The 56,899-nt window shown below is 57.1% G+C and carries 51 protein-coding genes and 1 pseudogene (2 of these 52 only partly in view); 33 read left to right on the forward strand and 19 right to left on the reverse strand.

From position 1 onward, the window contains the following. Positions 1–94, forward strand: partial view of an Npun_R2821/Npun_R2822 family protein gene (locus H6F59_RS21930; RefSeq protein WP_190705663.1) — the final stretch only. The gene continues 836 nt to the left of window position 1, outside the view; the window shows 94 of its 930 coding nt (coding positions 837–930); the start codon falls outside the window, past its left edge; it ends in the stop codon at positions 92–94. 32 nt (positions 95–126) lie between these two features. On the opposite strand, the gene nfi is transcribed toward H6F59_RS21930, so the two are convergent. After that, positions 127–837, reverse strand: coding sequence for a deoxyribonuclease V (gene nfi / locus H6F59_RS21935; RefSeq protein ID WP_190705666.1), 711 nt, complete (start codon positions 835–837; stop codon positions 127–129). A gap of 133 nt (positions 838–970) precedes the next feature. Here nfi and H6F59_RS21940 point away from each other — a divergent pair, with 133 nt between their 5' ends. Both H6F59_RS21940 and H6F59_RS21945 read left to right on the forward strand, forming a co-directional pair. Continuing rightward, positions 971–3,025 (forward strand): thioredoxin domain-containing protein, encoded by a 2,055-nt coding sequence (locus tag H6F59_RS21940; RefSeq protein ID WP_190705669.1) that lies wholly within the window; start codon positions 971–973, stop codon positions 3,023–3,025. Positions 3,026–3,028: 3 nt separating this feature from the next. Next, entirely contained in the window at positions 3,029–4,213 is a 1,185-nt protein-coding gene (locus H6F59_RS21945; RefSeq protein WP_190705673.1) for a class I SAM-dependent methyltransferase, read from the forward strand. A 180-nt stretch (positions 4,214–4,393) separates the two neighbouring features. Here the strand turns inward: H6F59_RS21945 and H6F59_RS21950 are convergent, their stop codons facing one another. After that, the gene (locus H6F59_RS21950; RefSeq protein ID WP_190705676.1) at positions 4,394–6,148 is read right to left on the reverse strand and encodes an NFACT family protein; all 1,755 of its coding nucleotides are present in this window, start codon (positions 6,146–6,148) and stop codon (positions 4,394–4,396) included. A 318-nt stretch (positions 6,149–6,466) separates the two neighbouring features. On the opposite strand from H6F59_RS21950, the gene remA reads away from it, so the two are divergent. The 3 genes from remA (at position 6,467) to metK (ending at position 8,653) form a co-directional block, all read left to right on the forward strand. Next, the gene (gene remA / locus H6F59_RS21955; RefSeq protein ID WP_017298145.1) at positions 6,467–6,730 is read left to right on the forward strand and encodes an extracellular matrix/biofilm regulator RemA; all 264 of its coding nucleotides are present in this window, start codon (positions 6,467–6,469) and stop codon (positions 6,728–6,730) included. Positions 6,731–6,916: 186 nt separating this feature from the next. After that, the gene (locus H6F59_RS21960; RefSeq protein ID WP_073606828.1) at positions 6,917–7,363 is read left to right on the forward strand and encodes a SufE family protein; all 447 of its coding nucleotides are present in this window, start codon (positions 6,917–6,919) and stop codon (positions 7,361–7,363) included. A 135-nt stretch (positions 7,364–7,498) separates the two neighbouring features. Next, the gene (gene metK / locus H6F59_RS21965) at positions 7,499–8,653 is read left to right on the forward strand and encodes a methionine adenosyltransferase (RefSeq protein WP_190705678.1); all 1,155 of its coding nucleotides are present in this window, start codon (positions 7,499–7,501) and stop codon (positions 8,651–8,653) included. Positions 8,654–8,753: 100 nt separating this feature from the next. On the opposite strand, the gene H6F59_RS21970 is transcribed toward metK, so the two are convergent. Together H6F59_RS21970 and pgl are read right to left on the reverse strand one after the other, a co-directional pair. Then, positions 8,754–9,191: an FHA domain-containing protein gene (locus tag H6F59_RS21970; RefSeq protein ID WP_190705681.1), complete on the reverse strand. Its 438-nt coding sequence runs from the start codon at positions 9,189–9,191 to the stop codon at positions 8,754–8,756. Positions 9,192–9,385: 194 nt separating this feature from the next. Next, positions 9,386–10,141 (reverse strand): 6-phosphogluconolactonase, encoded by a 756-nt coding sequence (pgl, locus tag H6F59_RS21975; protein WP_190705684.1) that lies wholly within the window; start codon positions 10,139–10,141, stop codon positions 9,386–9,388. A gap of 226 nt (positions 10,142–10,367) precedes the next feature. Between pgl and H6F59_RS21980 the strand changes: the two genes are divergently transcribed. The 3 genes from H6F59_RS21980 to H6F59_RS21990 are packed head-to-tail and all read left to right on the forward strand — an operon-like array spanning position 10,368 to position 12,039. Then, the gene (locus H6F59_RS21980; RefSeq protein ID WP_190519478.1) at positions 10,368–10,670 is read left to right on the forward strand and encodes an urease subunit gamma; all 303 of its coding nucleotides are present in this window, start codon (positions 10,368–10,370) and stop codon (positions 10,668–10,670) included. Between the two features lie 8 nt (positions 10,671–10,678). Next, positions 10,679–11,737, forward strand: a complete 1,059-nt coding sequence (locus tag H6F59_RS21985; protein ID WP_190705688.1) for a S41 family peptidase — start codon at positions 10,679–10,681, stop codon at positions 11,735–11,737. After that, entirely contained in the window at positions 11,734–12,039 is a 306-nt protein-coding gene (locus H6F59_RS21990) for an urease subunit beta (protein ID WP_190519487.1), read from the forward strand. Before H6F59_RS21985 ends, H6F59_RS21990 begins: the two co-directional genes overlap by 4 nt. 286 nt (positions 12,040–12,325) lie before the next feature. Here the strand turns inward: H6F59_RS21990 and H6F59_RS21995 are convergent, their stop codons facing one another. The 3 genes from H6F59_RS21995 to H6F59_RS22005 all read right to left on the reverse strand — a co-directional run bounded on the left by H6F59_RS21995 (position 12,326) and on the right by H6F59_RS22005 (position 15,861). Beyond that, complete coding sequence (locus tag H6F59_RS21995) at positions 12,326–12,715, reverse strand: PIN domain-containing protein (RefSeq protein ID WP_190705692.1); 390 nt, start codon at positions 12,713–12,715, stop codon at positions 12,326–12,328. Further along, positions 12,702–12,947, reverse strand: coding sequence for an AbrB/MazE/SpoVT family DNA-binding domain-containing protein (locus H6F59_RS22000; RefSeq protein WP_190705695.1), 246 nt, complete (start codon positions 12,945–12,947; stop codon positions 12,702–12,704). The genes H6F59_RS21995 and H6F59_RS22000 overlap by 14 nt, the downstream gene beginning before the upstream one ends. A 112-nt stretch (positions 12,948–13,059) precedes the next feature. Beyond that, on the reverse strand, positions 13,060–15,861 hold the full coding sequence (locus H6F59_RS22005; protein WP_190705698.1) for a cation-translocating P-type ATPase: 2,802 nt from the start codon (positions 15,859–15,861) through the stop codon (positions 13,060–13,062). Positions 15,862–15,987: 126 nt separating this feature from the next. Between H6F59_RS22005 and H6F59_RS22010 the strand changes: the two genes are divergently transcribed. From H6F59_RS22010 to H6F59_RS22070, 13 genes are all read left to right on the forward strand, one after another. Beyond that, the gene (locus H6F59_RS22010) at positions 15,988–16,791 is read left to right on the forward strand and encodes a DUF3153 domain-containing protein (RefSeq protein ID WP_190705703.1); all 804 of its coding nucleotides are present in this window, start codon (positions 15,988–15,990) and stop codon (positions 16,789–16,791) included. 194 nt (positions 16,792–16,985) lie between these two features. Further along, positions 16,986–17,333: a lipopolysaccharide assembly protein LapA domain-containing protein gene (locus tag H6F59_RS22015; protein WP_190519497.1), complete on the forward strand. Its 348-nt coding sequence runs from the start codon at positions 16,986–16,988 to the stop codon at positions 17,331–17,333. An 88-nt stretch (positions 17,334–17,421) separates the two neighbouring features. Next, entirely contained in the window at positions 17,422–17,679 is a 258-nt protein-coding gene (locus H6F59_RS22020) for a hypothetical protein (RefSeq protein WP_190705706.1), read from the forward strand. 85 nt (positions 17,680–17,764) lie between these two features. Then, the gene (locus H6F59_RS22025; RefSeq protein WP_190705709.1) at positions 17,765–18,631 is read left to right on the forward strand and encodes a segregation/condensation protein A; all 867 of its coding nucleotides are present in this window, start codon (positions 17,765–17,767) and stop codon (positions 18,629–18,631) included. Positions 18,632–18,876: 245 nt separating this feature from the next. Beyond that, positions 18,877–20,043: a sugar phosphate nucleotidyltransferase gene (locus H6F59_RS22030; RefSeq protein ID WP_190519504.1), complete on the forward strand. Its 1,167-nt coding sequence runs from the start codon at positions 18,877–18,879 to the stop codon at positions 20,041–20,043. Between the two features lie 285 nt (positions 20,044–20,328). Then, positions 20,329–21,522, forward strand: a complete 1,194-nt coding sequence (locus H6F59_RS22035; protein WP_190705712.1) for a BMP family ABC transporter substrate-binding protein — start codon at positions 20,329–20,331, stop codon at positions 21,520–21,522. Positions 21,523–21,531: 9 nt separating this feature from the next. Continuing rightward, a complete protein-coding gene (locus H6F59_RS22040; RefSeq protein ID WP_190705715.1) occupies positions 21,532–22,617 on the forward strand; it encodes an ABC transporter permease in 1,086 nt (361 codons plus the stop codon). Between the two features lie 110 nt (positions 22,618–22,727). Next, positions 22,728–23,675 carry an ABC transporter permease gene (locus H6F59_RS22045; protein WP_190705718.1) on the forward strand — a complete coding sequence of 316 codons (948 nt, stop codon included), beginning with the start codon at positions 22,728–22,730 and terminating at the stop codon, positions 23,673–23,675. A 129-nt stretch (positions 23,676–23,804) separates the two neighbouring features. Continuing rightward, positions 23,805–24,221, forward strand: a complete 417-nt coding sequence (locus H6F59_RS22050; protein WP_190705721.1) for a hypothetical protein — start codon at positions 23,805–23,807, stop codon at positions 24,219–24,221. Between the two features lie 269 nt (positions 24,222–24,490). Continuing rightward, positions 24,491–25,270 (forward strand): SDR family oxidoreductase, encoded by a 780-nt coding sequence (locus tag H6F59_RS22055; protein ID WP_190705725.1) that lies wholly within the window; start codon positions 24,491–24,493, stop codon positions 25,268–25,270. A 104-nt stretch (positions 25,271–25,374) separates the two neighbouring features. Then, the gene (bcp, locus tag H6F59_RS22060) at positions 25,375–25,839 is read left to right on the forward strand and encodes a thioredoxin-dependent thiol peroxidase (RefSeq protein WP_190705728.1); all 465 of its coding nucleotides are present in this window, start codon (positions 25,375–25,377) and stop codon (positions 25,837–25,839) included. Positions 25,840–25,842: 3 nt separating this feature from the next. Continuing rightward, a complete protein-coding gene (locus H6F59_RS22065) occupies positions 25,843–26,298 on the forward strand; it encodes an NUDIX domain-containing protein (protein ID WP_190705731.1) in 456 nt (151 codons plus the stop codon). An 80-nt stretch (positions 26,299–26,378) separates the two neighbouring features. Then, positions 26,379–27,239, forward strand: a complete 861-nt coding sequence (locus H6F59_RS22070; RefSeq protein WP_190705736.1) for an alpha/beta fold hydrolase — start codon at positions 26,379–26,381, stop codon at positions 27,237–27,239. On the opposite strand, the gene H6F59_RS22075 is transcribed toward H6F59_RS22070, so the two are convergent. The 3 genes from H6F59_RS22075 to H6F59_RS22085 all read right to left on the reverse strand — a co-directional run bounded on the left by H6F59_RS22075 (position 27,236) and on the right by H6F59_RS22085 (position 28,882). Beyond that, entirely contained in the window at positions 27,236–27,979 is a 744-nt protein-coding gene (locus H6F59_RS22075; protein WP_190705739.1) for an alpha/beta fold hydrolase, read from the reverse strand. The two genes, H6F59_RS22070 and H6F59_RS22075, sit on opposite strands and share 4 nt — an antisense overlap. Before the next feature lie 7 nt (positions 27,980–27,986). Then, entirely contained in the window at positions 27,987–28,364 is a 378-nt protein-coding gene (locus tag H6F59_RS22080; protein WP_190705742.1) for a hypothetical protein, read from the reverse strand. 179 nt (positions 28,365–28,543) lie between these two features. Continuing rightward, a complete protein-coding gene (locus tag H6F59_RS22085) occupies positions 28,544–28,882 on the reverse strand; it encodes a hypothetical protein (RefSeq protein WP_190705745.1) in 339 nt (112 codons plus the stop codon). Between the two features lie 521 nt (positions 28,883–29,403). Between H6F59_RS22085 and H6F59_RS22090 the strand changes: the two genes are divergently transcribed. From H6F59_RS22090 to H6F59_RS22105, 4 genes are all read left to right on the forward strand, one after another. Next, positions 29,404–30,411 carry a heme A synthase gene (locus H6F59_RS22090; RefSeq protein WP_190705748.1) on the forward strand — a complete coding sequence of 336 codons (1,008 nt, stop codon included), beginning with the start codon at positions 29,404–29,406 and terminating at the stop codon, positions 30,409–30,411. Between the two features lie 78 nt (positions 30,412–30,489). Then, positions 30,490–31,470: a heme o synthase gene (locus H6F59_RS22095; protein WP_190705751.1), complete on the forward strand. Its 981-nt coding sequence runs from the start codon at positions 30,490–30,492 to the stop codon at positions 31,468–31,470. A gap of 244 nt (positions 31,471–31,714) precedes the next feature. Then, positions 31,715–32,494 (forward strand): hypothetical protein, encoded by a 780-nt coding sequence (locus H6F59_RS22100; protein WP_190705754.1) that lies wholly within the window; start codon positions 31,715–31,717, stop codon positions 32,492–32,494. An 11-nt stretch (positions 32,495–32,505) separates the two neighbouring features. After that, positions 32,506–33,822 (forward strand): DUF4231 domain-containing protein, encoded by a 1,317-nt coding sequence (locus tag H6F59_RS22105; RefSeq protein WP_190705757.1) that lies wholly within the window; start codon positions 32,506–32,508, stop codon positions 33,820–33,822. A 35-nt stretch (positions 33,823–33,857) separates the two neighbouring features. On the opposite strand, the gene H6F59_RS22110 is transcribed toward H6F59_RS22105, so the two are convergent. Together H6F59_RS22110 and H6F59_RS22115 are read right to left on the reverse strand one after the other, a co-directional pair. Beyond that, positions 33,858–36,053, reverse strand: a complete 2,196-nt coding sequence (locus H6F59_RS22110) for a WD40 repeat domain-containing protein (protein ID WP_313887289.1) — start codon at positions 36,051–36,053, stop codon at positions 33,858–33,860. Continuing rightward, positions 35,963–38,536 carry a toll/interleukin-1 receptor domain-containing protein gene (locus H6F59_RS22115; RefSeq protein WP_190705764.1) on the reverse strand — a complete coding sequence of 858 codons (2,574 nt, stop codon included), beginning with the start codon at positions 38,534–38,536 and terminating at the stop codon, positions 35,963–35,965. The genes H6F59_RS22110 and H6F59_RS22115 overlap by 91 nt, the downstream gene beginning before the upstream one ends. Before the next feature lie 286 nt (positions 38,537–38,822). On the opposite strand from H6F59_RS22115, the gene H6F59_RS22120 reads away from it, so the two are divergent. The 3 genes from H6F59_RS22120 to H6F59_RS22130 all read left to right on the forward strand — a co-directional run bounded on the left by H6F59_RS22120 (position 38,823) and on the right by H6F59_RS22130 (position 41,304). Beyond that, a complete protein-coding gene (locus tag H6F59_RS22120; protein ID WP_190705767.1) occupies positions 38,823–39,848 on the forward strand; it encodes an ABC transporter ATP-binding protein in 1,026 nt (341 codons plus the stop codon). A gap of 9 nt (positions 39,849–39,857) precedes the next feature. Further along, positions 39,858–40,775: an ABC transporter permease gene (locus H6F59_RS22125; protein ID WP_190705770.1), complete on the forward strand. Its 918-nt coding sequence runs from the start codon at positions 39,858–39,860 to the stop codon at positions 40,773–40,775. Between the two features lie 142 nt (positions 40,776–40,917). Further along, complete coding sequence (locus H6F59_RS22130) at positions 40,918–41,304, forward strand: hypothetical protein (RefSeq protein ID WP_190705773.1); 387 nt, start codon at positions 40,918–40,920, stop codon at positions 41,302–41,304. Between the two features lie 205 nt (positions 41,305–41,509). On the opposite strand, the gene H6F59_RS22135 is transcribed toward H6F59_RS22130, so the two are convergent. The 4 genes from H6F59_RS22135 to H6F59_RS22150 all read right to left on the reverse strand — a co-directional run bounded on the left by H6F59_RS22135 (position 41,510) and on the right by H6F59_RS22150 (position 47,637). Further along, positions 41,510–42,103, reverse strand: coding sequence for a GUN4 domain-containing protein (locus H6F59_RS22135; RefSeq protein WP_190519539.1), 594 nt, complete (start codon positions 42,101–42,103; stop codon positions 41,510–41,512). Positions 42,104–42,241: 138 nt separating this feature from the next. After that, complete coding sequence (locus H6F59_RS22140) at positions 42,242–45,514, reverse strand: efflux RND transporter permease subunit (protein ID WP_190705776.1); 3,273 nt, start codon at positions 45,512–45,514, stop codon at positions 42,242–42,244. Between the two features lie 112 nt (positions 45,515–45,626). Further along, the gene (locus H6F59_RS22145) at positions 45,627–46,895 is read right to left on the reverse strand and encodes an efflux RND transporter periplasmic adaptor subunit (protein ID WP_190705779.1); all 1,269 of its coding nucleotides are present in this window, start codon (positions 46,893–46,895) and stop codon (positions 45,627–45,629) included. A gap of 151 nt (positions 46,896–47,046) precedes the next feature. After that, positions 47,047–47,637, reverse strand: coding sequence for a TetR/AcrR family transcriptional regulator (locus H6F59_RS22150; RefSeq protein ID WP_190705782.1), 591 nt, complete (start codon positions 47,635–47,637; stop codon positions 47,047–47,049). An 836-nt stretch (positions 47,638–48,473) separates the two neighbouring features. On the opposite strand from H6F59_RS22150, the gene H6F59_RS22155 reads away from it, so the two are divergent. Both H6F59_RS22155 and H6F59_RS22160 read left to right on the forward strand, forming a co-directional pair. After that, positions 48,474–49,913 (forward strand): SulP family inorganic anion transporter, encoded by a 1,440-nt coding sequence (locus tag H6F59_RS22155; protein WP_190705786.1) that lies wholly within the window; start codon positions 48,474–48,476, stop codon positions 49,911–49,913. Continuing rightward, positions 49,910–50,773, forward strand: a complete 864-nt coding sequence (locus H6F59_RS22160; protein WP_190705789.1) for a universal stress protein — start codon at positions 49,910–49,912, stop codon at positions 50,771–50,773. The genes H6F59_RS22155 and H6F59_RS22160 overlap by 4 nt, the downstream gene beginning before the upstream one ends. A 398-nt stretch (positions 50,774–51,171) precedes the next feature. Here H6F59_RS22160 and H6F59_RS22165 read toward each other — a convergent pair. From H6F59_RS22165 to H6F59_RS22175, 3 genes and pseudogenes are all read right to left on the reverse strand, one after another. Next, a pseudogene (locus tag H6F59_RS22165) lies at positions 51,172–51,383 on the reverse strand (sugar phosphate nucleotidyltransferase); the annotation flags it as partial. Between the two features lie 56 nt (positions 51,384–51,439). After that, positions 51,440–52,516, reverse strand: coding sequence for a dTDP-glucose 4,6-dehydratase (gene rfbB / locus H6F59_RS22170; RefSeq protein ID WP_190705792.1), 1,077 nt, complete (start codon positions 52,514–52,516; stop codon positions 51,440–51,442). 270 nt (positions 52,517–52,786) lie between these two features. After that, positions 52,787–53,731 (reverse strand): histone deacetylase, encoded by a 945-nt coding sequence (locus H6F59_RS22175; protein WP_190705795.1) that lies wholly within the window; start codon positions 53,729–53,731, stop codon positions 52,787–52,789. A 247-nt stretch (positions 53,732–53,978) separates the two neighbouring features. Here H6F59_RS22175 and gyrA point away from each other — a divergent pair, with 247 nt between their 5' ends. Continuing rightward, the gene (gyrA, locus tag H6F59_RS22180; RefSeq protein WP_190705798.1) at positions 53,979–56,636 is read left to right on the forward strand and encodes a DNA gyrase subunit A; all 2,658 of its coding nucleotides are present in this window, start codon (positions 53,979–53,981) and stop codon (positions 56,634–56,636) included. A 32-nt stretch (positions 56,637–56,668) separates the two neighbouring features. Beyond that, positions 56,669–56,899: the 5' portion of a VOC family protein gene (locus H6F59_RS22185; protein ID WP_190705802.1), read on the forward strand. Its footprint extends 183 nt past the window's final position; 231 of the gene's 414 nt are visible here — the first part of the coding sequence; its start codon is at positions 56,669–56,671; its stop codon lies off the right edge, out of view.

Here is a 56,899-nt window from a genome sequence, read left to right on the forward strand (position 1 = left end):
CAGCCGTCCGGTGGAAGTTCCAGCAGCAGCCCCATCTCCTATGAAAACCCTAAGCCGCAAGGCAGGCAAACTGCTGAGCCGTTTGGGGAAATAGTCAGTACCATTCGGCCCTACATTCTATCCTCGCTAAAACAAGCGACCCTGCTGAACTTCCTCCAGGGCCGATCGCGCCGTGCCGGAAGACGCTAGGCGATCGGCGTAGCGAGTGGTTTCGGGCAGACGGTATTTCGTGCTGCACCGCAACACTAGGTCGATGGCAGTCTCCAGCGTTGTGTAGTGGCCTGGGGAAATGTACAGGGGTTTGGTGTTGGCGCGGTTGCGCAGCACGGCTCCGATGCGATCGCCCCGATCCGTCAGCGGTACCCAGGTGCCTTTATCGGGCGGCACCTCGATGTGGGTGCCCACCAAGCGCGACTTGGCCACGCCGACGGTGGGGCGATCGCACAGTAACCCTAAATGCGACGCAATCCCCAACCGCCGAGGATGCGCTATTCCCTGACCATCGCAGAGAATCACATCCGGCTCGGTTTTGAGCTGCGCCAGGGCCGCCAGCACCGCAGGCACCTCCCGAAACGACAGCAGCCCCGGCACGTAGGGAAAAACGGTAGGCTGCCGCACCAACACCTCATCTACCGGAGTCAGGTCGGGAAACGACAGCACCACCACTGCGGCGCGGGTGGTTTCGCCCTCATCCTCAAACCCCGCATCCACTCCGGCGACGTAACGAATGGGGTTAGGGATACGGTCTTCGAGGACAATCTGAGGAGCAAGGGTTTGCTGGAGTGCGATCGCCTCGGCGGGCGTGGTTGGCCAGCTCTCTGGAAACTGAATCTGCATTACTGTGCTTTGCCGATCCTAAATAAGTGCTTGTAAACGCTCTGTACCCTTACCCTCAATCTCAAACCCTAGACCGTGAACCCTCCAACTACTGCCATGCTAGGGTGATCATGCCCCTCACTGCCTCACCTTTATGACTAATCGTCTGGCAGATTCTTCCAGTCTGTATTTGCGCAAGCACGCCGAAAACCCGATCGACTGGTGGCCCTGGTGTGATGAGGCGCTGGAGCGGGCTAGGCAGGATGACAAGCCAATCTTTCTGTCAATCGGCTATTCGAGCTGCCACTGGTGCACGGTGATGGAGGGGGAAGCGTTCTCAGATGAGGCGATCGCAGCCTACATGAATGCCAACTTCATCCCCATTAAGGTCGATCGCGAAGAGCGGCCCGATGTCGACAGCATCTATATGCAGGCGCTGCAAATGCTCACTGGGCAAGGGGGCTGGCCACTGAACGTAATGCTGCATCCCGAAACGCGGGTGCCGTTTTATGGGGGCACTTATTTTCCGCTAGAGCAGAAGTATGGGCGGCCTGGATTTTTGCAGGTGCTCACGGCTCTGCGCCAGTTCTACGACACCGAAAAGACCCGTTTAGCCGAGATCACCGAGGCGGTGATGGGCAATTTGCACCAAGGGGCGCAGTTGCCAGAATCCCCCACAATTTCATCGGCGGACGTGCTCTATGCGGGGCTGACCAACAACGCCAAAATTCTTATCCCCTCGGGTCAGGGCACCTGCTTTCCGATGATTCCCTACGCGGCGGCGGTGCTGGGTGGGCTGCGGTTTGACCTAGAGCTAGACGCGGCTCACATCTGCGGCCAGCGAGGACAAGACATGGCCCTGGGCGGCATTTACGACCATGTGGGCGGCGGCTTTCACCGCTACACCGTAGACCCAAGCTGGACGGTGCCCCACTTTGAGAAGATGCTCTACGACAACGGCATGATCGTGGAGTACCTGGCTGATCTGTGGGCTAGCGGGCAGCAAGAACCGGCCTTTGAGCGGGCGATCGCCCTCACCCACACCTGGCTCTTGCGTGAAATGACCGCCCCAGAAGGCTATTTCTACGCCGCCCAGGATGCTGACAGCTTTGTTACCGCCAACGACGTTGAGCCAGAGGAAGGCGCGTTCTACGCCTGGCCCTACAAGACTTTGGAATTGGCGCTGACCGCCGACCAGCTACAGGCGTTAGCGAATGCCTTTGCTGTGACCCCAGAGGGCAACTTTGAGGGGCAAATTGTGCTGCAAAGATTCGAACTCGGCCCCCTCCCAGATGAGGTCGAGGTGGCCCTCGATCAGTTCTTTATCCTGCGCTACGGCACCCCGGCGGCAGAGCTGGAGACCTTTCCTCCAGCAACCGATAACCAGGCAGCTAAAACCCAGACTTGGCCAGGGCGCATTCCCCCGGTGACTGACACTAAACTAATTGTGGCGTGGAACAGCCTGATGATTTCTGGCTTGGCAAGGGCAGCGACAGTGTTGCAGAACCCCGACTATCTGGCCACCGCTGTAACTGCCGCTGAGCACATTCGCCAGCATCAGTGGATCGGCAGTCAGCTGCACCGTCTGGGCTACGACGGCATTCCCCAAGTGCAGGCCCAATCGGAAGACTATGCCCTGCTGATCAAAGCGTTCCTCGACCTGCATCAAGCTAGCTTGGCCACGCCAGGCTCTGCTACCGATACCGACTGGTTAACGCTGGCGATCTCTACCCAGCAGGAGTTCGACCATTTACTGTGGAGTGCTGACCAGGGGGGCTATTTCAGCACCGCCGCTGGCGAAGATTTGCTGGTGCAGGAACGCCCCTATCAAGACAGCGCGACACCAGCGGCGAATGGGGTTGCCGTTGCCAACCTTATGCGTCTATCTCTGCTCACCGACAATTTGGACTATTTAGACCGCGCCGATCGCACCCTGCAAGCCTTTGGCACTGTCATAGAGCAGATTCCTCGCGCCTGCCCCAGTTTGCTAGCAGGCCTCAACTGGTTTCGTAATGGCACTGTGGTCAAAGCTGTGGCAGAAATTATTCCTGAACTAGCGGCAAAATATTGGCCAACAACTGTTTTCACAGTTTCCCATGATCTGTCCGCTGACGCTGTGGGCATGGTGTGCCGAGGCACCACCTGTTTAGCGGTGGCAGATTCTGTGGATAAACTACGGCAGCAGTTACAAACCCTCCAGCCTCGCTAATCTATGCCCCACAACCCAGATTTGTACCAGGTGCTGTGCGATCGCATCCACCAATCGCCCCAGGGCCACATCCCCTTTGCCGAATTTATGGAGCTGGTCCTCTACCATCCCCAGGGCGGCTATTACAGCACTAAAGACGCCATTCTTGGGTTTGAGGGCGACTTCGTTACCTCTGCCCACTTAGGCCACGACTTTGGCGAACTGCTGGCCATCCAGTTTGCCGAAATGTGGGAGCATTTGGGCCGCCCCAATCCCTTCTCGCTGGTAGAAATGGGAGCAGGCCAGGGGCTGATCGCCGCCGATGCGCTGGGCGCTCTACAAAACCATTTTCCCGACTGCTTTGCCGCCCTGAGTTACCAGATCGTCGAGAAATCTGACCTGCTGCGGGCCGCTCAAGAGCGACGCTTATCTGGCTGGACTGGGCGAGTGAGCTGGCTAAGTTTGGAAGACATCCCTGACGACAGCATCACTGGCTGCCTGTTCTCGAACGAACTGGTAGATGCTTTGCCGGTACACCAAGTAGTGATGACAGAATCGGGCCTGCAAGAGATCTACGTCACCTTGGGCGACAGCCCAGCATGCCTTCTGCAAGAAGCAGTGGAGGCTCCTTCTACCCCGCGACTGGCCGACTACTTTGCCTTTGTCGGCGTTGACCTAGCGGATCCTCAGTACGCTCCCGGCTACCGCACCGAAGTTCACCTGGCCGCTCTGGACTGGATAAAAACGGTTGCAGCTAAGTTGCACCGGGGCTACGTGCTCACGGTTGACTACGGCTACCCCGCCAGCCGCTACTACGGCCGCGGCCGAGCCCAAGGAACGCTCCAGTGCTACTACCAGCACGCCCACCACAACGATCCTTACAGCCACCTGGGCCACCAAGACATTACCGCCCACGTCAACTTCACCGCGCTAGAGCGTCAGGGTGAGCAGTGCGGGCTAGAAACCGTGGGGGCGACGCAGCAGGGAATGTTTTTGATGGCGCTGGGTTTGGGCGATCGCCTCGCCGCCCTGGGCCAGATTCAGGCTAGCGACCCCACCACCGTCAACCTTGCCATTCAGCGCCGCGACAAGCTGCACCAGCTGATCAACCCCATGGGCCTGGGGAATTTTGTGGTGTTGGTGCAGGGCAAAGGGCTAACGTCTGCGGCCAAGACGCTGAAGGGGCTAACAGTGCCGCCGCTGATGTAGAGCGCGATCGCATCCACTCAACCTTTGAAACTGGGGTCTTTAAGGGACAGGCAAGAAAATAAGTACAAGCCAACTTTCTTGCTGGTGCATTCGCGAAGCAATGCACCCTACAGTGGCCTGATTTAGAGCGCGATCGCATCCCTCAACCTTCACAACTGGAATCTCTCAGCTCACGCTTCCCTAAGCCTCTACAGGTTCTAGCGGTTTAGCCTGCTGCTGCTCAACCCGGCGAGGTTGGCCCCAGATTACCGTTTCCTGCTTGTAAATCACCATACCGGGCCGCGCTCCCTTGGGCTTATAGACATGGCGGGGCTGAGTATAGATCACCGGCACCTGGTCGGCGTGCCGGGCGCGGCTGAAATATGCAGCTAAGTCGGCTACGTAGGCCAGGTCGCGATCGCTGGGCACCTGCCCAGCCCCCAGCCGCAGCAGCACGTGGCTACCAGGAATTTCCTGGGTGTGAAACCAGAGGTCGTAGTCGGTAGCCACCGTTGAGATCAGCAGATCGTTTTGGCGATTGTTGCGGCCCACTAGCACCGGCAGGCCATCGGGAGTCTGCAGGCGACGGAAGCCTTCATCATTGGCCTTGCGATCAGTGGGGCGATAGTCGGGCGAGGCCATATAGTCCTGCTGAATCAGTTCGTTGCGGATGTCGATCAACGCCTCCAGATCCGCCGGTTCGTCGTAGGTAGGAATCTGGGTCAGGGCCGCCTCTACCTGCTCTAGGTAGGCCAGTTCGGCTTGTACCTCGGCGAGCAGCGGGGCCACCGCATCCTTCGCTCGCTTCAGTTTTTGGTGCTGTTTGTAGAGGCGCTGGGCCTGCTGAATCGCTGTTTTGTCAGGGTCAATGGCGAGGGTGACGGGTTCTCCGGTGTCAAAATCCTCCACCGTGAGCTGGGTGAGACCGGGCTGCCACTGGTGGCTGTAGGTCATCAGCAGATCGGCCTGCTGGCGGTACTGGTCGGCCTGGGCCGACTGATCGAGGCGCTGCTCAAAGGTGTTGGCCTTAAGTCGCAGCTTATCGAGCACGCCCTTGAGCCGCTGCTGAATCTGGTTTTTGAGGCGATCGAACTGCTGTAGGGCAATCTCGCGGCCATAGTACTTATCCAGCAGCTGATGCACATCCGCCACCGGAGCCACCCCTTCCCAGTCGAGCACGGTGTAGCCGCCCTCGGCCCAGCCAGGATAAAACTCGCCCTTCTCAAGACAGACCAGCCAACGCTGCCAGGCCTCAAACAGGCGATCCCAGTCGCTTTGAGTCAGGCTTTCGGCGGCTTGGTCAGGGGCTAAGCGGGCGGCAGAGAGCAGCGATCGCACCAGCGACGAACTCAGCCCCCCGTAGCTCTGCATCAGCATTTTTTTGAGCGTAGTGGGCACCAACGTCACCTGCTCCTGCCAAGCATTCTGGGATTCTTGCCGGCTGGGCAGCGTATTCATGATGGCTGGGGGCAGCACGTAGGCGTCGCCAGTTTGAATAGGCCGAACCCGCGACTGCTGATCGCTCACCTGGTGGGCAGCCGTAACAATCTGGTTTTGGGCGTTGGCCAGAATGACATTGCTGTACTTGCCCATAATTTCAACGTACAGGTGCCACTGGGGCGGGTCGCCGGGGCGAGGGCCAAACTGCAAATCGATCGCCCGCTCCCAGGGGGCCACCGGGGCGATCGCCACCAGCGCCAGCTGGCTAATCTGGTGCTTCAACTGCTGGCTAAAGGTGAACGTATCCTGCCCCTTGGGTGGCGCGTCGCCCAGGTGCAGCCGCGCCGCCTGGGGGTGCCAGGAGATCGTCAGCCAACCGCGGCGATCGAGGGTTCTGAGCGCCAGCGCCAAGGTGGTCGTGTCAATCTGCACCACCGTCTCGCAGCGGGCAGGCACCCAGTCGGTCTCAAGGCTGTGGCACAGGGCCATCAGAGTAGTAAAGTCAACCGGCTGCACAATACAATCCTCCAGGCTGAGACAGGGTAAGCAGGGCACCCCAAGGCTAGGTTAGCCAGAGATACCCAAAAAAGGGCTAAGAAGACCCGATTGGGCTGCCTTTAGGTCGAGGGATGTAGCCCAAGGAACGAAAACGCCAAAAACCTAAAATTTCGCCGGATATTCACCCTCAGCACCAGACGGATTCGTTAGTATGGCAATAAGTCATCTGGGCTCAAATGTAGAGCATAGTGCCAAAAAGCCCCGGGTTTTCTGGCTAGTCGGGGGTTAACCCTGGCGTTAGCACCAGCACCTCCCGTTATCGCCCTTCTATATATTATGGACATTAAGCTCATCAATATTGGCTTTGGCAACATCGTATCGGCCAATCGGGTAATTGCCATTGTTAGCCCTGAGTCTGCCCCCATTAAGCGCATTATCTCTGATGCCCGCGAGCGGGGGCAGCTAGTCGACGCCACCTACGGTCGCCGCACCCGTGCCGTCATTATCACTGACTCAGGCCACACCATTCTTTCCGCCATTCAGCCCGAAACCGTTGCCCACCGCTTTGTCAGCGGCAAAGATAGCGACGGCAAAGCGTAGAGAGATTTGGGGAGTAAGGGAGTGATGGGGTAGGGAGTAGGGGGAGTGAGGCTAGCGTACATAACGGCTATATAGAATCCTCTTTTGGCCCACCCTATCACTCCCCTACCCCATCACTCCCCCGCCTCCACCCCATCACTCCCACTTGATAGACTACTCAAGAAACGTCTCCCCACCCGCTGCGCCATGCCCGCCGATCGCCCCGAGTCTATTGAGAAAATTGTGGCCCGCTTTCAGAAGGCCGCTGACCCTAAGCGTCGCTACGAGCAGCTGCTGTGGTTTGCCAAGAAACTCGACCCCCTGCCCGAGGAGTACAAAACGCCGGACAACAAGGTGCCAGGCTGTGTTTCTCAAGTATTCGTAGTAGCTGATTTAATTGACGGCAAAGTAGTTTATCAAGCCGACTCTGACGCTCAGATCACCAAAGGGCTGGTAGCTCTGCTGATCAAAGCTCTCAATGGTCTTACCCCCGACGAAATCGTCACCCTCACCCCCGACTTCATCAAAGACACTCAGCTCGATGTCAGCCTGACACCGTCGCGGGCCAATGGCTTCTACAACATCTTTAAGACCATGCAGCAAAAGGCTCGGGGACTGCACGATGGGGCGGCACCGGGGGCGCTGCTGAGCTAAACTCAGCCCCGCTCTAACCAGGGCAAACGATCCACAACTCTGGCACTTCGTCAAACTTTGGTAAACTTTGGAATGCGATTCAGCCTCGGTTGAATTCTGCCTGCATTCCTTCTGCCACTGGTTGGGCCTAATTCCATGAGCGAGTACAGTATTTTCACCTCTGAGTCGGTGTCTGAAGGCCATCCCGACAAAATGGCCGACCAGATTTCCGATGCCGTTTTGGATGCCATTCTCAAAGAAGACCTGCATGCCCGAGTAGCGGTCGAAACCTTAGTTAAGACCGGCATGGCCGTCATAGCTGGGGAAGTGCGCACCAACACCTATGTCGATCTAGAAGACATTGTCCGCAATGTAATTCTGGCCATTGGCTACGACAGCTCCGATGTAGGCTTTGACGGAGCCTCCTGCGCGGTGCTTAACGCCATTGGCAAACAGTCCTCTGACATCGCCATGGGCGTCGATGTGGCCACCGACAAAGATCTGGGCGCAGGCGACCAGGGGTTGATGTTTGGCTACGCCACCAACGAAACCGATACCCTTATGCCCGCCCCAATTTACTACGCCCACCGGCTGGTAGAGCGGCAGGCCTACCTGCGTAAACACGGCGTGTTGCCCTGGCTGCGCCCCGATGCCAAGAGCCAGATTACCCTGCGCTACGAGCATCTAAAACCGGTGGCGGTGGAAGCGGTGGTGCTCTCGACCCAGCACGACCCCGATATTTCTCAAGCTGACATCCGCGAAGCGGTGATGGAAGAAATCATTAAACCGGTGCTGCCCAACAGCTGGCTCCACGCCGATACCCAATATCACATCAACCCCACAGGGCAGTTCATCATTGGCGGCCCCGTCGGCGACTGCGGCCTCACCGGGCGCAAAATTATTGTTGATACCTACGGCGGCATGGCTCGCCATGGTGGCGGCGCATTCTCGGGCAAAGATCCCACCAAGGTCGATCGCTCGGCGGCCTATGCCGGGCGCTATGTTGCTAAAAATATTGTGGCGGCGGGCCTAGCCGAGCGCTGCGAAATTCAGGTCTCCTACGCTATCGGAGTGGCTCAGCCCACCTCGATCTCAATTAACACCTTTGGCACGGGCAAGATTTCTGACGGGGCGATCGCAGAGCTAGTGCGCAAACACTTTGACCTGCGCCCCCAGGGCTTAATCGACATGCTCGATCTGCGTCGCCCAATTTATCAGCAGACGGCTGCCTACGGCCACTTTGGTCGCGAGCTGCCCGACTTCACCTGGGAAAAAACCGACAGAGCTGACCTGCTCAAGACCGCTCTTTAGAGCCCGGCTCAAGCGGGTAGGACACAAAGGCGGGGGGCGGTCAGTTTGACCGCCCCCCGCCTTTGTAATTGCGTTCCTAAACTGAGAAAACCTTCACCTTCTACTGGTTGATGACGGTGGTTTGGTGGGGCAGAGCGCGTTCTTCGTCGTGGGGCTCGCTCTGGGTGCCGTGGTCGTGGTCTTTAAGGTCTTCGGTGCGGCGACGGCTGAGCAATTCCTTGAGGGGGTCGCGCTTTTCTTCAGACATGTGAATTTGAATGTTAGGCCCCGATCGCGCCAGGCGAATCACAATGCCATCTTCTACAGGGACTTCGGTAATGCGACGACCATCGAGATAGGTACCGTTGGTACCGATGCTTTTCACCGCCCAGCCATTGTCGGTGCGGTGAATTTCAACGTGGTGGCGAGAGACCACAGCGCTGTATAGAACCACGTTATTATCGGTCGATCGACCAATGCGAATCACCGATTCTTGATCAAAAGACCAGCTCTGCACTGGAGTTTTGTGGAGAGGATGGAGCAGCGAGAGGGTAATCACATTACTCAATCAAAAACGATCCCTGTAGTGTCTAATCATAGAAGAGTCTGACGAAGCCCAACCCCCATTTTAGGATTCTCAGCCGCTGACGGTCGGCAGACGCCATTTATCTCCAGGACTGTCGAGCAGCCTGCTTAGATAATAGTTCAGCACCGCAGCAATTCAGAGAGGAGTGAAACCCCTGGTTGAAAGCTTTAGTTAGGGACCATTGCTGCCAAGTCAAGGTCGCCCACCGCTGAGCGATCGAGCAGCCAGCGCAGTTCTCCCTGGGGGCGTACCATCCGGGAGGGATAGGCCTCGTCGTCGCCATCGGTCGCAAAGACTTGGCTTAGGGCAGCCTGCTTGTCGGACCCGGCCACCAAAAACATGACCCGGTGGCTGTGGTTAATCAGCGGGGCGGTAAAGGTGAGGCGAGGGTCGATGCCCTTTTGGCCCACGGTAATCAAGCGATCGTTGACCCCCAGCGCCTCGGTGTGGGGAAAGAGGGAGGCCGTGTGGCCGTCATCGCCCATACCCAACAAAATGAGGTCAAAGCGGGGCACCTGATCGGGGCCAAGGCCCTGAAGCCCGCCAAAAATCGACTTGACCATCGCCTCGTACTGGCGGGCCGAGGCCGCTGGATCCCCCTCTAGGGTAGGGGCATAGAGAATGTGATCGGGTGGAATGGGTACCCGGTCGAGCCAGGCAGCCTTGGCCATGCCCCCGTTGCTATCGGGGTGGTCGAGGGGCACATAGCGCTCGTCACCCCAAAAAATGTAGAGTTTTTCCCAGGGCAGATCTTGCTCGGCCAGGCCGCTGTAGAGGGGTTTGGGGGTGCTGCCACCAGCCAGGGCCAGGGTGCAGTAATCGTGGTCGGCTACGGCGCTGTGGATGGCCTCGACCACCAGGGCTAGGGCCCGCTGCACCAGGGCAGGCTTGTCGGACAAGATCTCAAGCTGCGGCGCGGTCATAGGCAGGGGTTACCAAATAGGGGTTCTAGCGGGTCTTGGGGGCTAGATGTTAGAACGTTTTGATTGTTTCTCACCAGCAGACTAACGTAGTTATTACCCTGGCGCCGATGGCTTAAGCTTTAATTTTGAAGCCAGAACTCAATCAGGTGAAGGCCTTGGTTGACAAGCCGCCCAAAACCTTGAAAGCTTACGGTTAGCTCTGTACCCTGCGATCGCATCTTGCCCCATGCAACTGACCCCCCAGGAAAAAGACAAGCTGCTAATTTTTACCGCTGCCCTGGTGGCCGAACGCCGTAAAGACCGCGGACTGAAGCTCAACCATCCCGAGGCCGTTGCCTACATTTCTGCGGCCATTTTGGAGGGGGCGCGCGATGGGCGCACTGTGGCCGACCTAATGAGCTACGGCACTACCTTGCTTAGCCGAGCCGAGGTCATGGATGGAGTGGCGGAGATGATTCACGACGTGCAGGTGGAGGCTACCTTCCCCGACGGCACCAAGCTAGTTACTGTTCACGAACCCATTCGGTAGGGCAATCCATGGCTGTTTCTGGCTCTAACCCAGGGGATATTGTGCTAGATGCTGAGGCGATCGAGGCCGTGCTGGGAGCCCTGGTCACCCAGCTCGATGCCTACGTGTTTCCAGAGGTGGCAGAAAAAATTCAGAACGACCTTGAGCAGCGCTTAGAGGCAGGAGGTTACGGCGACTTGACTGGCGGGCAGCAGCTGGCCGATACGCTAACGGCTCAGCTTCAGCAGATGAGCGGCGATCGCAACCTGCGCCTGCATTTCAGCCCTGCCCCTTTGCCCCACCTGGAGCCTGACACAGCGCCCGACGCCGCCGAGATCGAGCGCCAGTACCAGGCCAGTCGTCGCCGCAATTTTGACTTCAATAAAGTTGAGCGTCTGCCGGGCAACGTAGGCTACATTCAGCTTTTTAGCTTTGAGCCGCCAGAGTTTGCCGGCGCCACCCTGGCCGCTGCCATGACCCTGGTGGCCCATACCGACGCCCTCATCTTTGACCTGCGCCACAACCAGGGGGGCTCCCCAGCTACAGTGGCGCTGCTGTGCAGCTATCTACTTCCCGCCCATCCACCCGTTCACCTCAACGACTTGTACTGGAGCGAGACCGACGAAACCCACCAGTGGTGGACGGTGCCCTACGTGCCGGGGCAGCGCTACCTCGACAAGCCCGTCTTTGCCCTCACTAGCCCTGAGACCTTTTCGGCGGCGGAGGAATTTGCCTACAACCTGCAAGTGCTGAAGCGCGGAGCCGTGGTGGGCGAAACCACGCGCGGCGGGGCTAACCCAGGGCGGGGCTTTCGCCTGCACGACCACTTTTGGGTGTTTATGCCCACGGGCCAGGCGATCAACCCCACCACCGGCAGAAACTGGGACGGTACAGGGGTGGTTCCTACCGTCAAGGTGCCGGCAGAAACCGCCCTCGATACGGCCCATTTGATGGCCCTCAACCACCTGCTAGAGGCTGAGCCTGAGGGCGTGGCTCGCCGTGAGCTAGAGGAAACCCTGCCCAGAGTTGAGCGATCGCTTCAGCAAAAGCGCCAAGACTTAATTGCCAACCTAGGAGGCCCGTCATGATTCCCGGAGAACTATTGCCCGCCGAGGGCGAAATTGAGCTGAACGCGGGCAAAGAGACGGTAACGCTGGCGGTGGCCAATACGGGCGATCGCCCCATTCAGGTTGGCTCCCACTTTCACTTTTTTGAGGTGAATGCGGCGCTGAGCTTCGACCGCGACCAGGCCCGGGGTATGCGGCTCGATATTCCTGCCGGTACCGCCGTGCGCTTTGAGCCGGGCGATGAGCGCGACGTAACTTTGGTGCCGTTGGCTGGGGAGCGACGGGTCTACGGGTTTAATGCCCAGGTCGAAGGGGCACTGTAGTCCCTAATTGTAGGCATTTACCATGATGAAGATACTCGGGTTATCTCCCCTGCCTCCTTTAGAAAAATGGGGTAAACAATTGTGCTTGTGATGGCGGATATTGGGGAATTTTCTGCAAGATGACCTGATTGTTGACCTTCCCCATGCCTCACGGCTCTGTTGGAGCTTTAAAGGCATAGGGAAGGCGATTTGAGGAAGAATTAATGATCGAAATCAGCGGTGGTAGACAGCCTTGGGAACACATCAGCATTGTGTTCCCATCACCACGCAGCGTTAGCTAGAGACGCTAATCCAAGCACTGAAATCCCTTTTCTCCCTTCAACTTACCGTCGAAGCTTGCGGTTTCTGTACAACCCGCCTGCCGAGAGACGGCTCCAATCAGGTAATCAGAAAAATCTGCTTTGCCCTGTTTATATCGCTGAAGGGCTTGGTCAAGGGTTGAACGGTTTTCAAACTCAAAGGCAGCGCTGTGGAGCATTGCCTCTAGAATATCGACCACTTCAGTTTTCTGAAAGCGATATTTGGCGCCTCTAAGCACCCAAACGAGTTCGCACAAAACGATGTTGGCAATAAAGCAGGGTTGGTTTTGCTGAATGACCTCAGAGGCTTGCTGCCATTGCGGCTCGTGGTCACGGGTAAGGTAGCGAACCAGGATGTTGGTATCAAGCCCAATCATTAGCTCCCTCAGAAACGGCAGCATCCATGTCATCTTGGGTAGCGGGGGAGGTATTAGGCCGACGCAGGATGCCTGACAAGGTTTCTATGGCAACGGTGAGGGGAAAGATTTTGACCTGGCCGCTTTCGTCAATGACGAACTCGACCCGACTGCCGCTGACGAGTTTGAGATGCTGCCGAATTTCGTCAGGCAAAGTTATCTGCCCAGTGTCGGTGACAGTGGTGCTGAACATAGCGAAAAGAGGGAGGTTTACTACTATTTTAGTGGAGCTTTAGTGAAGCCAGCCGGAGAGGCAAGGGCCTTGGTCAGGCCCATGATGTAGAGGGGTGATTGAGTGAATAACGCTAGTCCCTCACGACTTTGCCTCGGATGCGGCGGTAGATTTTTTCGGCTTCGACCCAGACAAACAGCAGGGTGCTAAAGCCAAAGCAGATCAGCAGTTCGAAGGAACTAAGCAGGTGGGTGCCAAAGAAATTCCGCAGGGGCTCTACGTAGATCAGCATGAGCTGGAGCACGCAGGTGAGAAGCACAGCCCCCAGCACAAAGGGGTTTGACCAGGGCGACATCTCTATCGTGAGGCGACTGCCAGAGCGCACGGCGATCGCATGGCCCATCTGAGCCAGACAGAGGGTAGTAAACACCATCGTCTTCCAGCGATCGGGGTCGCCGCCCTGCTGGGCGTGCTGGTAGGCCCACACCATCATCGACACCGAGATAATGGCAAACACAATGCCTATGCGCAGCATATAGGCCCCTAGCCCACGGGCAAAAATGCCCTCCTGGGGGTCGTGGGGCGGCTGCTCCATCACGTCGGGTTCGGCGGGTTCTACCGCCAGGGCCAGGGCCGGGAAGCCGTCAGTGACCAGGTTCATCCACAAAATTTGCAGCGGGCTCAGGGGCACATCCAAAATCGGTAGCAGCAGCGGCGAGAGGGCAATGGTAAGCAGTTCGCCAATGTTAGAGCCGAGAATGTATTTCACAAACCGGCGAATGTTGGTGTAGACCACCCGACCCTCTTCGGTGGCGGCGACGATGGTGGCAAAGTTGTCGTCGAGCAACACCATGTCACTGGCCTCTTTGCTCACGTCGGTGCCGGTAATGCCCATAGCAATGCCAATTTCGGCCTGTTTGAGGGCTGGGGCATCGTTGACGCCATCGCCGGTCATGGCGACGATTTGGTGGTCTTTTTGCAGAGCTTTGACAATGCGGAGCTTGTGCTCAGGCGACACTCGGGCGTAGATATTGACCTCTTTGACCACGGCCTCTAGCTCGGCCTGGCTCATGGCTTCCAGCTCAGCGCCGCTGAGAGAGCGAGCATCGGCATCGGCAATGCCCAGGTCTTGGGCGATCGCCATAGCGGTCAGCTGGTGGTCGCCGGTAATCATCATGGGGCGAATGCCAGCGACCCGACAACGCTGCACCGCCACCCGCACCTCGGGCCGCAGGGCGTCGATCATGCCCACCAGGCCCAGCCACACTAGATCTCGCTCGGCCAGATCGGGGTCGCCCTCATTGGGCACGGTGGTGATGGAGCGATAGGCAAAGCCCAGTACCCGCAACCCCTGGGCAGCCATAGCAGCACTGTCGGCCAGAATGCGCGATCGCGTCTCCTGATCCAGCTCAAACTGCTCTGTCCCCTTCAGGCCGCTGGTGCAGCATTCAAGCAGCATTTCTGGCGATCCCTTGGCCAGCATGAGGTAGGGGGCGTTAGCCAGGGCTTTGGGCAGGGTCAGATCGGCGGCGAGGGCATGTACGCCGCTAAACACCACGCTCATGCGCTTGCGCTCTGACGAAAAGGGAAACTCTACGACCCGCTGCAATTCGTGGCCCAGGCGATGGCGATCGAGGCCGCTTTTAGCCGCCATCACTACCAGGGCTCCCTCGGTGGGGTCGCCCATGATTGCCCAATCGCCCCCCTCCTTTTGCAGCACAGAATCGTTGCACAGCAGACCGTCTACCAGCAGCAGACCAACGTCGGTTACCTGGCGAGGGTCTAACGGCTGCCCTTCACTGACAAACTCACCCTCAGGGGCGTAACCCTCCCCAGTAATTTGCAGCGATTGGGAGAGGGTGCGCACCCGCTGCACCACCATTTTGTTTTGGGTTAAGGTGCCGGTTTTGTCAGAGCAAATCGTGGTGACAGAGCCCAGGGTTTCCACCGCAGGCAGGCGACGAATGAGGGCCTGGCGGCGCACCATGCGCTGGGTGCCAATCGCTAGGGTGACGGTAATCACCGCCGGCAGGCCTTCGGGCACCACCGCCACGGCCATACTTAGGGCCACCTCTAGCAGACGTTCAAAGGCTCCCCAACCGCCAAAAAACACGCCAGCGCCTACGACGATCGCCACTAGGGTCAGCGACCCGCTAACCAGCACATTGCCCAACTGGGTCATACGCTGCTGTAGCGGAGTGGGCTCGGTTTCAACCCCTTGCAGCATGGCGGCAATGCGGCCCAGCTCGGTTTTCATGCCGGTGCCGGTTACCAGTACGCGACCTCGGCCCTGCGCTACCTCCGTGCCCTGAAACACCAGGTTCTTGCGATCGGCTAGGCTTGTATCAGCCGCCAGGGTGCGAGTAGCCTGTTTGTTGACCCCTTGGGCTTCGCCGGTCAGGGCAGACTCGCGCAGCTGAAGGTTGCTGGCCTCTAGCAGACGACCGTCGGCAGCCACCTGGTCACCGGCTTCGAGCAGCATAATGTCGCCGGGCACGAGATCTTGGGAGGGCACCTCTTGCAGGCGTCCGTCGCGCTGCACCCGCACGCTGGGCGACGCCATTTGCTTCAGGGCAGCTAGGGCTTTCTCAGCCCGGCTCTCTTGCAGATAGCCCAGCACGCCATTGAGAATGACGATCGCAAAAATCGCGATCGCATCCTTAGGAAATTCTTGATCTCTATAGGAGAGCACCCCCGACACTACCGCCACCGCCATCAACATCAGCAGCATGATGTTAGTGAACTGGTCGAGCAGAATGCGCCAGGCGGGGCGGCCGCCAATTTCTTCTAGCTCGTTGGGGCCGTACTTTTGGCGGCGATCGAGCACCGCTTGAGCCGTAAGGCCGGTATCGTCGTTGCTGTCTAACTGACGCAAAGCCTGGTCGATACCAACCGTATGCCAGGCGGTCGTAGAGGCTGGGGAAAGGTCATTCATACAACGCTACCGGCTACGTTGAATCTATGGCTCTAATGGTATAGCTTTGGCCAGAGCTATGAAACTGGGCACAAAGATTGATTTTGAGTGATTTTGGCACATAGCGCAGGGGCTTACCGAAGGCTAATGAAACCTATTCGAATTATTCTGAGGCAATTCGCGAAGCGACCTCTCCAGAAAACGCTGCTGCTGCTGCTGCCCCTGCTACTGAGCGGCTGCCTGCGCTACGACCTCACCCTGCGCTTTGACCACCAGAGCCACGGCCAACTATCGCAGACGATTGCTCTGAGCGATCGCGGTGCCGCCCTGGCCCAGCCCACCCTCGAACCTTGGCTGGAGGATCTGAAGGTGCGATCGCGCCCCCTCGGTGGCCAACTCAGCCAAAGCCCGCAGGCTATTACCCTCACTGTGCCCTTTGGTACCGCCGCCGACCTGGGCGATCGCTTTCAGCAGCTCTTTGCTAGTGCCACCGACTCAGATATTGAATCCGTCCCTGCCGAAGAACTGTCCCTCCCAGACCGTCCTACCTACCTACAACTGCCCGGCTGGGAGCCTGTCCCCTTTACCTTAGACATCGACCAAACCAACTGGCTGCTGGCCAGCCGCACCCACCTCACCTACACCCTCGACCTGAGCCAGCTACCCCCCAACCAGGATGATTCGGCTGATTTGGCCCCTTGGGCTGACCTGCACTTTCGGCTGCAAGTGCCCTGGGGCCTAGCCCAACTTGCTCCTACTGCCACCCCTCCTACCCAGCAAGACGCCACCGGAGCCACTTGGCAGCTTGAGCCAGGCCAGATCACCTCTATTGATGCCACCTTTTGGTTGCCCAACGCGATCGCCCTCGGCACCCTCGGCATAACAGCCCTAGTGCTCGCTGGCTATGGCCTCCGCTATCGCATCTTCAAACCCAAGATCCCCACCCCCTAAGCAAGCCCTCACCCTTTTTCCTTCGACTTCATAGAGCCGCTAGGCCAACAGAACCCAAACTCCCTCACCTTCCCCATCTTCCTCATCTCTTGACTTTATTCACCTCTCATTTCCTAAAAACCTTTACCCAAAAACAAAACTTGCCTGGTTAAATAGACCTAGCGATTTTGACTAGCGATGGGAGGCCCAGAGCCATGAGGCAGATAAATTTCGTCGTTATCTTTGTGATTGCCCTAGCCCTGGTGCTATTTGGCATTGAGAACACTGAGCGGGTACTAATTCACATTGCTCCTGGCCTGGATGTAGAAGCTCCGCTGTGCGTCGAGCTAATTATGGCTATGGGCATCGGCGCGGTGTTTGCCTGGGTGTTTAGCGTTTGGGCGCAGGTGCAAGGCTACATGTCCTTTGGCAAGCAGGTGCAGCAGCGCGAAATTCGCATTCAGGAACTGGAGCAGGACGTGCAGCGCTATCAGGTCAAGCTCGAAGAACAGAGCCTGCTGCTGCCCGCCGCTCAGGTCGAAGATGGGGAAGCAGTTGCTTAGGTAAGGCCAGCGGAGCCGGAGGGGTAGGCAAGATCGTCATTGACCTCAGTTGTTATGATTTAGCTGATGTTGTGCTAGAAAAAGCGTCATGATGTCTAGCGACGATGACCCTACTCAGATTGCTCAACGCTCACCCCTCAGGTGGGCCTCGCGGTTTGCCGGGGGTGCTGCCCTAGGCGCTTTGCTAGTTGCGCTGCCGCTCTCCTACGGCTCTCCATTCAGCCTTGAGCCAATACAAATCGCCAAGGCCGGTTTCGTGATCCTCGGGTGCGGGGCAACGGCGACAATCTGGGGCCAGGCGGTAATCAATGCGGTAATAGAGTCGTTAGGTAAAACGGGCCTTTGAGCTATCATGGGCCGATAGCCGCGTCATGGCGACTTAGACAGCGGGGGCTGTCTAGCGATCTCTAAGCTTTTGCACCGCCCGATCTATGTCATCGTCCCTGGCTCAAACTGCGATCGCATTTCTCATCGACCTGGCCGATCAGGGCGAAATCGACCCGTGGGATGTCAAGGTGATCGATGTGATCGATCGCTTCCTATCGCTGCTCAAGAGCCAGGCCGAAGCCTTGGCCAGCCAGGGCCGCACCCCCTACGAAGCTAATCTATCTGAGTCGGGTCAAGGATTTCTTTACGCCTCCATGCTGGTACTGCTCAAGGCCGACACCATGGTGCGGGCCGAAGCTGAAGCCGAGGCCGAAGCTAACCCCGAAGAGATCTGGGAAGAAGAATTGCCCGATTTGGTGCCCCTGCCCCGCAATCTAGAGCGGCACCTGCACCGTCGCGCCGTCGCCCCTATTCCCCAACGGCGGCAGGTCACGCTCCACGAGCTGATTCAGCAGCTCGAGACCATGGCCACAGTGATGGCCGACCACACCCCGCGCCTGCGGGCACGACGCGCTCGACCCCAGCCCCAGCGCCAGGCCGTGCGGGCGATCGCCCAGCTAGCCCACCAAGAAAACCTCTCTGAAATCGCTGCCGCCCTCGAAGCCTTCCTCGATCAGTACTGGGACGAGTTGGGCGAAGACACCCTGTGGATCGACTTTGAGCTGCTGCTAGAGCACTGGCCCCAGTTTAAGCCCGCCGATCTCGAAGATGCCCACGACTTTGATACCCCCCACGCCGCCGCCGTCCACGAAAAGGTGGGCGTGTTTTGGGGGCTGCTGTTTCTCTCGGCCCAGTCGAAGGTAGAGCTGGGTCAAGATCAGTTCTACGGCGATTTACGGGTCAGAAATCTTAATCGCGCCCCTCTCACCGCAGCAGAGGCCGAACTGCCGGCCTTTATTCTGCCTGACTAAGACGAAGAAGCAGTGACGAAGATCACCGTTTCTAAGAATGCCGGGCTATTTTAAAGGAAAGTGTAAGAACTCGTTGAAGGTTAATGGGTTACCAGTGCTCTGGTTTGGGGCGCTGTTAGCATGACCAAGTGCAATTGCCCTAGGTTGACGTTATTTCGAGCTTTTTCTAGTTAGTCGGTTATAACCCTCACTAGAAAAACCGCTCTACAGATCATACCCCCATAAATTTTAAGGATCCTATTCATATGAAAGCCATGATCTTGGCTGCCGGTAAAGGCACCCGTGTACGGCCCATCACCTACACCATTCCCAAGCCCATGATTCCGATCATGCAGAAACCGGTGATGGAGTTCTTGCTCGAACTGCTGCGCCAGCACGGGTTCGACCAGATTATGGTGAACGTTAGCCACTTAGCCAACGAAATTGAGGGCTACTTTCGCGATGGGCAGCGCTTTGGGGTTGAGCTGGCCTACTCCTTCGAGGGCCGCATTGAAGAAAATGGCGAACTGGTGGGCGACGCCATCGGCTCTGCCGGAGGGATGCGCAAGATTCAAGACTTTTCGCCCTTTTTTGACGACACCTTTGTGGTGCTCTGCGGCGATGCGCTGATCAACCTCGACCTCACCGAGGCCGTGCGTCGCCACCGCGAAAAGGGCTCCATCGCCACCATTATTACCAAGACCGTGCCCCTCAAGCAGGTGCCCAGCTATGGGGTCGTGGTCACCGATGCCGAAGGACGGGTCAAGTCTTTCCAGGAAAAGCCCTCCGTTGAAGAGGCGCTCAGCACCGAGATCAACACCGGCATCTATATCTTTGAGCCTGAGGTGTTTGACTACATTCCCTCGGGCGTATCGTTTGACATTGGCGGCGACCTGCTGCCTAAGCTGGTGGCCAACAACGCCCCCTTCTACGGCATTCCCATGGAGTTTGAGTGGGTCGACATCGGTAAGGTGCCCGACTACTGGCGCGCCATTCAAGACGTACTCACCGGCGTGGTCAATCTGGTGGATATCCCCGGTCAAGAGATTCGCCCCGGCGTCCATGTGGGTCTCAACGTGAAGGCCAATTGGGACAAGGTCAACATCGAAGGGCCGGTCTACATCGGCGGCATGACCCACATCGAAGACGGAGCCACCATCATCGGCCCCAGCGCCATTGGCAACAACTGCTCGATCTGCAGCGGGGCGATCGTCGACAAGAGCGTGATCTTTGAATATTCGCGCATTGGCCCTGGGGTGCGCCTGGTAGACAAGCTGGTGTTTGGCCGCTACTGCGTGGATAAGACCGGCGCTTCGATCGACATGAAGGCCGCTGCCCTCGACTGGCTGATTACCGATACCCGTCAGGAGTTTCCGCTGGTGCCGCCCGTGGAGCATCGGGCGATCGCCGAGTTGCTAGAGCAGCATATTTAGAGCGATCGACTCGACGTCTAAGCAAATATCCTTCGCCCCAGAGTTAAATTAACCTTGGGGCTTTGTTTTGGTTAATCTCTATCCTCAGATAGTGGCGGAGAGCCCGGCAAACTGTGGTTTTTGATACAACTACTTCAGAGGCTTTTACCAATTCTTAGAAGATGGTGTAAAAGCTAAGGGCAGCTGTTCACGAACCGAGATAATCTCACAGGCGATTCGGTTCGTAACCGGAGCTGTAAGTCCAACACTTTTATTGTTTGCCCCTGTACCGGAGAAAGTTCCCCAATGAGCGATCGCAACCGTTCTTTTCGCCTATCGCGACGGCAGGTAGTGCGGGGGCTGCTGGCCTCCTCCGCCTTTGGGCTGACGGCCAAGTTGAGCACCGGCTGCGCCCAGTCGCCTGGCACCGAGGGCAGCGCGGCCACCGATGGATCTGCCCCAGAAGAACTGGTCGTGGGCTTCATCTACGTCGGGCCTAAGGATGACTTTGGCTACAACCAGGCCCATGCCCAGGGGGCCGCAGCCATGGTCGCCAACGTGCCCGGCATTCGCCTAGTGGAAGAGGCCAGCGTGCCCGAAACCACAGCCGTGGCCGAAGCCATGCGCAGCATGATCGAAATCGACGGGGTCAAGGCACTGTTCCCCACCTCCTTTGGCTACTTTGACCCCCACATTCTCGCCATGGCAGAAGAGTTTCCCGACGTGCAGTTTTTCCACGCCGGGGGGCTCTACCAGGAGGGCGTGCATCCCAAAAATATCTGTAGCTACTTTGGCTACATTGACGAAGCCCAGTACGTGGCCGGGGTGGTGGCGGCCCAGATGAGCCCAGCGGGCAAGCTGGGGTTTGTGGCCGCTAAGCCCATTCCGCAGCTGCTGCGCAACGTCAACAGCTTTACTCTAGGGGCCAGGTCGGTCAACCCAGCCGCCACCACCCAGGTCATCTTTACCGGCGACTGGTCAGTGCCGGTGAAAGAGGCCGAGGCCACCAACAGCATGGCCGACCAGGGCATTGAAGTGATCACCTGCCACGTCGACAGCCCCAAGGTGGTAATGGAAACCGCCGAACGGCGCGGGGTAATGACCTCGGGCTACCACGCCGACCAGAGCTCCCTGGCCCCAAAGGGCTACCTCACCGGGGCCGAATGGGACTGGTCCAGCATTTACACCGCCCTGGGCAAAGACTTCGTGGCTGGCAAAACCCTCATGGCCGGCGACATTCCCCACGTTTTGCGGGGCGGGCTAGCCGATAGCTTCTGCAAGCTGTCGGCCTACGGTCCGGCCGTCAGTGACGAGGCCAAGGCCGCTGGCGATGCCGCTATCGCCGGCATCAAATCTGGCGAGATCGTGATCTACCAAGGGCCGCTCAAGACCAACACCGGGAGCGAGATTTTGCCCGCCGACCAGCAGCTCAAAACTGACAATGTCGAGCTTGAGAAAATGGATTACTTTGTCGAAGGTGTCATCGGGTCCATTAGCTAGGACATCACCATGACGTTGACAACAACCTGGCGGCGATCCCTTGAATCAGTGGCGCTGCCCATGGGGGCAGTGCTGTCTGCCCTGGTAATCTTCGGGGTATTTTGTGCCCTAGTTGGGGCCAACCCCCTAGCGGTGTATGCCTCCATCTATCGAGCCGCCTTTGGCAGCTGGAGCGCCTGGCAAAACACGCTGCTGCGCGCTTCACCGCTGATGCTGACGGCCCTGTGCACGGCTTTACCGGCCCGCCTGGGGCTGGTGATTATTGGCAACGAAGGGGCGCTGGTGATGGGGGGCCTAGCGGCGGTGCTGGTGGGTCTGGCCCTGGGGTCGAGTTTGCCTGGCGAACTGGTGCTGCTGGCTATGGCCCTGGGTAGCCTCGTGGCTGGGGGCCTATGGATAGTGGTGGCAGGAGCCCTGCGCCACTACCGGGGGGTGAACGAAACCATCAGCAGCCTGCTGCTGAACTACGTTGCGATCGCCCTCATGAACCACCTGGTGCAAGGCCCCCTGCGCGACCCCGCCTTTGTTAGCAAGCCCTCCAGCTTTGAAATTGCCCCAGCCGCCTGGCTGGGCAACTTGCCCGACACCCGGGTGCACTGGGGGTTGATATACGGTCTGGTGGCTTCGGCTCTGGCCTACATTTTGATGCAGCGCACCACCTTTGGCTTTGCCGCCCGCACCGCCGGGGGCAATGTGCGCGCTGCCCGCATTGCCGGGCTGCCGGTGGGCAAGCTTACCCTGGCGGTGTGTTTCTTGGCCGGCTCCTGCGCCGGGCTAGCGGGCATGGTAGAAGTCGCCGCCGTACAGAAGCGGTTGAACGAATCAATTGTGTCGAACTACGGCTACGCCGGGATTTTGGTAGCCTTTGTGGCCCGCCACAACCCCCTGGCCACGGTGCTGGTGTCGGTGCTGCTAGGAGGCATTTTGGCCAGCGGTGGCATTTTGCAGCGATCGCACAACCTGCCCGATGCCACCGTGATGGTTTTTCAGGGCATTGTCTTCCTCTGCGTGCTCTACAGCGAATCGCTCTACGGGCGCTTCGCGGTGTTTCAGGAGCGGGAGGTACAGGCTGAAGGTGCGGCTGTGGTTGGGTAGATGGGTGGTTAGGTAGATGGGTGGTTGGGTTAAGCATTCATCATTCGTAGGGTGAGCGGCGGGAAACTTGCCGACCATGGCCTGAATTATCAACGCGTGAGGGGGAAGCAATGGCGACGGAAGCACTGGGTTGGTGGGGCGTACCCTTGGGCATTTTGGCCGGTACCCTGCGGGGCAGCGTGCCCTTTTTGCTGGTCAGTTTGGGCGAATGCCTGACGGAGAAAAGCGGCAAAATTAACCTGGGCCTAGAGGGCACTCTGCTGATGGGAGCGATGAGCGCCTATGCCGTCTCCTACCTGAGTTCGGGCATTGTTGGCCCTACCCTGGCCCCTTGGTTGGGAGTGCTGACGGCGGGGGTAGCGGGCATGGGGTTAGGAGCGATCCACGGCTGGCTGGCGCAGCAGCCCCGGGTCAACGATGTGGCCGTAGGCATCGCCATGATTATCTTTGGCGGTGGATTGGCCAACTTCTTGGGCAAGCCTTTCATTCAGCCCCAGGCCCCACAGTTGCCTACGCTGGCGGCTGGTAGCTGGAGCAGCCTATCCCAGGTGCAGTCGGCGCTGCAAATCAGCCCGCTGTTTTTGCTGGGGGTGGCGATCGTACCGTTGATGAGCTGGTTCTTTAAGTCAACCCGATGGGGTCTCTACGTGCGGGCCGTAGGCGACAGCCCCGATGCCGCCTTGGCCATGGGCATTTCGATCTTCTGGGTGCGCATGGCCAGCATTGTGGCGGGTAGCTTCTTGGCGGGAATTGGCGGAGCCAGCCTGTCGCTGTTTTACCCTGGCGTGTGGACCGAGCGCATCTCCAGCGGCCAGGGGTTGATGGCGGTGGCCCTAGTTATTTTTGCCCGCTGGCAGCCATGGCAGTGTCTGTGGGCCTCATTGCTGTTTGGCGGAGCCCAGGCGTTAGGGCCTGCGTTCCAGTCAGTGGGCATTGACTCGTATTATTACCTGTTCAACGCCGCCCCATACATTCTGACCCTGCTGATCATGATTGTCACCTGCTCACCTAAGCGCACCCTGACGGGCGCTCCGGGGGCTTTGGGGCAGAGCGATTAGCGGCCTGCCTTATCATCTGAGGACCGAAGTATCCGCAGGATCATTGCAGTGGGATAATAAAAACCGGCGACCCTGAGGCGTTTGTCTTCCAATCCTGGCCGCCCTTGTACCTAGCCTGAGATATTTCCCATGACCCAAGCTGAGCAGCTCATTCGCATGGCAGAAGACGAGCTGACAGAGTACAGCACCGACGCCCGCAAGATTGAGAAACTGCGCCGCAAGTTTAGCTTTGCTGTGCCCTACCCCCAGCAGCAGGCCGTGCGGGAGGAAGTGGCGGCGAGCATTCCCAACAACTTTGTCGCCAAGCTAATTGAAGAAAACCGCCAGACGGTGGCTCTACCCTTTTGGGGCATTGGCGGGCTGGGGCTGCTGCTAGGTATTTCGGGCCAGCAACCCCTAGATTTCATTGCTACGGGCATTGGGTTTTACGTAGCCTTTCAGGTGCAGAAGCTGGGCTGGGACTTGCAAGCCAAGCGCCTGGTGCTGCAAACTCTCGATGAGATCGATGCCAGCGTGAAGAATCCAGAGCCGGAGACGGCCTCCTAAGAGTTTTTCTGATTAGAAGCTGCCATAAAAGAGGTGCGGGGCCTGCACTCTTGAGAAGAAGCAAACAGTGCAGATGTTTTCGCTCGCGGAATGGTCTTTGAGGCGATCGCACAAGGAAACTATTGCTCCAAGTCCTGAGCCGGATGCGTTACGCTGGCGCGATGGCGCATTCTGCACAACCTTGAAACCTACCTCGACAACAATCCCCCGCTTTACGACTGGGGCTGTTGCTAAGCGATATTGACAATCGGCATTTATTTTTCTCTGCTATGGCTGAACCGATCGCAAACCAAACCGTTCTGATTACTGGCGCTAGCAGCGGCATTGGGGCTGCCTGCGCTCGCCAGTTTGCCGTCGCTGGAGCACGGCTGATTTTGGCCGCCCGTCGCCAGGCACCCCTAGAGGCGCTGGCCGCAGAACTTCAGCAGCAGCACTCCACTGAGGTCTTGACGGTGGTGCTAGATGTGCGCCAGTCGGGGGCCGTCGGTGAAGCGATCGCAAACTTGCCTGACCCCTGGCAGGCGATCGACATTTTGATCAACAACGCTGGGCTCAGCCGGGGGCTCGACAAGCAGTACGAAGCGCCCCTAGACGACTGGGAGGCCATGATCGACACCAACGTCAAAGGATTGCTCTACGTGACGCGGGCCGTGGTGCCGGGCATGGTGGCGCGGGGGCGCGGCCACGTAGTGAATGTGGGCTCGATCGCCGGACGGCAGACCTACCCCGGCGGCAGCGTCTACTGCGCCACCAAGGCAGCCGTTAGATCCCTATCAGAGGGGCTGAAGCTCGACCTATTGGGCACTCCGGTGCGGGTTACCAACATCGACCCAGGCTTGGTCGAAACCGAGTTCAGCCTAGTGCGCTTTGACGGCGATCGCGATCGCGCCCAGGGCGTTTACCAGGGCATGACTCCCCTGACCGGCGACGATGTGGCCGACGTCATTGTGTTTGCCGTCACTCGCCCAGCCCACGTCAACATCAGCGACGTCATGCTGATGCCGACCGCCCAGGCATCCGTGTTTCACACCCATCGGCAAGCTGAGTAGTTCCCGTAGGTTGTTCTTTTGAGTTGGCCGCAAACACCTGAGCCGCCGACCACCGCTATACAATGGGCGATGGCACAATCATCCCTTCACTCGCAATACCGACTATGACCCTTTCCGTTGGCAACCCCGCTCCCGACTTTAGCCTGCCCGATGCTACCGGCAAGACCTATAGCCTGGCCGACCTCAAGGGTCAGCGAGTAGTGCTGTACTTTTACCCCCGCGACAACACCCCCGGCTGCACCAAAGAAGCCTGTGGGTTCCGCGATCGCTACGCTGACTACCAGGGCAAAGATGCGATCGTGCTGGGAGTGAGTACCGACGACGCCAAGTCCCACAGCAATTTTATCAACAAGTTCAGCCTGCCCTTTCCGCTGCTGGTGGATGAGGGCGGCGAAGTGGCCAGTCGCTACGGCGTTTATGGCCTGAAAAAGTTCATGGGTAAAGAATATATGGGTATTACCCGCAGCACCTTTATCATCGGCCCCGACGGCAACCTGGAGAAAGCCTACCTCAAGGTCAAGGCCGAAACCCACGCCGACGAGGTGCTCGCCGATCTGGACACCCTTTAGCCCATGGCCTACTTTGCCCATATTTTACGCACCCTGCTGGGGCTGCTGCTACGCCGCCCCATTCTCGGCACCTGCGTCATTCCGCTGCTAGCCAATGGCAATATTGTGCTGGTGCGCCGCCGTGACAACGGGCTGTGGAGCCTGCCCGGCGGCATTGTTGACTGGGGTGAAGACGTGATTACCTCCGCCGCCCGCGAGCTCAAAGAAGAGGCCGGGCTCCAGACCGTGGGGCTGGAGCGTCTGGTGGGGGTATACTCCCAGCCGGGACGCGACCCCCGGTTTCATTCAGTGTGTGTAACGGTGGCGGTGCAGGTAACAGGCAAGCCCTATCCGGCTGATCCCCGAGAAATCTTAGAAGCCTCCGCCTTTAGCCCCGACGACCTGCCGTGGGATCGCCTCTCCCACGACCACCGTCAGCATTTGCAAGATTTCTTTAAGGGAGAAACGGTTTTAGCCTAAGCTTTTGGGTAAGTTTGTTGGGTCTGACGGACTGGGCACTGCCCTCCGGTTACCCTAGTGCCATCTACCCACCGAGACCTATGCCGTTACCCGCCGAGATTCCCATTCGCACTGGCCGCATGAAGCTCCCCAGCGGCAACGTGTTTTGGCATGAGGGCGGTAAATCTCAGGCAGAAACGGTGATTTTCTTGCATGGGTCTTGGCAGGACAGCACCCAGTGGCTACCGGCCATGCAGTGCCTGGCTCCTCAATACCATTGCCTAGCCCCCGATCTGCTGGGTTTTGGCGAGTCGTGGCGAGAAGGAAAAGCTTACTCAGTAGCCTTTCAGGTGGAAGCATTGCACAGCTGGCTGAGCGCCCTGCGCATTCATCGGTTTCGGCTAGTGGGCCATTCTTTAGGAGCCTGGGTGGCAGGCCAGTATGCCCTCACCTACCCCGACCAAGTGCAGAGCCTAACGGTGCTGGCCCCCGAGGGCGTGAACGATCGCGCTTTACGAGGCCGCTGGCAGCGCGATCGCTGGCTAGTCGCCCCCTGGTCACCCCTGCCGCTGATGCTGCCTTGGCTGGGTAATGCCGCCTGGGTCAAAGCACTGCGCGCTCGCCACCGTTGTCTGCGCCAGTCTCCTGCCGCCTGCAAGACGCTGTTTCAGCGTCGCACCGCCGCCATCAACGGCGAACTGCTGCACCAGGGACTAGGACAACTTTGGCTGCCGACCCTGGTGCTAGAGGCTGCCACCGCTGACTCCGTGACCCACCAGCTCACCCATGCCTGGCTGCGCCTACTACCCGATCCGCAGTACCGCGAACTCACCGCCGCTGACACGCCCTTAGGAGTAGATGAGCAGGAGTTTGCGGCGGCGATCGATCAGCTCAAGCTCCCTGATTTACCCTTTCAGGTGCGTAAGGTACCCCCCGCCCCGCCCAGGTCGACAGTGCCCTAGCTCTCCACGGGGCTAGTGGCCAGCGTCGCCATTAGTAGTTGAGACAGTTCTTCGGCCCGGTTGAGCACCATGAGATGGCCGCCACCGGGCACGACGACATCGGCACTGCGGTAGCCAAAGGGAAAGATGCGATCGCTGCTGCCGTGAATGTGGACTAAATGCTCAGGCACTACCTGATTGCGCCAGCCCACCACCTGGTTGATAGCCCACTTGAGAAAACAGAGATCGGTATCGACCAACACCTGCTTAAACAGGGAGCAGTCATCGCGGTTGTTGAGGCCAAACAGCCAGTTTAAAAGCCCGTGTACCACCCACAGCAGTTGCTTAAAGGGCACCACCAGCTGCACCGGCAGCCAGCGAAACACTTTATAGTAAGCCGGAATCTGCGCCCCCGTAGTCGCGCTAGAAATCACAATCACCTGCTGTGGGCGGCAAAGCTTTGCCATTTCAATCGCCATTAGCCCGCCAAAGGAAAGCCCCACAAAAATAGGGTTTTCTACCGTGACCTGGGTCAGCAATCGCTGGGCATACTGCTCGATGGACTCGTGGCGATCGGGACGCTGCCATAGAATGTGAACCGGGCGATAGCCCTCTAGCTGTAAGCGTTGGAACACCCGCCAGTCGGCACCGAGACCGCTGATGAAGTAGATCTCGCGCTCGGCGATCGCCACGTTGCCCTCAGTTGCGATCGCCGGAGCTTCAGCTTTGCCCTCTGGGGATGATGTGACGGTGCCAACCATGCTTGCCCTAGCCCTTGAGCGCTTCAATTTCGCGGCGAATTGCCGCTAGCTCTAGGGTCAGTGCCTCTAGATCGCTCTGCACAGCGGTATCAACTACGGGGCTGGCCATGGTGGTAATCGTGGTCTCACCGGCTGCCGGGCCAGAGCCACCAAAGGGGTTAGGCACTTGGCTGAGCAACCCATCCACAAACTGCCGGGCCTCGCGCTCGGTGATCTCGCCTTTAACCTCTAGCTCTTCGGTAAGGCGGTTGACATCGCCGCCCAGGGCAGAAAATTTTTGGTTCGAGGTTTCAGGATCTTGTATGGCTTCAATCAACGATGCGGTGGCCCCGAGAGTAACGCGAATTCCCTTCTGCAAGGTTTGAGACAGGTCATCAGGGTTCATAGCTTGCTGCCTTAAAAACTTCAAATCAAGCGCTTGGAGGTCAAAGCGGACCACGCCAAACGCAACCAGTACCGCTTTGGTGGCCTTTGGCGCTCATATTCTATCGCGCCCCTCCCATCAGATGTAGCATCTCAGGCTACTATCCCACCTGGGGTAGAGGGAAGCGATACGTGGCCCCCTTAGCCCAGGTAAGTGATGACGTCGTCGTAAATCTGCGACAGCTCGGCCTCGGTAGTGACGCGAATGCGATCGTCCCGCAGGGTCAATAGCACCTTGGCCGCAAAGGGGCTGGGCCAAATATTGGGATTGCAAAACACCTCCAGAAATACCTCACCGCTGTGGCGATATTCCATCGGTGACTGGGGAGTCCGGCGACCGGTCTCTCCACCTTGGGCAGCGGCGCTTTTCAGCATGGTCATCAGCTCGTCTAAGGAGGCCTTGAGAGACTGGGCGGCTTCGACCGAAAAGGTAAAGCGAACAGATCCCTGGGGCAGGTTGAGAGTAAGGGGGGCGCTCATGGGTGCAGTATTCGTTGCGATCGGTAAATAGAGCCGTCGATTTGGCTGGGCCACCTAGGTCGAAAACGTTTCACTCACTAGGGCTAATTCAGCCAAACGGCAAGGCCACCCCATTGTGTCACCTGGGCGTCACTTGGCGGCTAGAGTTGGGCATCCAGAGCAGCGATCGCCCCCACTCCATCACCCCTTTCGCCCAGCATCGCCCTAGGGCTCCATCGTCAAACGTAACGATAAGTTACGTTATGTGTCCTGCTATGGCACACCACCGGTTTGTATATAGCCACCTATAGCGATAGTTAAATCCCAAAGAAAACCCTAAAGCTTTGCCAAATCAAGGGTTGACCTCTCTAAAGTGGTAAGCAACGACCCAGGTATGAGGACTAAGGTATGTATTTAGTTCTGTAATCCTCCACCTGAGTGTTTACTCCTACGGGTCTTCGACCGGAGCAGCTTGGGAGCAACACCCCAAACCGCCGTCCGAAGACCGCCCCCAGATCGCATTGCTCACCGCTGGAGATGGCATGGCCGCAAATTTTCCCTCACTTTTATCTCCGGCTACAGCCCGTGAAGCGCTGTGGCCCAATGCTAACGCTGCCCCCACCCCGGTCGATCGCATTCGTCGACTGGTCTGGAAGATTGCCGTGGCCACCCTCGCCCTGATGGCCGTAGGCAGCGCTACCCGGGTGATGAATGCAGGTTTGGCCTGCCCCGACTGGCCCCTATGCTACGGCCAACTGGTGCCCCAGCAGCAGATGAACCTCCAGGTGTTTTTAGAGTGGTTCCACCGGCTTGATGCCGCCCTAATTGGTCTCAGCACCCTGTGGCTGGTTGCTCTCAGCCTATGGTATCGGCGGCAGGTGCCCGGCTGGCTGCCCTGGGCGACGGTAGGCGCACTAGCGCTCATTGGCGTGCAGGGAGCGCTTGGAGGCCTGACGGTAACCCAGCTGCTACGCTTCGACATTGTCACCGCCCACCTGGGTACAGCGCTGCTGTTCTTTAGCGCCATGCTCGTCATTGCCTGCTGTCTGCTGCCCTACCGCAGCACTGGCACGGTGGGCCGCCTGCCCTGGCTGAGCCTAGCAACGTTAGCCGTGGTGTATACCCAATGTTTACTGGGGGGATTAGTAGGGTCACGCTGGGCCGCTCACCAGTGCCTGGGGCTCAAGGAACTGTGCCAGGTGATGAATAGCCATCTGCTGGGCATTTTGCCCACCACTGCTATGGTGCTGGCGCTCACCTGGACGGTGTGGCGGACCCCAGCGCTTACCTATCCCCTGCGGCGGTTGGGCAGCTTGGTTAGCATGCTGCTGGTGCTTCAGCTCGTCATGGGGATTGCCACCTTTCGGCTCCGGCTTCAGATCGAGCCTTTGACCGTAGCCCACCACACCCTGGGAGCAGCGCTAGTCGGCACTCTGGTGTGCTTTACAGTGCTGGCCTGGCGCGATCGCCTCGACCCCATCCCTAGTGAGCCTCGCTTCGGCACTGACGATACACTGCTAGCCTCTACGCCTTCTGCTGTCGAGGCATAACAGCGCTTTCTATTACGAGTACGAGAGTTTTTATCCACTCCTCTAGGCGTATTTAGCTGTCAACTTAGGACTTTTTGCATGAATCAGACCACCACATGGAATGCCCCCACTCGGCACCACGAGACCTTTAAGGCCGTTGTGCAGAGCTATGTGCAGCTTACCAAACCCCGCATTATTCCCCTGCTGCTGATTGAGACAGCGGCGGCCATGTGGGTGGCGAGCCAGGGCGAGATCGACCCGGTGCTGCTGATGGTAACTCTGCTGAGCGGCACCCTGGCAGCGGCTTCGGCCCAGACTATCAACTGCGTCTACGATCGCGACATTGATTTCGACATGGAGCGCACTCGCCACCGTCCCATTCCCTCCGGGCGCATTCAGGTGCGCGACGCGCTGGTGTTTGCTGGGGTGCTGGCGGCGCTGTCTTTTGGACTCCAAGTCTGGGTGGCCAACCTGCTCAGCGCTGGGTTAGCCATGCTGGGCATTGTTATCTACGTAGGGGTCTACACCCTATGGCTGAAGCGGTCTTCGCCTCAAAACATCGTGATCGGCGGTGCCGCCGGAGCGATTCCGCCCCTGGTGGGCTGGGCGGCGGTGACGGGCGATCTACCCCTGGCCGCATGGCTGTTCTTTGCGATTGTGTTCATCTGGACGCCACCTCACTTTTGGGGACTGGCCATGCTAATTCAAGATGAATACGCCAAGGTCAACGTGCCCATGATGCCGGTGATCGCTGGCGACGAGGCCACAGCGCAGCAGATCTGGTACTACACCCTGGTGTTGGTGCCCCTGACGCTGATGATGACGTTTCCCTTGGGAGCAACTGGCGCAGTGTATGCGGCGATCGCCCTGATGCTGGGAGGTATGTTTATTCAACGGGCCTGGGCATTGCTGCAAGCACCGAGCGATCGCGACCTAGCTAAGGGACTGTTCAAGTTCTCGATTCTCTACATGATGCTGCTGTCGGCGGCCATGGTGGTCGATAGCTGGCCGGTGACGCGGGCAGCAGTGGCGAGCCTATCGCAGCCTCTAGAGCACCTAGTAGGCATGCTGCCCTTCTAAGACCTTTCTGAGCCCATAGAATGAGCTGCATCAATAAAAGGGACTAAGGGCGTAGCCTATCTTTCTGGGTACAAGTGTGTTTCAACAGGCCGAAGTGACTATAATGCCTGTTATGAATTTGCCGATTGCGGTGCCCTACATAGCGTTGGGATAGCCGTTGGGCAATGGGTGGTAGGTTGATCTTCGGTGAAGCGCATAGCATACGTTTCCCTTGAGATATTGTCTTAAATGGTGTTGCCGCCGTATGCTACGCCCCTTTGTTCCCAAGATTAGCGATGTCCACTTCCACAATGGCAATAGTGCTCAGGTGTTGTCGCTATCGAATCACACTACGAGTCTGGAGGCCTTAGGCTACATGGGGTTGCCCATGGCTCAACCTACTCTAGTGATCATCGGCGGGGCTAGCTTAATGTCTCATGAGAGCATGGAGCGATTGCAAACGGTCTTTGATCAGGTGTTTGCACCGTTAGCTCAATCCTTGGGCCTGACGGTGCTTGATGGCGGCACCGATACTGGGGTAATTCGCATGATGGGTCAGGCACGCCACACCATTGGCGGCAATTTTCCCCTGATTGGAGTGGTGCCCAAAGGTAAGGCTCGGTTGCCGGGCGATCGCCACCACGACGATTCCCGTCATGACCTAGAGCCTCACCACACCAATTTTTTTCTTATCCCTGGAGATGATTGGGGCAGCGAGTCGCCCTGGTTAGCTGAGTTGGCTTCTGAAATTTCTGCTGACCGTCCGGCGCTGACTATTTTAGTCAACGGTGGCCAGATAGCTTTAATTGACCTAAAAGAAAATTTGGCTACGGGCAGACCGGCGATTGTGCTGTCAGGTAGTGGGCGTCTAGCTGATTCCATTGCCGCTGCGACCGCCGCACTGCCACCCGAGACCGATCCGGCGATTCTCGAACTGATTCAGCATTACCAGCCCGACGGCAAGTTAGAGATTATAGATTTATCTTTGCCGGTTGAGCAGATGCGCGATCGCCTCCAGCAGTACTTCAGCTCCACCCTCGCCTGAGGTTTCTCGCCGTGACCTCTTTGCCTTCAGAGCCCACCGATTCTGTGCCTGTCCCCGAGAGCAATGCTGCTTCCCCGAGCCTGCTCAACAGCGCTTGGGAAAGGTATCGGGTCTACAGCCAAAATGCTTCTAAGGCTCAGGAGCGGTTTCTTGCCGTCGAGCGCCTGATTACACTTTTGGCGCTTTTGGTTGTGGTTTTGGCGGTGGTCCATCCAATCGTTCTTCGCCAAACACCCACGTCTGAAAACTCAGCAGAACTGAACAAACAGCTGCCTTTGAGCTTACTCTTCGACCAGCAGCATGTTGGGTTAGGGATGCTCAATCTGCTGCTGATTATTCTGCCTATTTCGATCACGGCGCTGCGAGCTTTTGCTATCAAGTTTAGTCGAGGCAATAGCTGGGTAATTTTGCGAGGCAATGCCGAAGCTCTCAAGATGGAAATTTTTTATTACCGCACTCAGGTCAAGCGGTATCAAACCGATCGCAATACAGAACTAGCTGAAAAAATTCAGCAGATTAGCCAAAGGTTGAAGGGCAGCGTTGTGCACCAGCGGGCTCTGTTTCCTTACGAGAACCAAAGATCGGCTCGGCTGCGCTTGGGCGTTGTGTTTTTGGCTATTAGCCGTCTATGGTCTTTGGGGCAGCGGCTGGCCAATTACGGTTGGGAGTTTTTTTTCGCTGTTAAAGAAGAAGCCGAGAGTTTGCCTAAAGAGCCCGATCGCACTTCTGATTTAGACCCCGAGGGCTATATCAAGTACCGCTTAGAGGAGCAGTTTGACTGGTATCGACGCAAGGCTCGCAGCTACGATCGCCAGCACCAGCTTTTGCAAACCAGTGTTTATATTTTTGGTGGCTTTGGCACGCTGCTGGCCGCGATCGGGTTTCAAAGCTGGGTCGCGGTAACGGCGACCATAGCCGCATCTTTGGTCAACTACCTGGAGTATCGCCGGGTAGAGGTTACTCTCATGGGCTATAACCAATCTGCCGATGCGCTCTACGATATTCGCACCTGGTGGTACTCGCTCTCTGCGGACAAGCAAGCAAGCTTTAACAACTTTGAAAAGCTCGTAGTCAATACCGAAGAGACCATTCGCAGTGAGCACAACAGCTGGTTGCAGGATATGCAAGATCGGCTGTCTGACCTCTACGAGTCTGAAGGCAAGAAACAACATTCTGCGCCACATGCCAAGGTGGTAGACGCCAAATCAGCAGAGGGGCTGCTTAAGGAAAAGACAGATCACGAAGCTTTGCCTGAGAGCAAACCAGAGCTATTGCCGCCCTACCCAGAGCTTCCTCTTGATGCAGATACCCTGCCTTCTGCCCATTGAGGCAATTTTCGGCAAAGTTTTTGGCCTACCCGTTCTTACTCTGGCCAATTAACTGGCATTAGCCCCACAACCCGCCCGAGGGATGACTCGAAGAGGGCCGCGGGGTCTGGGGCGCGGGGTGGGAGGTTGCAGAGGGCGCGATCGGCGTCGGTGGCTTGGCCGTACTCTAGGTAGTTGTGCAGCCACTGGCAGCCCCAGGCCAGTAGCTCTGGCAGGGTTTGGAGTTCATGTACCTGCACTCGACCATCGACTACCGTAGCCAAGCGCTGCCCATCGGGGCTAACGGCGGGTGAACCGTCATAAATGGCTAGTTGCCGCCCTTGTAAATCCCACACCCGCGCCGTGCCATCGTAGGAGGTTGTTACCACTTGGGTGCCATCGGCGCTAAAACTGGCGCTTCTGACCGCAGCGATGTGCCCCTCTAGGGGAGTGGATTGTCCGCTTTGCAGGTCCCACACCCGCGCCGTGCCATCGTAGGAGGCCGTCACCACCTGGGTGCCATCGGCGCTAAAACTGGCGCTGTTGACCCAATCGGTGTGCCCCTCTAAGGGAGTGGATTGTCCGCTTTGCAGGTCCCACACCCGCGCCGTGCCATCGTCGGAGGCCGTCACCACCTGGGTGCCATCGACACTAAAACTGGCGCTTCTGACCGCAGCGGTGTGCCCCTCTAGGGGAGTGGATTGTCCGCTTTGCAGGTCCCACACCCACGCCGTGCCATCGTCGGAGGCCGTCACCACCTGGGTGCCATCGGCGCTAAAACTGGCGCTGTTGACCGAATCGGTGTGCCCCTCTAAGGGAGTGGATTGTCCGCTTTGCAGGTCCCACACCCGCGCCGTGCCATCGTCGGAGGCCGTCACTACCTGGGTGCCATCGACACTAAAACTGGCGTTTCTGACCCAATAGGTGTGCCCCTCAAGGGGAGTGGATTGTCCGCTTTGCAGGTCCCACACCCGCGCCGTGCCATCGGCGGAGGCCGTCACTACCTGGGTGTCATCGGCGCTAAAACTGGCGCTTCTAACCGCAGCGGTGTGCCCCTCTAGGGGAGTGGATTGTCCGCTTTGCAGGTCCCACACCCGCGCCGTGCCATCGGCGGAGGCCGTCACTACCTGGGTGCCATCGACACTAAAACTGGCGTTTCTGACCCAATAGGTGTGCCCCTCTAGGGGAGCGGATTGTCCGCTTTGCAGGTCCCACACCCGCGTCGTGCCATCGTAGGAGGCCGTCACTACCTGGGTGCCATCGGCGCTAAAACTGGCGCTGTTGACAAAATCGGTGTGCCCCTCTAGGGGAATGGATTGTCCGCTTTGCAGGTCCCACACCCGCGCCGTGCCATCGGCGGAGGCCGTCACCACCTGGGTGCCATCGACACTAAAACTGGCGCTGTAGACCAAATCGGTGTGCCCCTCAAGGGGAGTGGATTGTCCGCTTTGCAGGTCCCACACCCGCGCCGTGCCATCGTAGGAGGTTGTTACCACCTGGGTGCCATCGACACTAAAACTGGCGCTTCTGACCGAATCGGTGTGCCCCTCTAGGGGAGTGGATTGTCCGCTTTGCAGGTCCCACACCCGCGCCGTGCCATCGTCGGAGGCCGTCACCACCTGGGTGCCATCGGCGCTAAAACTGGCGCTGTTGACAAAATCGGTGTGCCCCTCTAGGGGAGTGGATTGTTCGCTTTGCAGGTCCCACACCCACGCCGTGCCATCGTCGGAGGCCGTCACCACCTGGGTGCCATCGGCGCTAAAACTGGCGCTTCTGACCGCAGCGGTGTGCCCCTCTAGGGGAGTGGATTGTCCGCTTTGCAGGTCCCACACCCGCGCCGTGCCATCGTCGGAGGCCGTCACCACCTGGGTGCCATCGGCGCTAAAACTGGCGCTTCTAACCGCAGCGGTGTGCCCCTCTAGGGGAGTGGATTGTCCGCTTTGCAGGTCCCACACCCGCGCCGTGCCATCGTAGGAGGTTGTTACCACCTGGGTGCCATCGGCGCTAAAACTGGCGCTTCTGACCGAATCGGTGTGCCCCTCTAAGGGAGTGGATTGTCCGCTTTGCAGGTCCCACACCCGCGCCGTGCCATCGTCGGAGGCCGTCACTACCTGGGTGTCATCGACACTAAAACTGGCGCTGTTGACCCCAGCCTTATGGGCTAACGGACTGTTAGGAGATCTAGCTTGTAGCTGCTGTAAGACAAAAATAGGGCTAGCGGCGGGGTACTCAGCGACAGCCTTGACGGGGATGCCAGCTTCGTTAAAGCTGCTTGTAGCTCGCGCCCGGCCTTAATGGCTCTAAGTAATGCTTCAATTTGGTTAAACTCAAAGCGGCCTAGAGCGAAGGTGCCGGCTTGCTCTAGGCGAGTGCCGATTTGGGCCAGGTGCTGTTTTTTTTCGGCCTCAGCGGTTTTGGTATCGGCCTCTCTGGTTCTCGCTTCTGCATATTGGGCTTTGGCTTCGGCCTCTCTGACCTTCGCTTCTACCTCTTGGGCCTTTCTATCGGCCTCTCTAGCTCTCTCTGCTGCATTTTCGACCTTTCTATCAGCCTCTCTGGCACGAGTTTCGGCATCCTCAGCTTTGGCTTCAGCTTGTTCCTTATCTCGTTGGGCCTGATCAGCTTGTTTCTTTGCATTCCCAGTCGAGATTTCTGCCAGATATGTTTTTCGGTTTGCGCTCAGCTCCTGCTGAGTGGCGCTAGCTAAATTCCACCGTGCTTGAGAAGTCTCTTGAGATGCCTTACTTTGCAAATACCAAGCGCCTCCTCCCGATATCGCTGCGACTAAAATTCCTGCAAACGCCGCGATCGCCCCAGTCAGGGCACCTCGGCGCAGCTTTTTCTCAGCCGCCTCTTCAGCCTCTTGCCTGGCTCTAGCCGCACGAATGTATTCTTGCTGCAAACCCGTAGGCTGGGGTTCTACCTTGGCGTTGGTGGCTAACCAGTGCTCCGCCGTTTCCAGATCCTTTCCCCGCAGCAGCAGGCTTTCATCGCGCCCCCGCCGATCCCACTCGCCCGATCGCACCAACAACCGCGTATGAGTCTCCAAATGCTCCCGATCCGTATCCAGCGTCCTCAGCAACCCAGCAAAATTTGCCTGAAAGTCGCCATCATGCTCGCGAAAATCTAGCCATTGCAGCTTGGCCAGCACCGGGTGCAGGTCAGCCACATCGATTGCCCGATGCAGCACCGGCACCATGCGCTTATTTAGCCCCTGGGCATACTCCACCTCATCGGCACAAAAGGGCGAGTTAATCGACTCCGGCGACAGCACAAACACAAACACATCTGAGCTTTCAATTCCCCGGTAAATCTCCTGCTGAAAATCGGTGCCGGTGGCGATGCTCTCCTGGTCAAACCAGGTGCGTTTGCCCTGGGTTTGCAGCGCATCATTCAGCCTGCGGGCAAAGTCAGAATCCACCCGCGAGTAAGAGATAAACACATCCAGCGAGGGGTTGGGCGGCTGGCGCAGGCTCTCAGCAATAAACTGCTCGTGCAGCTCGGTGGGCGGGTGGCGGTGGGTGCGGGCCACCTTTAGCCAAGTTTCGGCCCGGCGCAGGTTGTAGCCCCGCAGCAGCAGGGTGGGGTTTTGCTGCTGCCGCTGCCACTTCAGCGCCTGCACCAGCCAGGTTTTGTGCTCGGTGTGGTAAGCGACATCGGTGTTGAGCTGCCTCAGCAACTGGCTTTCATCCGCCGCATAATCGCTGGTCTGGAGGTTGTCCGTCAGGTCAACGTGCTGAAGGGTTCTCAACCCCTCCGGCACCAGCTCCGGCTCCACCGTTGCCGCCAGCACCGGAATCACCCGCTTGTTAAGCGCCAAGGCCTGGGCCAGTTCCTGCTGGCAGTAGGGCGACTGGGCCGAGGGCGGCGACAGCAAAAAGATTACGTTGTCGGCTTCCTCAACGCCCTGGGCAATAACGCTGTTGTAATCTTGGCTGGTTTGAATATCGGTGCGGTAGTTCCACACCGTGATGCCCTGGCGCAGCAGCGATCGCCGAATCTGCTCCGCCACTCCCTGGTCTTGGTCGCTGTGGCACAAAAACACCTGGGTCATCAGGTTGCTGGCGTTTTTAATGCTCTCGGTAATAAATTCGCAGTGCAGATCAGTGGGGGTGCAGGGCAGCGGTGCCCCCGCCAGGGTGCGGGCGTGCAACCAGGTTTCTGCCAGTTGGCGATCGCGGCCCACCAGCAAAAACCGAGTTTCGCGATGGCGGCGATCCCACCCCAGAGCCTGGGTAAGCAGGGCAGTGTGCTGGTGCACGTAGGCTTTTACATCGGGCTGCTCAGCGCCCGTCTTTTCGTCGCATAGGTGCAGGGCGCGGCTGAGCTTATCGAGGTACTGGGCCGGGTCATCGACCCCGTCGCGGCACCAGATCCAATTCAGCAGGCGAATGGTAGCGCAGCCAGTAGGGTCATGGGCGGCCCAGGCGGCACTGTCGCCCCCGCCCACGTGCAGCAGCGGAATGATGCGCTTGCCGTAAGCGATCGCCCGCTCTAGCTCAACTTTGCAGTAGGGCGAGGCCATCGCCGAGGGCGAAATGATGTAGACAAACTGGTGCGATCGCTCGATGGCGTCGTCAATGCGCCCCTGCCAGTCGGTTGCCGAAGGAATGTCGTCTAAATCGAGCCAGATTTGGCTCAGGCCCCGCACCCTGAGCTGCTCTTTGAGGGCGATGGCAAAGGCTTTGCTATCAGCCCGTGCGTAGGAGACAAACGCATCGTAAAAAGCAGCCATGGGGCGATCGGTTAAAGCAGGTGCTTGAAAATTCTCGGGTTTTGGAAAACTCAGGAATGGGGGTGAAAAGAACGATTTTTACTGAGAGTAAACCGCCTTTCCTCAAAACAGCGGAAATCTACGATTTGCTTAACAGGCATGGGCGACACCGCTCTAGCAACGATCAGATGGCCCCTCAATGCGATAGCCCTTTGAGCCGGTCTTTGACCATCGACCTCACGCCGTTCGGTGGAGTTCTGTAGAATGACAAGAGTAGGAACCAATACGTTTGGGGTTAGCTCTACAGATGGCCGCGGCGGTAACAATTCAAAACTTGAAGAAGTCCTACGGGGCGGTGGAAGCAGTGCGCGATGTGTCGCTCACCATTGAGCCTGGCGAAATTTTTGGCCTGCTAGGGCCCAATGGGGCGGGCAAAACTACCACCATTCGCTGCCTCTGCACCCTGACCACCCCAGACAGCGGCACGCTTGAAGTCATGGGGGTTTCGGTAGTCGAGCAGCCTCGGCTAGTGCGCCAATATCTTGGCTACATCGCCCAGGAGGTTGCCCTTGACAAGGTACTCACCGGACGGGAGCTATTGCGGCTTCAAGCCGATATCTACCACATGCCTAAGAGTGTGTCTGGCCCTCGCATCGACCAGATGATCGACTTGCTAGAGCTAGGTGACTGGGCCGACAAAAAGACCGGCAACTATTCTGGAGGCTTGAGAAAGCGCCTAGATTTAGCTCTAGGGTTGCTGCATCAGCCCGACCTGCTGGTGCTTGATGAGCCCACGGTTGGCCTTGATATTGAGACGCGCTCGGCGGTGTGGAGTTTTTTACGGCAGCTGCGAGCGGCAGGCACCACGATTTTAATCACCAGCCACTACCTTGAAGAGGTCGATGCCCTGGCTGACCGGGTGGCGATTATTGACCGAGGCCGAGTGATTTCGGCCGGCACCCCCAGTGAACTAAAGGATAAGATTGGGGGCGATCGCATCACCCTGCGCATTCGCGAATTTACCTCCGACACTGAGGCCGCCAATGCCCGCACTATGTTGGCTGGGCTGCCCTTTGTGCGCGAGGTGATCGTCAACTCGGCCCAGGGCAACTCTCTCAACTTAGTAGTTGACCGTCAGCCCGATGTGCTGTTGACGGTACAGCAGGCGCTCAAAGCCGCCGATCTGCCTGTGTTTGGCATTGCCCAATCGCGCCCTAGCCTTGACGATGTGTATTTGGCCGCCACAGGCCGCACCTTGATGGATGCGGAGCTGGCTGCCGTCGGCCAGCGCGACCTTAAGAAAGAAAAGAAACAGGCCATGAAGGGACGCTAGGATAACATCATGAGCACCACCATTCCCACCCCATCTCCAACTCGCGAGGCTGCCCCCAGCCTTGAGAACTCAGACCTTAAAGCCTGGAAGGCTGACTTGATCAAATCCCAAGGGCTGGTCTCTGGAGCCTTTGTGCAGGAGACCCTAGCCATGACCCGGCGGCTGTTCATTCAGCTTCAGCGTCGCCCGACTACCCTGGTGGCTGGCGTAATTCAGCCGCTGATTTGGCTAGTGCTGTTTGGGGCGCTGTTTCAGAACGTACCGGCTGGGTTGTTTGGCGAAAGTCGCAACTACGGCCAGTTCTTGGGGGCAGGCATCATTGTATTTACCGCCTTTGGGGGTGCGCTCAACGCCGGGCTACCGGTGATGTTTGACCGCGAGTTTGGCTTTTTGAATCGGTTTTTGGTAGCACCCTTAGCCTCGCGCTACTCCATTGTGGTAGCGTCGGCGCTATTTATTGCCGCTCTGAGCCTGGTACAAACGGCGGCAATTTTGGCCCTGAGCGCTGTGCTCGGTGCCGGGTTGCCTAGCCTGCCGGGGTTGCTGCTAGTGCTATTTATTGTCATGGCGCTGGTGCTGGGTGTGACGGCCCTTAGCCTAGGGTTGACCTTTGCGCTACCCGGCCACATTGAGCTGATTGGGGTGATCTTTGTAACCAACCTGCCCCTGCTATTTTCAAGTACGGCTCTGGTACCGCTAGATTTTATGCCTCAATGGCTACAGGTAGTGGCTAGCTTAAACCCACTCACCTACGCCATTGAGCCCATTCGCTATGTCTACCTGCATCCGGCGTGGGGCTTGGGTGACACAGTGCTGCAAACGCCTTTTGCGGCAGTTTCACTAGGGGCTTGTCTGGCGGTTTTGGTGGTTTTCTGCGGTCTGTCGTTAGGGCTAATTCAGCCCCTGCTGCGCCGCCGGATTGCCTAGCGACCAGCTCAACTCAACCAGTTACAGAGCTGGTCTGGTAGGGGTCGGCAGCTGGCGAGTTAGCCGCTACAATGGCAAGCGTAGGCAGCACAGTTTTTCTGTGCCCAAAGTCTTAGTTGTTATGGTGTCAAGGAGTGCTCCTATGGCTTACCCAAATTTTCTCTCTAGACCGGTAGCAGCTGTGATCGCAGCTGCTAGCCTGTTAGTTCTGGCTCCGGCAGCCTTGGCCCAATCTACGGCTACCGACCCAAGCCGCACTCCGCGCGTCGATACCAATGAAGGCTTTGGCGACAGCGATGCCAACGACGGCATTTTTGGCGAAAGCAGCAGCCCTTTTGATCTAATTCACCGGGCGGTGCTGATGAATGACCGCAGCTCTACCGACTTTAGCCGTCAGCATCGTGGCCGTATTAGCGACGAGGCACTTAATTTCCGCACCCTACAGCAGGATGCCCTGCGCCGTCAGCAGCCCCAGCCTGCGCAGACTGAGGCGACTGAAGTCATTACTCCCGAAACTGGAGAAGAGTAAGCCGGAGAAGAGTAAGCCATTGCTTTTAAGGCAAACGGCCTACTACCTTCTGTTCTGATGAAGGAACACACTCCAAAACAACGAAACATGGCCGCTGAAAGTTTAGTGGCCATGTTTTTTGAGCGGCTGCTTTGAGTAACCGCTTAAAAGATGACATAAACGTGCCTACCCCACGTTTCTAAGCTTCCAGCCTGTTCGTAAACCGCTATAGCTGGCAGGTAAACAGACGGCTGAGAAAGTAGTTGACCATTTTGGCTCCATAGGGAGAATTCCACCAGACGATGGGATAGCAGCCTACGGGATCATCTAGATCATGGCGGGCCTGGTCAATTGTCTTCCACTGGTCATCTTGCCGCCAGCCCACCTGTTCGCCCAAGCGGTTGAGGATGGCGGTGTCTTGAATCAACGCTGATTCAAGGGTGCCGCCTACGGATTGGTAAATCTGAAGCTGCACACTAAAGCCGAAGCGGCCGCCCGTGTAGGTAGTCCACAGGCGATCTACTACCCGCAGCACGCTGCACGAAAACAGGCGCACGGCATCGGGAGTTAGGTCTTCGCGATCGGGGGTGCCGGCCTCCTGCAAAATTACCCGCACGGTTTCTTCGTCAGCCTCTCTCAGCTTGCCAGTTTTAAGCAGCCGCTGAAGTGGTTGATAGCGTTCAACATCGGTTACAAGGGTTAGCGCATCTTCCATGCGAGCGATGCGCTCCGTTATCCCTTGCTGAATAAAGCCTTCTACCCTGGCCTCTAACGCCTCTATGCGAGCAGCTAGTTCAGCTTGCGACCCTTCTTCATCCATATCGACTCCTTAAGTATTGAGAACCAGAGCCATGCCCTGAGACGGTTGGTTATGCGCCTTGGTCATCCGATGCCAAACGAAGTTGGTCAACGCTACAAATTCTAGTATTACCTAGTCGCAATGGTTGCGATCGCAGCCCTAGGCGGGGTTTTCCCCCTGCGATTCCCGGGGGGGTTGCTCCGCAAATCGCATCGGTGCCATGGCTTCAGCTTCGTCTAGAGAACGAGAGCCATCGTTGCTGAAACTGGTTGAGACAGTCCCAGCGGGCGGTGCCCCAGGTCCACTGTGAAACAGTCGATCTTCTAAGCCCTTGAGTATCACATAGAGCACCGGCACCACCAGCAGGCTAAGCACTGTCGCCACCAGCAGCCCCCCAAACACGGTGTAGCCCACCGACCAGCGGCTGGCACTGCCCGCCCCAGTGGCAATCAGCAGCGGAAAGGTCCCCACCAGCGATGAAATTGCTGTCATGATAATCGGGCGAAATCGCTGCTCGGCGGCGGCTATTGCAGCAGGCACCAGCCCCAAACCCTGACTTCTGGCCTGGTTGGCAAATTCTACAATCAGAATGGCATTTTTACTGGCGAGGCCGATCAGCATGACCATCCCCACCTGGGCGTAGACGTTAAGCTCCAGGCCTCGGAAGAACAGGAACGTCAGCGCCCCCAGCACCGCTAGGGGCACCGTCAGCAAAATGATGATGGGATCGACGTAGTTTTCGTACTGGGCCGCTAGCACCAGAAACACCACCAGTACCCCAAGCCCAAAGATCAGGATTGAGAGACCGCCGGAGGCCAACTCTTCCCGAGCTGTGCCCTGCCAAGCCTGCCCTACCACCGGTAAAGCGGCTTGGGCATGGGCTTCAGTCATGTCTGCAATCAGCTGGCCCGAGCTCGCCCCCGGTGCGGGCAGGCCCTCCAGCTTAATGGCCCGCAGCAGGTTGAAGTGATTGATGGTAGACGGCCCGACGATTTCCTTGAGAGTGACGACTTCTCCTAGGGATACCATGGTGCCCTGGCGCGATCGCACGTAAATGGCATTGATGTCGCTGGGCTCATTGCGAAAGCCTTCGTCGGCCTGCACGTAGACTCGGTAGTTGCGCCCGCCAGAGGTGTAGTCGTTGACGTAGCGGGAGCCCAGGTAGGTGCTGACGGTGGTGAGCGCCTCGCTAACATCCACATCTAGAGCTTTGAGGCGATCGCGGTTGAGTTCCACCTGCACCTGGGGCGAACTGGCTGTGAACTGCGTGAACACTCCCGCTGAGGCAGGCGACTCGTTAGCCGCCCCCATGATTTCGTAGGCGTTACCTAGAAACTCGTCGATGCTCATCTGATTACCGCTGCGATCTTGCAGCTGCATTTCCAAAGCCCCGGTAGGGCTAAAACCAGGCACCGGGGGAGCGTTAAAGGCAATTACCAGTGCCTCTTGAATACTTGAGAGAGCTCCATTGACCTTGGGCAGCAGCCCCGCTACCGACGACTCACGGCCTCGCCGCTCTTCCCAAGGGGCCAGGGTCGCAAAAAATACCCCTCGGTTGGGCGAGGGGCCATCAAAGCCAAACCCAGTCAGCATAAAGGTACTGGTCACCTCTGGAAACTGAGAAATCAGGGTATCCGCCTGGGCCATAACCGATTTGGTATATTCCAGCGAAACGCCATCGGGGGCCTGCACAATCCCCAAAAAGTACCCCTGATCTTCTTCTGGCACAAAGCCCGTCGGCACGATGCGGAACATGCCCACCATCAGCATGGTGCCCACCGCAAACAGGGCCAGCACGCCGTAGCGCAGCCGCACTAGCACTTGCACCGCCCGGCGGTAGCGCTCGGTCACCCAGCGCAACAGGTCGTTAAAGCGGTTGAAGAGGCCCCCCAGCGGCCCACCCCGGCCCCCCGGAGGGTTGGGGCGGAGCAGCAGCGCCGACATGGCGGGGGAAAAGGTGAGGGCGTTGAAGGTGGACACCAGAACCGCAAAGGCCATGGTGAAGGAAAACTGTTGGTAAATTTTGCCGGTGCTGCCGGGGAAAAAGGCCACCGGAATGAACACCACCATCAGCACTAACGAGGTGGCCACCAGCGCCCCAGACAGCTCCTGCATGGCGTCGAGGGCGGCCAGGCGGGGGCGCATGCCCTGGTCAATCTTGGCGGCGATCGCCTCCACGATCACGATTGCGTCGTCCACCACCACCCCCGAGGCTAAAATCGCCCCAAACAGGGTCAGGGTGTTGATGGAAAAGCCAAACAGCAGCAAAAACGCCATCGGCCCAATCAGCGACACCGGAATGGCGATCGCCGGAATGATGGTGGAGCGCCAGTCCTGCAAAAAGATAAACAAAATCAGCAGCACCAGGGCGATCGACGTCACTAGGGTGATCAGCACCTCCTTGAGCGACACACGCACAAAGTCAGTGGTATCAAACACCAGCTCAGCCTGGTAGCCCGGCGGAAACGATTGCTGTAGCTCAGCCATGCGATCGCGCACCGCCTCGGCCACCTGCAGGGCGTTGCTGCCCGGCAGCTGGTAAATGAGCAATCCTGCCGCCGCCTTGCCCTGGGTCTTAGCGTCAAAGCTGTAGTCTTGCGCCCCGACTTCGGCCCGTCCCAAATCGCGCAGACGCACCAGGTTGCCATTAGCCCCTACCTTGACCACCAGGTTCTCAAACTCTTCGGCTTCTTCCAAACGACCCGGCAGCCGCACAGTGTACTGATAGGCCTGGTCAACGTTGGTAGGGGAAGCCCCGACCGACCCAGCCCCCACCTGAATGTTTTGCTCTTGCAGGGCCGCCACCACATCGCCGGGGGTAAGCGACTGGCTGGCCAGGGCGGTGGGGTCGAGCCAGAGTCGCATGGCGTAGCGACCCGACCCAAATATTTCGGCGCTGCCGACGCCGTCAATCTGCTTCATCTCATCGAGAATGAACAGGTCGGCGTAGTTACTCAGGAACAGTGAGTCGTAGCGATCATCATCAGTAAAGAAGCGATACACCAGCAAAATACTCGGTGACTGAGCCGTCACCGTCACCCCCAGTTGGCTGACTTCCGGCGGCAGTAGGGGCGTTGCTCGCGACACCCGGTTTTGTACGTTCACCTGGGAAATATCTTTGTCTTGCCCAGGGCCAAATACTATGTTGATAGTGCTCTGGCCAGTGTTAGTGCTGCTGGAAGTAATGTATTGCATACCTTCCACGCCGTTGATTTCGCGCTCCAGCACCGTGGTGACATTGCTCTCTACGGTTTCGGCATCGGCCCCGTTATAGTTAGCCGCCACCGAGATTTGTAAAGGCGCAATCTCCGGCAGTTGCTCAATGGGCAGCAAAGGGATGGCGATCGCCCCCGCCATCACAATCAGCAGGGTGCACACGGTAGTGAGCACCGGGCGACGAATAAAGTTGTCAGCAATGGAGAACAGCGCCATGGGTGAAATACCGGGGGCTTAAGGGAGGTTAGAAAGTTGTGATTCCTGGAGAATCGCTTTACGATTTGCGCCATGCAGACGCTAAACAGTCGTCAAGCAGCAAATAGTTTCGTCAATCAGGCGAGGGCGTGGCTGAAGCTTGGGCCTCAGGGTCAATCGGCCTGCCGTCCTGCAGCTGTAGAATGTTTGTCACAATTACCTCGTCTCCGGCTTCTAGACCCTCAATCACTTGGTAGTTTCCTCCCTGGATTGGCCCCAGCTGTACCGGTCGCTGGGTGGCTACCCGCAGGGTTTTGCCGTCTTCTTGGGGCTGATCGGTGGCCACAAACACAAAGCTTTGTCCGGCGATACGGGTAACTGCCACTGTGGGCACCAGCAGCGTAGCAGTGGTGCTCCAGATCAGCCGCGCCCGCACAAACTGACCATCGCGCAAGTTGCCCGCCTCATTGGGAAAGCGAGCCTTGACCAAAATCGATTGGCCCTCGCCATCCACCTCAGGCGAGATAAAACTGACGCTTCCCGTAGCTAGGGGTTCACCGGTGTCGGGGCTAAGCAGCTCCACCGGAATGCCCGTTCGCAACTGGCTAGCCCGGGTCGTAGGCACCTGAATACGCAAAAGCAGGGCGCTGTTTTGAGTAATAGTAGCCAGGGTATCGCCCGCCTGCACATAGTCGCCGACTTTAAGGGACACATCGCCCAAAAAGCCTGCCACTGGAGCTAACACCTGCTTAAAGCCAACATCTGCCTGGCTGACATCCACCTGGGCCTGGGCCTGTTCAAAGGTTGAGAGCGCCTGCTGTAGCTGAGCCTGGGCAGCTCGCACATTTTCTGAGGCCTGGCGCTGGGCAGCCTGGGCAACGTTTAGCTGGTTTTGGGCATTGTCCAACTCTTGACGGCTCAGCGCCCCCGCTCCCACTAGGCGTTCGGTGCGGCCAAAGTCAGCTGCGGCTAGCTCGACATCGGCTTGGGCACGGGCTAACTCTGCCTGAGCCGCATCGACTTGAGCCTGAGCAGCATTGCGCCCAAACCCAGCCGCCTGGGCAGCCGCCTGGTTTGCCGCCACCTCAGACTGCACCTGGTTGGTGCTGAGCTGCACCACAGGCTGCCCCTTGGCAACAGCACTGCCAGAGTCCGCTAGCACCTGAGTGACGCGGCCTTCCACCTCTGGTTTGAGCTCAATGCGCTGCTCAGCCTCTAAAGCCCCAACGAAATCAGAGCTTTCCTCAAAGGTACCGGGCTGAAGCTCCTGCACCTGCACCTGCACCGCTTGAGGGCCGGCCATGGCGTCTGGTGCCGGTTTACTACAGGCCGCTACAGCTAGTGACAGAGTGAGAGCGGCCCCTAAAACCTGTCGCGATCGACGAGTATTCACTGGCAGCATAGGGTAACTAAACTTTGAGTGCTGGTTAGACATCGGATGCCATTGCTTAATGGTAGTTCAGAGGACCTAAAGTCATAGCGTCGTCACCGCCTAAGCCAACAAACGACGCCTCGTCGTCTCGAATCCGTTGAGAAGTTGAGAACAGTGTTGCTCAATTGAGCGAACGTAGCGAACCTCCGTCGGTGAGGTAGAGCTTTAACATGTCAATCAGCAGCCGGGCATGGTCACGAAACGAGCAACTCTGGGGTTCGTAGATGCGGTGCAGCAAAATGCCATCTACTACGCAGCTAAGGAAACGTACCAACTTTGGATCGTCTAGCCCTAGCAGGGCAGTTATCTGCTGCTCGCTCTCTTGCCAAACCCCATGAAATACCTCGGTTGGAACACCGCTCTCTCGGTGCTGATGCTGATAAAACTCAATCCAAATCAGCATTTTCTTGCTTAAAAAGTCTTCGTTTTGAGCGACATACTCTAGGGCGGCCTCTACACGGCCCAATACACACTTTTCTTGGCTCGCAACGGCGATCGCGCTTTGAATATCTTGCAGCGTAGTTTCACGCACCAGTTGCTCAAACAGCCCTTCTTTACTGGGAAAGTAGTGATAAAGCGTGCCTGTTGACACCCCCAGGCCCTGGGCAATTTGGCGCATGGTCAGCGCAGCGTAGCCCTTTTCAGCAAATAGGTCAAAGCATTGGGTCAACAGCTCCCTGCGGTACTCGTCATGGTCAACGATTTTGGGCATACACGCTCAGGCGCTGCGGCCTACCTCATAAGCAGCTTCAAAAGCCTATCCCATCACCGCAAATTTTATGTTGGACGATCGGTATAAAAACAATAGCCCCTTTATTCGGCCTTGTAAACCCTTTGTATCTGGTGGCCTACAGGTGTTCTTAAAGGTTTTTGGTGGCCTGCTAGCGGCCTCAAACTCCAGCATAAAGCAGATTTTTAGAAGCTAGGCAGTTGTACTCAACGGAGCCCTAAGCGGCCTAGGGCAAGGTCGCATCTTTTAATGCTTAGATGTTGCTTTTCCCTATAAATGTGTGTGTTTGGTTTAGAGCCTAGACATTGGCCCAGATTTGGCCTTACATGGGCATGGATTAAGGATTGGCTTAATTATTTGCACACCGCTGGCCATAGGCTTTCCAAGCCTTTTTCCAAAATTGTTGGCAGGCCGCCCACCCGCTGCAGAGCATTTTTATAGAAAGGGCAAGCTCTTTAAAGGCAAAAGCAGGTGTGGGGTTCATTCATCAATAGGTACGGGAAAGCAGTACAGGTGCAAAATCTGCTAGCAAGGTCAGCATTTCGCTATCAGGTCTTCTGGCCGTCTTTTCTCAATATTTTGACTGTGGGTCGTTCAATTAGCCCTGGGTTGCCACAACGGCTCAAGACCCAACGCCCAAGCCAGAGTCGAGAGAGGTTGTCCGGTTTGGGGATGCTATGGGAAAGCATCCGTCCTGAAGCGCTCGATAATTATGTCGGTTATGGGGAGGCAAATTGAACATTTATAAGCTTAAGCTTCGACGACTAAAACCTCGCAATTTGAGACGAGAGTGGCTATCCAACCCCAAGGCAGACATTATGGCTGGGGCAGTGGTAGGACTGGCACTGATACCGGAGGCGATCGCGTTTTCGATCATCGCCGGAGTCGACCCCAAGGTGGGGCTTTATACCTCGTTTGTGATTGCGGTCACTACCGCGTTTCTAGGTGGACGCCCGGGGTCAATCTCAGCTGCTACCGGGGCCATGGCCCTACTGATGATTGATCTAATGCGAGACTGGGGATTAGAGTACCTGTTGGTGGCTACCCTCCTAACCGGCATCCTCCAGGTAATTTTTGGGGTACTAAAACTGGGACGCCAGATGCGCTACGTGCCTCGGGCAGTGATGGTGGGCTACATCAACGCCTTAGCAGTGCTGATTTTTCTGGCCCAACTGCCCCAGCTCACCAATGTCCCCCCGGCAGTGTATGCGATCGCAGCCCTTTCCCTAGTCATTATCTATGGCTTACCTCGGTTAACCAAAGCGGTGCCCTCGCCCCTAGTAGCCCTGTTTGCCATGACAACCGCAGTAATTGCCCTCGGCATCGAGGTGCCCACCGTGGGCGACATGGGCGAATTGCCCACCACCTTGCCCATTTTTGCCTTACCCAAAGTACCTTTTACGCTCGAAACCCTGCGTATTGTGCTGCCTTACTCCCTAACCATGGCAGTGGTAGGCTTGTTGGCCTCGTTTCTCACCGCCTCACTGGTAGATGAGCTAACCGATACCCCAAGCGACAAAAACCAGGAGGCCAAGGGCCAAGGTATTGCCAATATCATCACCAGCTTTTTCGGCGGCATGGCTGGCTGCGGCATGATCGGCCAATCAGTGATCAACGTACAGTCGGGCGGACGAGGACGCTTATCTACTCTGTGCGCTGGAGTGTTTTTGCTGTTTGCTATTCTTGCCCTCAGCGGCTGGGTGCGTCAGATGCCCATGGCCGCCCTAGTAGCGGTAATGATTATGGTCTCAATTGGCACCTTTCGGTGGGCCTCGTTTCGCGACATGGCGCGCATTCCGCGCAGCGAAACAGCGGTAATGCTGACCACTATGCTAGTGACCATTTTCACCCGCAACTTTGCCTTAGGAGTAGCCACAGGCATTGTAATGAGCACAGTATTTTTCTCGCGCAAAATTGCCAGGCTAGTATTTGTTGACAAGGTGCTACACGATGATAGTAGCCACCGAATCTACAGCGTATCGGGGCAGATTTTTTTTGTGTCTGTCGATGAGTTTTTAGAAGCCTTTGACTTTAATGAATTTGTCGATCGCATCACCATTGACCTAACCCACGCTCACCTCTGGGATCAAGGGGCTGTTGCCGCCCTAGATAAAGTGGTGAACAAATTTCGCCGGGCCGGAGCAGAGGTGGAAGTGGTAGGACTCAACGAGGCCAGCGCTACCCTAGTGGAAAAACTAACCCCCCATAGCCAAGTCAATCGATCTCTACCCAAGTCGCAACCCGAAAGTCAGTTATGAAGCGCCTCCTACTGTGTACAGACGGCTCAACATATGCCCAGAGCAGCTACCGCTATGGGGCCTGGTTTGCCAAGCAAGGAGGAGCCAGCATAGACGTACTCTACGTCAGCGACAGTCGAGACGAGGTCATTGCAGAGACCACTGATCTCAGCGGTAGCATTGGCCTAGGAACCTCAGAGAGCTTACTTAAAAAGCTAGTCGAAGTAGAACACGAGCAGGCTAAGCGCAATCACCAACAAGCCAAACTAATTTTGGCCGACGCCCAACAGGCCATTGCCAATCACGGGGTTAAGTCAATACAGCTGCTCCATAAAACCGGTTTTTTGATTGACCACTTAGAAACTTTAGAAGCCAACGCTGACCTGATTGTGATCGGTAAACAAGGGGAATCAGCAAACTCTACCTTGGAGCATCTAGGCACCAATGCCGATCGCATCGTGCGCAGTAGCACTAAGCCCTGTTTAGTTACACCTCAGGAATTTGTTCCTATAGAACGCCTGTTAGTAGCTTATGACGGCAGTTCTACTGGAAAAAGCATGTTGACTTTTTTGGCTAACATACCTGGTCTCCACCATCTCGAAATTCACCTGCTAATGGCCGCCAGGGCTGAGTCAGACATCACTACAACCGAGTGCATAGCCGAGGCAGTGTCGTTGCTGCACCAAGCTGGTATTAAGCCCGTAATAACCATCCTTCCCGAGGAACCCGAAAAGTCGATTTCTCAATACGCTAGAGAGCAAGACATTAGCTTACTACTGATAGGTGCCTATAGTCATCGTTCAATTCTTCATACGGCCATTGACAGCACTACAATCCAGCTGTTGAGAAGCAGTCAAATTCCGGTACTGCTATTTCGATAGGTTGGGCTGCTTCTATTCAAGTTTTCATCAAATAACAGATCATGCAAATTAAAAATTGCGGCTGTAGTTGACTTAAACTTTCGAGATCGTCTTTAAAGCAGGCTTTTCCCAAAATAGACAAGGGGTAAATAGACTACTGCATAAGCAATTCCTCCGTTTTACAAACCATTGTTATACTAAACAACTCCCAGAGTAGGCACCTTCGCCGGAATAGAGTAATAGAAGCTATCGTTTATTAGCTGTACAAGGTAGGCTCTATAATCACTTTTGGCTAGAGGTTTGGCTAAACAATAAAGTTGTTCACCAGAAATATAGCCTTTCTGATAAGCAATTTCCTCTATACAGGCGACCTTCAAGCCCTGACGTTCTTCTAAGTTCTGCATAAGCTAGACGCTTGCCCACTGGCTACCATCACCAAGCAATTGTTCAAATAAGGGTGGCGAATCAGGGGTAGAAATTATCAAAATTTTTTGGATGCCAGCTAACATCAATACCGACAGAGGATAGTAAATCATCGGCTTGCTGTACACATGTATAAGTTGCTTATTTACCGTGAGCGTAAGGGGGTAGAGACGAGTTCAGTCCTACCGGCTAGGATGATACCATTCATAGGAAGTGCTCCAAAAAGTTTGTGAAACTATTGATGAGAGTTTGTCAGAAGTTCTATTAGTTTTCAACCAGCCGACCCGAATAATTATCGTGAATCCAATCATGGTAATCATCGGATTGCGCTTGTTTAACCCAGTCGACATTTTTGAGATACCACTTAACGGTCTTCAACAGGCCGCTATCAAAGCTTTCCTTAGGTTTCCAACCTAATTCAGCATGAATTTTTTTACAGTCAATGGCGTAGCGTTTGTCATGCCCAGGACGATCTGTAACAAAGGTGATTAATGAAGAATGTTTAATGTCAGATTTGGGTGCTAGCTCATCTAGCAAAGCACAAATGGATTCAACTACAGAAAGATTAGTCTTCTCATTAAGACCACCAATGTTATAGGTTTCACCTATATTTCCCTGTTGAATGACTTGATAAATTGCATTGCAGTGATCTTCAACATAAAGCCAATCCCTAATGTTTTGGCCATCTCCATAAATCGGCAATGGCTTGCCCTCAAGGGCACTGAGGATAGTCAAAGGAATTAGCTTTTCCGGAAACTGGTAAGGGCCATAGTTATTCGAGCAGTTAGTGGTAAGTGTAGGTATTCCATAGGTGTGATGATAGGCTCGGACTAAATGATCCGATGCTGCTTTACTCGCAGAGTAAGGACTATTAGGTGCGTAAGGAGTGGTTTCACAAAACGGTGCATCTTCAGGGCCGAGAGAGCCGTAAACTTCATCGGTAGAAACATGGAGAAAACGAAACGCTATCTGGTCCTCTGGCGACAGCTCATCCCAATAACTACGAGTTGCTTCTAACAGTCGAAAAGTACCTAGAATATTAGTCTGTATGAATGCTTCGGGTTCAACGATGGAACGATCAACGTGGCTCTCCGCAGCAAAATTTAGAATGACATCAGGACGATGGCGAAGCAAAATACTAGAGACTAGCTCGAGGTCGCCAATATTCCCGTGAATAAGTTGGTAGCCCGGATCATTCTTTAAAGTGTTCAGACTATTAGGATTACTAGCATAGGTAAGCTGATCTAGATTAATAATGTTAGCCCACTGTTCTTCTCGGGCCTTGAGGACAAAATTAGAACCGATAAAACCAGACCCACCAGTAATCAAATAAGTTTTCATACGCTATTCATTGGCGTTACAGCTAAGTGATGGCTTTTGCGGTAGTAATGCTAGGACTACTGCAAATTCCGTTTGGCCTGACACTCTGTAAGGCAGTACATCGTCACCACTGCTTTACATGCTTTATAAGCATATTGGGCATCGAGGTAGTTGATTCCGTTGTTACAGCTGCCGCAAATGCTCAGTCACTAAGAATAATGCGTTTTGCAATTACCCTTAACAGAGAGAAGTTTGCAGTGTGATTTGTGACCAGCCGTCCATTTAAAGTCTCTAAAATCCTAGTCGAGCGCTGATGGTGGCCAGCACCGACTCGCTAAGCGCGTTGTAGTCGTAGCCACCTTCAAGGCCAAACAAAATTTTGTCGGTGACGTTTAGGCACTGGCGGGTAAAGAGGCCAAAGTCTTTGGGGGAGAGGTTGACATTGGCTAGGGGGTCAGCGGCGTTAGCGTCATACCCAGCACTAATGACGAGCAAGTCGGGGGCGAAGGACTTGAGGAAGGGAATTACCTTTTGGTCAAACTTTACCTGATAGTCGCCGCTGGCACTACCGGGGGGCATGGGCAAGTTCAAGACATTTTGGTGAAAGCCAGTTTCGCTGCTCTGGCCTGTGCCGGGGTAGGCGGGAAGCTGGTGGAGAGAGCAGTAGGCGATCGCCGCGTTTTCCTCTACTAAAGCTTGGGTGCCGTTGCCATGGTGCACATCCCAATCGAGGATGGCAACGCGATTAACCGCAGATTGTTCTAAAGCATAGTGGGCTGCGATCGCCGCATTGGAGAACAGACAAAAGCCCATGCCGCGATCGCGCACCGCATGGTGCCCCGGTGGCCGCGCCAGCACAAAGGCCGAGTGCCCCGTTTCCAGCACATAATCGACGCCGTCGAGCCAGGCGCTCACCGCCAACCGCGCTACGGCGTAGCTAGCCTCAGACACCACAGTATCGCCGTCGATGTGGCCACCGCCCGAGTGGGCAATTTCCCGCAGAGCTGTGACATAGCGGGGGTTATGAAGCTGGGCGATCAGGGTATCTACATCCCGCTGGTTCACTGGGGTGGGTTCGCGCCAGTCGAGGTGATCGGCCCAGGCAACTGTCTCTAAAGCAGCCACAATCGCTTTCAATCGCCCCGCGTTTTCGGGATGGAAACTGCCGGTATCGTGGGTCAAAAAATCGGGCGAATAGATAACGCCAAAATCGGCCAGGGTGAGAGCGTGGTGCACGGCAAAGTCAGGGGTGGTGAACTACTACGAATTAAGGATGCAGCCGGGGCGGTAAAACGTCGCTAAATCAAGCCTCTTGTGCCCCTACACCCACCATAGCGCCTGCTGATTTGAACCGGAGAATTCGTGCTAAAATATAACTCACATGAGTCCGCAAAAAACATGCTGATTAAGCGCTATTCAGCACCACTCGGTGCGAGGGTCTGACTAGCGCTTTGTTGTTCGCAAATTCGGAGTTTTTTAGCCTATGGCAACCCCAGAAGAGCGTATCGTCCCCACGGATCTGCGCGTTGAAATGCAAAGCTCTTACCTGGAATACGCCATGAGCGTGATCGTGGGTCGGGCGCTGCCAGATGCAAGGGACGGGCTCAAGCCAGTGCATCGCCGCATTCTCTATGCTATGCACGAGCTGGGTTTGGCTGCCGATCGCCCCTTTCGTAAATGCGCCCGTGTAGTCGGAGAAGTGCTAGGTAAGTATCACCCCCACGGCGACACAGCGGTGTATGACGCCCTAGTGCGCATGGCTCAAGATTTCTCTATGCGCATGCCGTTGATCAACGGCCACGGCAACTTTGGTTCTATCGACAACGACCCGCCAGCGGCGATGCGATACACCGAGTGTCGTCTGCAATCGTTGACCAGCGACTCGCTGCTGCAAGACATCGAGTCTGATACCGTCGATTTTGCCGACAACTTCGACGGCTCCCAGCAGGAGCCGGTGGTCATGCCGTCGCGGCTGCCCCAGCTGTTGCTTAACGGCTCCTCGGGTATTGCCGTGGGGATGGCGACTAACATTCCGCCCCACAACCCGGGTGAGCTAATCGATGGCGTGATTGCACTGATCAACAACCCCGACATCACTACCGCCGAGCTGATGGAAATCATTCCCGGCCCCGACTTCCCCACGGGCGGGCAAATTTTGGGTCGCAGCGGTATTCGCGATGCTTACATGACCGGGCGTGGCTCTGTCACTATGCGCGGTGTGGCCAGCATGGAAACCATCGAGCACCGGGGCCGGCCCGATCGCGAAGCCATCATCATCACCGAGTTGCCCTACCAGACCAACAAGGCGGGGATGATCGAGCGGATCGCCGAAATGGTGAACGAGCGCCGCCTGGAAGGGATTTCGGATATTCGAGACGAGAGCGATCGCGACGGCATGCGCATCGTGATCGAGCTGAAGCGTGACGCCTACCCTCGGGTGGTGCTTAACAATCTCTATAAGCAGACGCCGCTGCAAAACAACTTTGGCGTCAACATGCTGGCCCTGGTTAACAGCGAACCTCAGCTGCTTGGCCTCAAGCGCATGCTGGAGGTCTTCCTTGAGTTCCGCGAAGAAACCATTGTGCGCCGTACCCAGTACGAGCTGCGCCGGGCCCAAGAAAAAGACCACATTCTTCAAGGCTATCTGATTGCTCTGACGAATTTAGACGCCATTATCGGGCTGATTCGTAGTGCGGCCGATACCCCCGCAGCCAAGCAAGAACTGATGGATACCTACAGTCTGTCAGACTTGCAGGCCGACGCCATTCTGCAGATGCAGCTGCGTCGCCTCACCGCGCTTGAAGCCGACAAAATCCAGCAGGAGCACGAAGAGCTGGTCGCTAAAATCACCGACCTGGAAGATATTTTGGCCCGTCGCGAGCGGGTGCTCGAAATCATTACTACCGAGCTGGGTGAGCTCAAGGCCAAGCACAACAGCCCCCGCCGCACCATCATTGAAATGGATGATGCGGAACTGACCGACATCTCCCTGATTGCCAACGAGCAGGTGGTCATTCTGGTCACCGACCAGGGCTACATCAAGCGCATGCCGGTAGCCACCTTTGAGGCTCAGAGCCGCGCCACTCGAGGCAAAGCCGGGGCCAAGATGAAGGAAGATGACGGCGTGCAGCACTTCATTACCTGCTACACCCACGACTACCTGCTGTTCTTTAGCGATCGCGGCGTCACCTACGCCCTGCGGGCTTATCAGATTGCCGAAGGTTCTCGGACCTCGCGGGGTATGCCCATTGTGCAGATGCTGCCCATTCCTAAAGAAGAGGCGATTACCTCGGTGCTGGCGGTGCGCGAGTTTACCGACGAGGAATACCTGGTGATGCTCACCCAGGGCGGCTTTGTGAAGAAGACGGCTCTATCCGCCTTCAGCAACATTCGCACCAACGGGTTGATTGCCATTTCCCTCGAAGAGGGTGACCACCTCAGGTGGGTGCGCCTAGCCCGCAACACCGACAGCATCTTGATCGGCTCGCGCCGGGGCATGACCATTCACTTTAAGGCTGATGACGACCAGCTGCGGCCCCTGGGTCGCCCCACGCGTGGGGTGCGGGCCATGGCTTTGCGCAACGGCGACGAGCTGATCAGCATGGATATTCTGCCTAGCCAGGTGGTGGAGGCGGTGGTGCAAGCCACAGAGGCAGGCAGCAACAGTGACGATGACGACGATATCGTGACCAACGGCAGCGAGGGTGGCCCCTGGGTGCTGGTGATTACCGCGTCGGGTCTGGGCAAGCGGGTGCCGGTGGCTAAGTTCCGCCTGCAGAACCGGGCGGGCATGGGCCTGATGGCGATTAAGTTCCGCAAGCGTGACGACGCCCTGGCCTCCCTGCTGGTGGTGGGCGAGGGCGATGAGCTAATGCTGGTGACTAACCGAGGCATTATCATTCGCCAGCGGGTAAACGATATCTCGATTCAGTCGCGCCCGGCGACCGGTGTGCGGTTGCAGCGGCTCGATGCAGAGGATGCGATCGCCGCCGTCGCTGTCGTGCCCCCCGCCCTGCAAGAAGAACCCTTCGAGGACACGGTGGAAGCGATTGTAGAGGCGATCGAGGAGGCTACCGAGGTATCCACCGAAGTGACCCTTACTGAGGCATCCACCGAAGCCGCTCTTGAGGAACCAATCTAACTACTGCCCCGCCCTGGGGGAAGGAAGTCGCCATGGTGGATCTGGGGTTAACCCACATTGCCCTGCCCGTTGCTGACATAGAACGAAGCATTGCGTTCTATAGGGCCTATGCAGCGATGGAGGTGATCCACCACCGCGTCGATCAGGCGACGGGGGTCAAGGTTGTGTGGCTATCTGACCACACGCGCCCCTTTGCGATCGTGCTCATTGAGCAAGCTGAGGTGCAGCCCCTACTGACACCCCTAGCCCACTTGGGAGTTGGC

Source organism: Nodosilinea sp. FACHB-141 (genome assembly GCF_014696135.1).
GTDB lineage: Bacteria > Cyanobacteriota > Cyanobacteriia > Phormidesmidales > Phormidesmidaceae > Nodosilinea.

What these genes read in the sequence shown, in the direction of transcription:
- H6F59_RS22145 (WP_190705779.1), bottom strand. Translation starts at nt 46,895, where the DNA reads ATGCTGCCAGTGAATACTCGTCGATCGCGACAGGTTTTAGGGGCCGCT.
- H6F59_RS22080 (WP_190705742.1), bottom strand. Translation starts at nt 28,364, where the DNA reads ATGAACCCTGATGACCTGTCTCAAACCTTGCAGAAGGGAATTCGCGTT.
- H6F59_RS22035 (WP_190705712.1), top strand. Translation starts at nt 20,329, where the DNA reads ATGAGCGATCGCAACCGTTCTTTTCGCCTATCGCGACGGCAGGTAGTG.
- H6F59_RS21960 (WP_073606828.1), top strand. Translation starts at nt 6,917, where the DNA reads ATGCCCGCCGATCGCCCCGAGTCTATTGAGAAAATTGTGGCCCGCTTT.
- H6F59_RS22015 (WP_190519497.1), top strand. Translation starts at nt 16,986, where the DNA reads ATGAGGCAGATAAATTTCGTCGTTATCTTTGTGATTGCCCTAGCCCTG.
- H6F59_RS22025 (WP_190705709.1), top strand. Translation starts at nt 17,765, where the DNA reads ATGTCATCGTCCCTGGCTCAAACTGCGATCGCATTTCTCATCGACCTG.
- H6F59_RS21980 (WP_190519478.1), top strand. Translation starts at nt 10,368, where the DNA reads ATGCAACTGACCCCCCAGGAAAAAGACAAGCTGCTAATTTTTACCGCT.
- H6F59_RS21990 (WP_190519487.1), top strand. Translation starts at nt 11,734, where the DNA reads ATGATTCCCGGAGAACTATTGCCCGCCGAGGGCGAAATTGAGCTGAAC.
- H6F59_RS22135 (WP_190519539.1), bottom strand. Translation starts at nt 42,103, where the DNA reads ATGGATGAAGAAGGGTCGCAAGCTGAACTAGCTGCTCGCATAGAGGCG.
- H6F59_RS22000 (WP_190705695.1), bottom strand. Translation starts at nt 12,947, where the DNA reads ATGTTCAGCACCACTGTCACCGACACTGGGCAGATAACTTTGCCTGAC.
- H6F59_RS22085 (WP_190705745.1), bottom strand. Translation starts at nt 28,882, where the DNA reads ATGAGCGCCCCCCTTACTCTCAACCTGCCCCAGGGATCTGTTCGCTTT.
- H6F59_RS22100 (WP_190705754.1), top strand. Translation starts at nt 31,715, where the DNA reads ATGCTACGCCCCTTTGTTCCCAAGATTAGCGATGTCCACTTCCACAAT.
- H6F59_RS22065 (WP_190705731.1), top strand. Translation starts at nt 25,843, where the DNA reads ATGGCCTACTTTGCCCATATTTTACGCACCCTGCTGGGGCTGCTGCTA.
- metK (WP_190705678.1), top strand. Translation starts at nt 7,499, where the DNA reads ATGAGCGAGTACAGTATTTTCACCTCTGAGTCGGTGTCTGAAGGCCAT.
- pgl (WP_190705684.1), bottom strand. Translation starts at nt 10,141, where the DNA reads ATGACCGCGCCGCAGCTTGAGATCTTGTCCGACAAGCCTGCCCTGGTG.
- nfi (WP_190705666.1), bottom strand. Translation starts at nt 837, where the DNA reads ATGCAGATTCAGTTTCCAGAGAGCTGGCCAACCACGCCCGCCGAGGCG.
- H6F59_RS22090 (WP_190705748.1), top strand. Translation starts at nt 29,404, where the DNA reads ATGGCCGCAAATTTTCCCTCACTTTTATCTCCGGCTACAGCCCGTGAA.
- H6F59_RS22095 (WP_190705751.1), top strand. Translation starts at nt 30,490, where the DNA reads ATGAATCAGACCACCACATGGAATGCCCCCACTCGGCACCACGAGACC.
- H6F59_RS22040 (WP_190705715.1), top strand. Translation starts at nt 21,532, where the DNA reads ATGACGTTGACAACAACCTGGCGGCGATCCCTTGAATCAGTGGCGCTG.
- H6F59_RS22020 (WP_190705706.1), top strand. Translation starts at nt 17,422, where the DNA reads ATGATGTCTAGCGACGATGACCCTACTCAGATTGCTCAACGCTCACCC.
- H6F59_RS22155 (WP_190705786.1), top strand. Translation starts at nt 48,474, where the DNA reads ATGGCTGGGGCAGTGGTAGGACTGGCACTGATACCGGAGGCGATCGCG.
- H6F59_RS21985 (WP_190705688.1), top strand. Translation starts at nt 10,679, where the DNA reads ATGGCTGTTTCTGGCTCTAACCCAGGGGATATTGTGCTAGATGCTGAG.
- bcp (WP_190705728.1), top strand. Translation starts at nt 25,375, where the DNA reads ATGACCCTTTCCGTTGGCAACCCCGCTCCCGACTTTAGCCTGCCCGAT.
- H6F59_RS22010 (WP_190705703.1), top strand. Translation starts at nt 15,988, where the DNA reads ATGAAACCTATTCGAATTATTCTGAGGCAATTCGCGAAGCGACCTCTC.
- H6F59_RS22045 (WP_190705718.1), top strand. Translation starts at nt 22,728, where the DNA reads ATGGCGACGGAAGCACTGGGTTGGTGGGGCGTACCCTTGGGCATTTTG.
- H6F59_RS22030 (WP_190519504.1), top strand. Translation starts at nt 18,877, where the DNA reads ATGAAAGCCATGATCTTGGCTGCCGGTAAAGGCACCCGTGTACGGCCC.
- gyrA (WP_190705798.1), top strand. Translation starts at nt 53,979, where the DNA reads ATGGCAACCCCAGAAGAGCGTATCGTCCCCACGGATCTGCGCGTTGAA.
- H6F59_RS22130 (WP_190705773.1), top strand. Translation starts at nt 40,918, where the DNA reads ATGGCTTACCCAAATTTTCTCTCTAGACCGGTAGCAGCTGTGATCGCA.
- H6F59_RS22005 (WP_190705698.1), bottom strand. Translation starts at nt 15,861, where the DNA reads ATGAATGACCTTTCCCCAGCCTCTACGACCGCCTGGCATACGGTTGGT.
- H6F59_RS22150 (WP_190705782.1), bottom strand. Translation starts at nt 47,637, where the DNA reads ATGCCCAAAATCGTTGACCATGACGAGTACCGCAGGGAGCTGTTGACC.
- H6F59_RS22050 (WP_190705721.1), top strand. Translation starts at nt 23,805, where the DNA reads ATGACCCAAGCTGAGCAGCTCATTCGCATGGCAGAAGACGAGCTGACA.
- H6F59_RS22115 (WP_190705764.1), bottom strand. Translation starts at nt 38,536, where the DNA reads ATGGCTGCTTTTTACGATGCGTTTGTCTCCTACGCACGGGCTGATAGC.
- H6F59_RS22160 (WP_190705789.1), top strand. Translation starts at nt 49,910, where the DNA reads ATGAAGCGCCTCCTACTGTGTACAGACGGCTCAACATATGCCCAGAGC.
- H6F59_RS22055 (WP_190705725.1), top strand. Translation starts at nt 24,491, where the DNA reads ATGGCTGAACCGATCGCAAACCAAACCGTTCTGATTACTGGCGCTAGC.
- remA (WP_017298145.1), top strand. Translation starts at nt 6,467, where the DNA reads ATGGACATTAAGCTCATCAATATTGGCTTTGGCAACATCGTATCGGCC.
- H6F59_RS22120 (WP_190705767.1), top strand. Translation starts at nt 38,823, where the DNA reads ATGGCCGCGGCGGTAACAATTCAAAACTTGAAGAAGTCCTACGGGGCG.
- H6F59_RS22070 (WP_190705736.1), top strand. Translation starts at nt 26,379, where the DNA reads ATGCCGTTACCCGCCGAGATTCCCATTCGCACTGGCCGCATGAAGCTC.
- H6F59_RS21940 (WP_190705669.1), top strand. Translation starts at nt 971, where the DNA reads ATGACTAATCGTCTGGCAGATTCTTCCAGTCTGTATTTGCGCAAGCAC.
- rfbB (WP_190705792.1), bottom strand. Translation starts at nt 52,516, where the DNA reads ATGAAAACTTATTTGATTACTGGTGGGTCTGGTTTTATCGGTTCTAAT.
- H6F59_RS21945 (WP_190705673.1), top strand. Translation starts at nt 3,029, where the DNA reads ATGCCCCACAACCCAGATTTGTACCAGGTGCTGTGCGATCGCATCCAC.
- H6F59_RS22125 (WP_190705770.1), top strand. Translation starts at nt 39,858, where the DNA reads ATGAGCACCACCATTCCCACCCCATCTCCAACTCGCGAGGCTGCCCCC.
- H6F59_RS22075 (WP_190705739.1), bottom strand. Translation starts at nt 27,979, where the DNA reads ATGGTTGGCACCGTCACATCATCCCCAGAGGGCAAAGCTGAAGCTCCG.
- H6F59_RS21995 (WP_190705692.1), bottom strand. Translation starts at nt 12,715, where the DNA reads ATGATTGGGCTTGATACCAACATCCTGGTTCGCTACCTTACCCGTGAC.
- H6F59_RS22140 (WP_190705776.1), bottom strand. Translation starts at nt 45,514, where the DNA reads ATGGCGCTGTTCTCCATTGCTGACAACTTTATTCGTCGCCCGGTGCTC.